This window comes from Natronobeatus ordinarius, from assembly GCF_024362485.1.
Lineage (GTDB): Archaea > Halobacteriota > Halobacteria > Halobacteriales > Natrialbaceae > Natronobeatus > Natronobeatus ordinarius.
Genome location: NZ_CP101456.1, coordinates 610,571 through 664,854, shown reverse-complemented (window position 1 = coordinate 664,854; position 54,284 = coordinate 610,571). Strand labels below are relative to the sequence as shown.

Below are 54,284 nucleotides of genomic sequence, written 5' to 3'. Positions count from 1 at the left end.
GAGCCACGCGACTGTCTCTGGGGATGGTTCGTACTCGCCCGTGTCCGTCCGCTGACCCTCGAGCGATCGTTCGGGACAGACCGCTGTCAGATCTCAGCTCGGTGTAGGATGCGGTTTCGCTCGAGTGGTCTACGTCCTCGAACGCGCCCCAGCAGTACGCCGACCGAACGCCGTCGAGCGTGGGACGGCTAGTTGGATACTACGTCCGGTAGGCAGACCTATCGGATGAGTCGACTGTGCGTTCATGTGTAAATACAAAGACATGTGGAAAACCATTAAGAATCTGATCGGTCATACGGTTGTGTATGGGCGAGAATACCATGTTCAGTCGACGCGGAGTACTTCGAGGTGTGGGCGGAGGCGCCGTCGTGCTCGTCGGACTCGGAGGCGCTGGCGGAGTGAGCGCACAGGAAGAAATTTCCCTAACCGCGCTCTGGACCGACGACGAAGAGGAAGACTTCCTCGCCGTGGTCGACTACGTCGAGGAGGAGACCGGGATCGAGATCTCCTACCAGCCTCGAGACACCGAACCGCTCCTGACGGAGACCCTGATGGACTTCGAGGCGGGCGTCGCGACCGCGGACGTCGTCGTGTTTCCCACGGAGGGACGCGTCCGGAGAGACGGGGAAGCCGGTCACCTCGAGCCGGTCGGCGACCTGTGGGACGAGGACGACTACACGACCGACCACGATCCGGTAACGGTGGACGACGAGGTGTACGCCGCTCCGTTCGGGGGCGACATCAAGCCCGGCTTCTGGTACCGGCGGTCCTTTTTCGAGGAACACGGCCTCGAGGAGCCCGACGACTACGACGCGTTCCTCGACCTGCTCGCGGAGATTGACGGGATCGAGGGCGTCGAGGCGCCGCTGGCCTCGGCCAACGGCGACGGCTGGCCGCTGAGCGACGTGACCGAGGCGTTCATCCTCCGACAGGAAGAGGGCGCCCAGCTTCAGCAGGACCTCATCGACGGCGAGGCCGAGTTCACCGACGACCGGGTCGTCACCGCCCTCGAGGAGCTCCAGGAGCTCCTCCAGGAGGGCTACTTCAGCGAGGTTCGGGACTTCGGGGTCCAGTACGAGTTCTTCTGGGCGAACGAGACGCCGCTGTACTTCATGGGCTCGTGGACGCCGGCGTTCGGCCCGATCGAGGATCCCGAAGACCTCGATTACTTCAGGCTCCCCGGCACGGAGGCGATGGTGACGAGCATCAACTGGTTCACTATCCCCACCTACGGGGAGAATATCGACGCGGCGAGAGAGGCCCTCGAGGCCATCATCTCGCCGGAGGGCCAGCAGATCTGGACCGAGCGCGGGGGCTTCATCCCCACGGCCGTCGACGTCCCGGCGGACGCCTTCGAACTCGACATCATGCGCGAGATCTCTGAAGACGCAGAGGAGGTAGAACTCGTGCCCGACCTCGACGACGCGCTCGGCGACCCGTTCCAGGCCGAGTTCTGGTCACAGCTGCTCGGGCTCTGGGCGGAGCCGGACCAGGACGTCGAGCCGATCGTCGAGGCGCTCGACGACGTGTTAGCCGAAACCGTCGCGGAGGAAGAAGACGTCGAAGAGATCGAAGCGGACGACGAGGCATAACGTGGCTGGAGTTGACGACGACGGCGGCGGCGACAGTGGCGTCCTCGAGTCACTCGTGGTCGTCGGCCAGGAGATCCAGCGGAGCAATCCCAACGCCGTCGCGGTCGACGTGCTGTACGCGTTCACGACGGCCTTCTTCGCCACGCTCGCAGTGCGGGGTTTCTGGCCCGCAGTCATCGCCGCCCTCCCGCTGGCGGTCCTGCTCTACTTCGCCTGGCAGTCCTCACGACTGTTCCTGCTCACGAACGTCACTGTCATCGTGGTGGCAGTGGCCGCGACGAGGGCAGGGTACATGCCGCTGTGAATCGGTGCCGGTGCCGTCTCGCCCGGCGTCCGGCTCGCTCGAGGGAGACGAGAACGGTTGTCGCGAACTCGGCACGTATTCTGACGACGGTGCCGAGAGCGATCGGGACGGGACGGGGAGTATTGGAGCTACCAACGAGCTCCCCCGTAACTCACAGAAAAACCTTGCGTGACTTAGAACGTGTATTCCTCACCCGGTCCAATTAGTGTGCGCTCACACTATGGTTTATGAGTCGTGACCTCGTAGGCTCGGGCATGAGTAGTGAGAGTGTCGACTCCGAGAGCAAGGTTTCGGGAAATCAGGCGAACATTCCCGCCCGTATCCGCCGGAAACTCGATATCGACGACGGTGACAAACTACGCTGGCACATCGAGGATGACGGCACGCTTCGCGTCCAGGTCGTTCAGCAGCGCAGCGGTACGTTCAGCGACTTCGATGGCTACGATGGCGATCAGTCGACAGAAGTCGAGAGCCAGCACGACACGTGGGGCGTCGACATCGAGTAGATGCCCCGCGCACTCGTTGATACGACTGTTCTCTTTGCGGCGGCGTACCGTCGTGACAGTGCACACAACGATGCCCTCCCTATCCTCAGAGGAATCGACACCGCTGCCCTCCCGGAAGCGGTGATTCTCGAGTACGTCCTCGCAGAGACGCTCAATGGGCTGACGACGCACGCGGGCCACGACGCCGCTGTCGACTTTCTCGATCGGGTGGAAGAGAATACGCGATTCCACATCGACTCCCTGACAGCGGACGAGGTTGCCGCGGCAAAATCGCTCTTCCGGCAGCACGAGCGCTTCTCGTTCGTCGATGCCGCTATCGTCGCGTACATGCAGGTGGAGGGGCTCGGTTATCTCTACGCGTTCGACGACGATTTCGACGCTGCAGCGGACGTCTACCGTCTCGACATCGCAACTAACCCATATCAACCTGAGTGACCGATACGTGCCCCCGGGGCTCGTTCACAACGAGTTCTCTGAACTTCCAAACCAGGTTCTCGTCCGCAACGTCTCGTCGAACCGGTGCTTCGATGGTACCCGACGTACCGAACATCAGCTGCAACTGGAAAGAATCCCTGCGATCGATTCGAACCGCTCCTGAGCAGGCGTTGTACGCTCCTTCGGAAACCCGTCTTACCACCGACTGGGAACGAAACGAATCGCTCAGTCCGTCACGGCGGCCACCATCCCTCGCTTGTAGTAGCGCTCGAGCATGAGGAACAGGAGCACGGGAACGGCCATGGTCATCACCGAGCCGGCGGCGACGAGCCCCCACTCGACCTGGATGCGGCCGGTCATCAGCGGGAGCACCTGGGGGGCGAGGTAGAGGTCTGGCGAGCGCATGAACACGAGCGGGAAGAAGAAGGCATTCCAGACCCAGGTGAACTGAATCACGGCGACGGAGACGAGCGCCGGCGTCGACAACGGCAGGATGATCGTCCGGAAGATCTGGTACCGGGAGGCGCCGTCGATCCGGGCGGCTTCCTCGAGTTCCTTGGGGATCCCCAGCAGGTAGTTCCGCAGGAACAAGACGACCCAGCCGAGTCCCCAGCCGATGTGGATCAGGATCAGCCCCATGTAGGTGTCGAACAGCCCGATCCGGTGGAGGAGGTTGTAGTTGCCCATCGCGACCAGTTCGGGCGGCGCGGCCATCACCAGCAGGATGAGGAAAAAGAGCGTGGTCTTCAGCGGGAACTCGAACCTGGCGAACGGGTACGCCGCCATCACGCCGAGCAACATGACGACCAGCACCGCCGGGATGGTGACGATGAACGTGTTGAGCAGCGCTCGTCCCATCGGCGCGGTGCTGTACTCCCAGGCCCGGACGTAGTTCTCGAGGGTCAGGGTCATCCCCTCGAGGTGCCACCAGCCGCCGATGATCTCCGACAGCGGCCGGATCGACGCCATGAACAGCCCGAGAAACGGGACGATCCAGAGGACGGCCAGGGTGATCGCCACGCCGTACTTGAGCGCCCGTCGTTTCGTGGGGATGGCGTGGGAGAGGCGCGTCTGCCAGTCGTACTCGGTCCTCGGTGCGGTGTCGGGCACCTCCTCGATCGACAGGTATCGGCCGCCGTCGGTTCTGTGGGCGGCGGTGTCACGGTCGGTCTCGGGTCCGGCGTCCGCGTCGCGGTCGGTCGGGGAGCTGGTGTCGTCTGTCATGCGTGATCTAATCCATTCGTGCGATGTAGAGGGCGAGTGGGGCGACGATGAACAGCTGGATCAGCGCCACCACCATCGCCTTCCCGTAGTCGATCTCCGGTCGGAACGCGGCGCGGTACACCTCGATGCCGAGCACCGAATACGCGTGGTTCGGGCCGCCTGCGGCGCCGCCGGCCGCGTAGACGATGTCGAACACGCGCATCACCCAGATGATCCCCATGATGACGACCACGGCGGTGACGGGCTTGACCAGCGGCCAGATGATGTCCCAGAACCGACGCCAGGCGCCCGCGCCGTCGACCCGCGCCGACTCGATCAGCGACGGATCGATCGCCGAGAGCGCCGAGCTGTAGAGCAGCATGCTAAAGCCCGTGTGCACCCAGATCCCGCCCAGGATGAGCGCGTAGATCGCGACCTGGGGCGATTGCGTCCAGTTTCTCACCCACTGCTCCTGGCCGAGCACCCGGAGCAGTTCGTTGAAGATGCCGGCCTGGGGATCGTAGATGAACAGCAAGACGAGGCCGATGACGATCGTCGGGACGGTAAAGCCGAGAAAGACCATCGACCGGAGGATTCGACGACCCTTCAGATCGGCGAACAACAGCGCCAGTCCGAGACCCAGCAGCGTACTCGCGGGCACGTGAACGACCACCCACAGCAGGTTGTGCGTGAGCGCGCCCATCGGGTAGCGCAACTCCTGTATGTTCGGCCAGTGGACGATGAGGGGATCGGTGAGCGATCGTATCCAGTTGTCCAGGCCGACGAAGTCCTGCATCGTGAACGCATCCCAGGAGAAGAAACTGCCGATCGTCGCGTAGGCGATCGGCCCGAGTGTAAAGATTCCGAACAGGGTCAGTCCGGGCACCAGGAACACCACGAGGGCGATCGACTTCTCGCGGTCGATGTCGAACCTGGTGCTCCAGTCACCATCCACCTCGAGGCCGTCTACGTGATCTCGTAAGCTCATGGCTCTCCCGTTCAGGCGACGAGTTCGCCGCGCTCGTCGTACAGGTAGGCGTCCTCGTCCACGAACGTCAGGTAGACCCGGTCGTCTCGCTCGAGGTCGGTCTTTCCCACCTTCGCGTTCACGACCTGGTCGTTTACGGCGACGTTGACGAGGGTGTACTCGCCGAGCGGTTCGATCGTGTCCACCGTGCCGGTGATGGCGTTCCCCGAGGGCGGTGGATCAGTTGCTACGGCGAGGTCCTCCGGCCGGACGCCGAGCGAGACGGTCTCCGCGTCGGCATCGTGATCGTCGACACGGCCGTCGACTTCGACCGCCTCGGCTTCGGCCCCGTCGTCGGTGCTCGTCTCAACGGGACCGTCGGTCCGGACGACCTCGCGCTGGCGACCGCCGACGGTCACGCGTTCGCCGTCGACGATTCCCTCGAGGTCGACGGCTCCTGCATCGCCGAGGTCGATCGAGCCGTTCCGACGCGTGCCACGAAAGAGGTTCATCGGCGGCGAGCCGATAAAGCGGGCCACCCACTCCGTTCGGGGACGGGCGTAGAGCTCCTGGGGCGGCGCCACCTGGCGGATCGTTCCCCGGTTCATGACCGCGACCTCGTCGGCCATGCTCATCGCTTCCTCCTGGTTGTGGGTCACGTAGATCGTCGTAATGTCGAGTTCGTCCTGGAGGCGCTTGAGCTCGCTTCGCATCTCCTGGCGCAGTTTGGCGTCGAGGTTCGACAGCGGCTCGTCGAGCAAGAACACCGTCGGCTCGCGGACGATGGCACGAGCCAGCGCCACTCGCTGGCGCTGCCCGCCGCTCAACTCCGCCGGCGGCTTCTCGAGCTGGTCCTCGATGTGTAGCAGTTCCGTGACGTCCGCGATGCGTCGGTCCCGTTCGTCGGGTGAGATCCCGCGGACCTTGAGCGGATACTCGATGTTGCCCTTGACGGTCATGTGCGGGTAGAGTGCGTAGTTCTGGAAGACCATCGCCACGTTCCGGGCACTCGGCGAGCGGTCGGTGACCCGCTCGTCGTCGAAGTAGATTTCTCCCTCCGAGGGCGTCTCGAGCCCCGCAATCATCCGCAGCGACGTCGTCTTCCCACAGCCGGACGGCCCCAGCATGACGAGGAACTCGCCGTCCTCGACCTCGAGGTCGATCCGATAGTTCGCGACGGTCGCACCTCCGTCGAAGTACTTGCTGACGTTCCGTAACGAAATCCGCGTCATCGGTTGTGGTCGTACGCTGGAGACACCCATCAACCCCGGCTATAGTATCACCATTGTTGATGTATGACCTCGCCCGCAATCGGCCATTACACGCCCTAATTCCGGCGAAAATCGCTTCGTTCTAGGAGTTATTATCACATAACTAGCTGTTATTCCCGACCGACTCCGACCCGGTACGGTCACGGAGGACGCGTCGGTGAACCACCTCGGAGTCACGTGGTTCGAGACGCCGAAGGCGCCTCGTCATCACGAGAGCGTTCCGCTCTCTCGAACGACCCCGAGGCACTCAGCCTGTTCCGCCTGTAGCCCCCCGGTCGTCGTCCGCTGGCCGTCGGCCGGTTCGAGGTCGGAGTAGCCACCGACCGTCAGTGTACGCCGGCTCACAGCGTGTCCACCGGCTCACAGTGTGTCCCCCGTTTCGGGTGTGACGATAGCGCACTCACACAGGATGGGACGTGGCTCCGTCCGTCCAGCTGGGTGCGTGACCTCGTACGGGTAGGGCTCGACACTGGCGACGACAGCGACCTCGAGTCAATCGTTCGACTCCCGTCGGCGGTCGATCGGCTCGAGGGCACTGCTGTCTCCGCAGTCGGGACAGGCCAGTTCTCCCTTGACGTCGGTCACTGACTCGCTTCGAGGGAACGTCGCCCCACACGCACCACAGCGCGTGGTGTCGCGGTCGGTCTGTGACCGGGCAGGGAGCCCCCGAACGACGCCGCTCCCACAGGCCGGACACGAGAGGCCGGCCCCGGTGGTCGCCTCGCGTCGGGGAAAGGTCTCGCCACACTCTAGGCAGCTGGCTCTCGGTCCTGTCATCGCTTCTATTGCCATATGGTATCGTGGCGCTCAGACTTCAGTTCGTCGGTTGCCGTGCTCTCCCCGCGGTCATCGGTCGCTGACGCCCGGTGCGTCGGTGTCGATGGGGTGCGGGTCCTGGTCGATCCCGACGATCGACCGCTCCTGGGCTGCCTCGTAGGAGGCGCCGAGTGCGATCAGGAAGCCGACCATGGCGGTCATGAGCGCGACGGCCCCGACAGCCACGACGGCGATCGAGAACAGCGCGCCCGACAGGGCCTGTGCCGACGTCAGGAGTGACACCGCCGTCACGGCCGCGATGAGCGTGAGCAGCCGACCGAACCGACCGGTATCGAACCCCTCCTCGGGTTCGTCGGTCTCGAGCAACTCGTTCAAGACGCCGCGATACTCCTCGTCGGATCCGATCGTCCCGAGCGAGTGGATCGAGTGGGCGACCCACAACCCGGCGGTGAAGCCGAGCAGTGCGGCGAACGAGACCAGTCCCAGTTCCCCGTCGACGAAGAACCCCGCCAGAACTGCGCCGACGAACGTGACCACCATGATCGCGTGGAGGACGAGCGACCGCGTTCCGAACGCTTCCAGCCGTGATACGTGAGCAAATGCCATGACCTAGAGTGGCTTCCAGCGGGCATGAAGTGGACACCTTACTATGGCAACCGCTCGCGACGGATCCGCGCTTCGTCGTCGCCGGTCGACGACGCGGCTCGTGGACGACTGTCACGTTTCCGAACGTTCTTGATTCGAGGGCGCAACGGCCCGGTCATGACCGAGGAGTACGACGCCGACCGGTCGTTGCTCGAGATCGACTGGAGCGAGCGGCCGTCAGACGCCGAACTCGCGGCCGCTCGAACCGACGCGACGCTTGCGGTTCCTGACCAGGACGAAGCAATACCCGACGCCGCCCGCGAACTCGAGACGATCATGGACGAGATCCACGTCAACGGTGGCGCGCACCTCGGCGTCGTGCGCGTGCCGCCCAAGGAGGTGCTCGACTGGTTCCTCTCGCGAAGCGAAACCGGGTGGCTCCGCCGCGACGTCCTCGCCTCGGACGCGCTCGCCGACGCCCTCCCCGCGCTGGGACTGCCGTCGGACCGCCACCCGCGGGACTACGCGGACCTCGAGTGGGAACGCTACCCGTCGTACACGCTCGACGGCCACCTCGCCCGCCATCTCGTCGCAGGCGGCGCGTACTACAGCTTCCTCGAACCGCCGTTCCAGGACGCCGACGCCGAGGTGCCCGGCTACGAGCACGTTCCGGCGACCTATGGCGACCCCGCCGACGCCAAGCGACTCGGCGAGCGCTTCGTCGACGCCGTCTTCGACGAGCGCTACCAGGAGTTCACTGTCTCCGTGACGTTCGACCAGTGGTGTGACTGGTTCAAGCCGGTGCCAGTGTGGGACGTCACGTACGTCTGTTTCGACCGACGCACGCGACTCGTGTGGGTGTTCGTCGTCACGGGAGCGGACTGACGTCGACCCGTCTCACGGCACGTACGGCGAACGCCGGTGCGGACGACGCGACGTGCGAGGCGATCGGTCACCTCCTGCGATGCACATTCACGGGTCGCCGGTCGGGAATTTGTCGTCGGTCGATTCGAGCAGACGTCGGCCCGCGATCTGCGATCTCGAAACGCCTCCATACGGATCGGTATACCGTGTTACCGGTGATCGCTCGAACGGGGCAGCGATGACCGGTACCGAATTACAACAGACCGTATCAGTCGGCGGCCTCCCGACAGTTTTCACCGGAAACCGTTCGAAAGGCACGTCGGTGTCGCTTCGGCACAGATCGAGACATGGGAGTGCGGGCGATCTGAAAACGGCGACTATCCAAAAGTTCAATATTATTTATATGTTCAAAGATACTATGATCCACAATAAATATAATAACCATTTTTCTTATACTATAAAATCAGCCATAGTAGGCCATTTACTTGGGTAGCTAACAGAGCATCCATCAAACAAAATTCGTAAATACTAGTACTAACTCTCATCGAACGAGAATGTCTGATAGCAGTAAATTTGGACGACGCGAGACGCTCAAACTGATGGGGATTGTCGGACTCGGCGTCGCAAGTAGCGCACCGGTGGCGACGGCTGCCAGTGGCAGCGACTATCCGATCGACGCCGACGAATGGGCTATGTACGGGCGAACCCCCGATCAGTCCGGCTATAACGACGGTACGACTGGTCCTGCAGACGATACGAACGGCGTGACGCTCGACTGGTGGGAGACGCTGGCTGCAGCCACGAGTGCACCGGCAGTCGACGGCGATCGTGCGTACGTCGCTGCGGAGCAGCTGTACGGGATCGACGTCGACGAGGGACGGATCGACTGGGAACTCGAGCTCGACGACTCCTTCGAAGGTCGACCAGTCCTCGCCGGTGGGTACGTTCTCGCGTACGAGCGAGACTGGAGCGGTGACACGACCCGTTTACACGCGGTCGACGCCGAGAACGGGACGAGACGGTGGGATGAGCCGGTGTCGGAGGGTGCGACACCCCCCGTCGCAGACGAAGCGCAGGTGTACGTCGGCGACGAAGACGACGTTCGCGCCCTCGCACTGTCGACAGGTGAAGAGCAGTGGACGTTCTCGCCGACCGAACCGATCGCCACGTCGCCAGCGCTCGCCGACGACGTCCTCTATGTTGGGACCGAAGAGGAGTGGGGGGAGAACACGTCGTATCTCCACGCGATCGACGTCGACTCGGGCGATGACGACTGGACCGCCGAACCGGGTTCCGGGGACGTCACCGACGTCGTCGTCGGAGACGGGTTGGTGTTCGTCTCGACCGAGAACGGAGACGTTCGAGCCTACGGTACTGACGGAACCGTCGAGTGGATCGAACACGAGGTGTCGGGGTCGGTCGAGTACCTGGCCGTCGACGACGAGCGTCTGTACGCGGCGACCAACGACGGGATAACGGCACTGGACCCGACGTCCGGAGGGGAGGAGTGGAGCGAGTCGGTCGGCCACGTGTCGGATAAACCGGCAGTCTCGACGGCCGGACTGTTCGTCGGCACACACGACGACGACGTGTTCGTGCTCGAGCCGACGTCGGGCGACGTGAGCTGGAAGCGAATCAACGACGCAGCCATTTCTGGACCAGTTGTCACGGGCGACCGAGCGTTCATTGGAGGTAGTCGAACGCTGCGGACGCACACAACCGGCGACCTGCCGGAGACGACCGTCCCGGACGTGCCAGAGGGCCACTGGCGGTTCGATGGCTACGACGCGGCAGGAACGAGCCACAACCCAACGGCAGACACGCCCGACGCAGACGCTGACGGCCCCTCCCTGCGCTGGTGGCGAACGTTCGACGAACCGGCCAGTGCACCGGCCATCGACGGAGACACCGCCTACGTCGCCGCAGAGGACCTGTACGCCCTCGAGACGGAGGACGGCAGCGTCCGGTGGCAGTACGAGGCGGACGACGACTTCACCGGCGATCGACCGGTCATCACCGGAGACATCGTGTTCGGAATCGAACGAGAGTGGGGCGGTGATCCGGCTCGCCTCCACGCGATCGACGCCACGAATGGAAGCCTTCGATGGGACAGTGACCTCACGGAACCCACTCAACACCCGGTTGCTGGCGAAGAACAGATATTCGTCACCGCTGGCGAATCCGTCCGCGCGCACGATCTCCGTAGTGGTCGACAGGAGTGGCGGTTCGAGCTCCGCGAACCGCCGACGACGACACCGGTACTCGCGGGTGATCGGCTGTACGTCGGCACGGAAGAAGCCTGGGACGACGACGAAGCGTACGTGTACGCGATCAACGCAGCAACCGGAAACGGACTCTGGCGAACTTCTCACCAGGACGGCGGCGACGTTTCGTCGATGGCAGGATCGGACGACGCACTGTACGTCGCCTACGAAACCGGGGGCGTCGTGGCCTACGACCACGACGGTGAGGAACTGTGGAGCCACGACAGCTCCGCGGATCGGTTTGACCACGTCGGGACAGACGGTGAGCGAGTGTACGTCGCGACGGACGATTCACCGGGGGTGACAGCCCTCGACACCGCCGATGGATCGGTCGTTGGGCGGACCTCGAGCGTCGACCGAGCGATATCTCCACCTGTCTCGACCCCGAGCGGAGTGCTGGTCGGCACCGAGTCTAACGACGTCGTCCTTCTCGATCTGGAATCGGACGAGACGGTCTGGAGACGACAACACGACGACAGCGCCGCCCTCGTCGCGGTCGAAGGCGACGTGTACGCTGGCGGAGGCCCGACGCTTCGCGTCCACTCCGATGGTCCACTGTCGACGGTTGAGCCCGAAGCGGTCGGCCCGCTTGCCTGGCACGCCGCCGGCCGAACGATGTCTCAGTCCGGCTACACCGGTGACGAATCGGGCCCGATAGCAGACGACACCCTTGAGCAGCTCTGGAGCGTCGATACCGACTACGACCAGACGACGCCGCCCGCATCCGACGGCGAAGTCGGCTACGTCGCCGCCGATTCGCTCTTCGCGTACGAGCTTCGCAGCGGTGAGCGCGTCTGGGAGTACGAAACGGACGAGTATCTCGAGGCCGTCCAGCCCGTCATCGCGGGACAGACCGTGCTCGCAATCGAACGAGACTGGGGCGGTGAGACGGAGACGATTCACGCGGTGAATCGGAAAACCGGTGACGGGCGCTGGACTGCGCCCGTCGATGACGGCGCACGGTCGCCAGTCGCCGGGGACGACCTCGTGTTCGTCGCGTCGGGAAGCCACGTCGAGGCACGTTCGCTCTTCACCGGCGATCAAGTCTGGCGATTCGAACTCGAGGAGGACGTCGGTACGGACCCGGCGCTCTCGCTCTCTGACGGACGATTGTACGTTGGAACCGAAGCCGACTGGAGTAGCGACGTCGCTCACGTGTACGCGATCAACGCGGCGACCGGGAACGGACTCTGGCGAACTCATCGTGACGGCGGCGACGTCACGTCGCTTGCGGTTTCGGATTCAGGCGACACCGTGTACGCCGTCTTCGACGCGGACGGGGTCGTTGCGTACGACCGCAATGGCGACGAACAGTGGCGCCACGACAGCTCCGCGGCTCGGTTCGAGCACGTCGGTACAGACGGCGAAACCGTATATGTTGCAACAGCTGAGTACCCGGGTATCTCGGCGCTCGATGCCGAGACCGGCGACCTCGTCTGGCGAAACGGTGTCAACGGAGCGATTACGACCCGACCCGCAATCAGCGATCAGGCAGTGTTCGTCGGCACCGACGAGAGCGAACTCGTCGCACTCGCAACTGACACCGGCAACGTGCATTGGCAGCGAACCTACGACGGCCCCGCTGCGAGCCCAGTAGTGTCCGGCAATCGGATCTACGTTGGCGGTGAGAGTTCGACGCTTCGAGCGTTCTCCGATGCCGTTCCACCGGTGGCCGAACTCGAGTACGAGGACCCAGTCCTGGTCGACGAACCGACCGTCTTCGACGCCACAGCGTCACAGCCGGGCGACGCGCCGATTTCGGAGTACCGATGGGATTTCACCGGCGACGGGGAAATCGACGCAACCGGTTCGCAGGTCGAATACACCTTCGAAGACGAACGTCCCTACGAGGTGCGACTGCTCGTCGTCGACGAAAATGGGATCGCCGACGTCGAGCGCCAGCACCTTACCGTCAGTGACGACCCGCTCGAGAAGTATCGAGACGACGGAGCGGTCGAAACGAGCGGGTTGCGGAAGGCTATCGACGACTGGCGGACCAACGAGATCGAAACCGGGCTGCTTCGCGACGTCATCGACGCCTGGCGGAGTTCCTGACACGGATCGGTATACCGTGTTACCGGTAATCGCTACCCCGTCCGAATAGTAACCGTTGAAAGTCATTGCACACCCGGTCACGAACGTCGGCGGCCAGCCTCGACGACGACACCGAGGCTGGCCGCTCGGCCGTGACCGGGTGTAACTCGTTTCAACGAGTACTATAACACGCCACACGAACTCATCGAGAAGGCACCCGATCGCGAGCAGCCGGGGCACCTGCAATCACACTTACCTACTGATGGTAACATATTTGTAAAATACGTCGGAACCGGAAGACGTGAAACGACGATCCATCCTCGCTTCGATCGGGACGGGGGCCGTCGGACTCGCTGGCTGTCTCGGCGTGCTCGACGGCAGTACCGACTGCGAACCAACCGAAGACGAGACCACGTTTGAAGACGCGATGACGCTCGTCGATGAACCGGGCATGACCGCCCCCCGAATCTCGGTGCGTGGAACGATCGTTGCGTTCCCGGCTCGCGGCCTGCTCCTCGAGGATCCGACGGGGGTTGCCAGGATCACGACCGGCCTCCAGTACGAGTTCGACACGGACAGACTGGACCCTGGAGACTGTGTGAGCGCAGACGTCACCCTCGACAAACGATCGACGTGGGACAACCAGCTGCCCATCCTCAGCGTGAGACGTGATCACTTCGAACGGGAGGGCACCACGGAAAACGCCGACGTCGACCGATTCACCGGCGTCAGCCCTCCCGACGCGAGCTTCGAGGTCGACTTCGACTCGGAAATCGGCTCGAGCACGACGACCGTGACCCTCACTCACGACGGTGGCGAAGCGGTCGAATCGAGTGCCCTGTTCGTATGTCACGGCCCGGAGCGAGCGGAGGTTCGACGACCGACGCTCGAGGAGACGACCATCGATTCCTGGGAGGACCTCGCCGGTTCGACAGGGGACGTAACGAGCGGCGATTCGGTGACGGTCGAACTCACCGATGGGACGAACGGGTCGCTCCTCTGGCAGTCCGAGATCGGCTGGAACAGACAACTCCGTGGGTTCGCCGTCTGACCGCGCTATTCGTCCGGCGCCACCGCACGGAAACGTCGCCACGAAAAGCGCCAGCTCGTGGACACCACGTTCTCCGCTGGCGAAGTCGTTCGCGACAGAAATGCCGCCTCCCGGATGTAATTCGGGGGCTGCAGATTGATTTAGCTGTTTCAGCCACTCATTCCGGCGTCTGTGGACTATCGGGTAACTCCCGCCACAAACGACGAGTTCGAACCCGCTACTGGAGCGAAAATGATCTATCCAAATGGCCCTCTCAAACCCATAATTAGACCATCATCTTCATTAACGAAGGCAATAAAATCCCGGCATGCGAACGACTATCGGGTGGGCGGTTCGTCGTTCTCCAGGGGGAGACCTGATCGTAGGCGGCCTGGCGACGTGTCTTTCGATCGGGATCTTTCTCGGCGTTGAGGCGGTTGCCGCGACGAGAACGATGCCACTGGAGGTGGGGGTCCTTGGTGTGCTCGGCGTTTCGCTCGTCACCCTCGCCAGCGTACCAGTGCTGGTCGGTATCTACGCGCGAGTCGGCCGCGACGCAGCCGATATCGGGGTCGAATCTACCACTAACCGAATCGCAGGGGTTCCGGACGGTCGGCTTCGGGAAACGGCCCGACTCACAGCCGCCACACTCTGGCGACGTGGCAGTACGCTTCTGGCCGGTCTCGGTATCGCTATCGTCGCGAGTCTCCTGGTCGGGGTCCTCGCTACCACCGTCCTCCACGCCGTCGTACTCTCCGTCCTGACGATCGCTGGCTACGCTTCCTACGCACTCGGCTACGGCCAACTGGTCCCCGCAGTCAGGATGTTCCATCTCAGTGCCGTGCTCGTCGGTCTGGGGCTGTCTATCGGCGTGCTCTCGGTGCGATTTTTCGACTGCGTGATCTGCTGGACCGACGCCGGACCGGTCGTCTCCGTGCGTGAGAGCCTTCGATTTACCAGAACCCAACCGCGAACTGTACTCGGATACGCTCTCGTCACGACGGTCCTGTTTGCGATCCCGAACGCGGTATTCGTGGCAGCGGCGACGCTACACGAAACGCTCGCACTCGGTTTGCTCGTCCTCTTTACGAGCGCGAGCCTCGGTGTGTACGCCAACTTCCACGCCCGGGTGTGTCACCAGCAACTGCTCCCGGTCTGCTGTGGAACCAAATCAGTCGAGAAACTCCCACCGGCTGACCAACCCGGATCACGCGCTTCCGTCCCGTTGTACTCCGTGCAGAACCGGCCACTCGTCGCCAATCCTTTGGCCGTCGCGCTGGCACTCCTGCTGGTTATGGCGTTGCTGGTCGGAAGTGGAACAGTTCGCACACTGGACGTCCGCCCGGTCGATACGCCCGACGAACCCGGCCCGATCAACGAATTCGACGATGCCGCAGCACTCATCAGTCCCGATGCGATTCCCCAGATCGAGGCAAATCACCGCGCTGTCGTGAGTGCGTACGCGCACAACGAGACCCAGGGCCGATGGGTCAAATCGAGCCAGTGGCGCTACGAAATGGATCACCAACAGCGTCGCTATATCGTTTCGTGGACCACGTTCGACCATCATGGTGAGCCGACGAGTTCGAACACGGGCTATTTCAGCACGAAACAGTTCGCTATGCAGTGGATCGATCCCCAAGATCCACAGCCACCGTCCGAGCTTTCCGATCGCGCCTGGCACGAACGCGTGGCCGGGAACTGGGTCGTCTACTCGGTCTCCGGGTACGAGGTCGCCGGCGAACCATCTGGGTCAATCAACGCGACTCCCGAGTTTTTCGAACAGGACTGGCAGGTCGTCGACGAAACCCATCGCACGATCACGCTCGCTGTCAGCGGACGCGATGCCGTCCCAGTAAACGAACGGGGGCATGGTCCGATCGAGACAGCCGACGTCGAAGTGACGATCGATCGGGAGACCGGATACGTCGTCGAGGTATCCCAAACGGTCCACCGCGAAGACGACGAGCTCGAACCGCTCCGAACACACGTCGAATTCGAGAACTGGGGTGACCACGTCGTCGATCGGCCCGCCGCTATCGAAGTCCAGGCCATAGAATGGATCTGGGGTGTCGCCTCATACTGACGCTCGCTCCACATTGCTCTCAGCGCCGAGTTTGCCGAGTCATTGAGGACTGGCGAGACCATCATCGCCATGACTCTCACTCGTCATTTCTCTCAGGTTGCAGTACTGGTAGGGATCGAATTTTAGTCAAAATCAGCATACCACGGCGAGCGAAGCGAGTCGTGGTTTCACCGGAGCCTCACTCCGTTCGGCTCCGGCCTTGTTCGCCCACGGTCTTCGAGTGACGAGAGATCTTGTGTCTCTCGGACCATGCGAACGGCGCGTCGCGCCGTGAGCAGAGAGTGGTCGCCTACGGCGATCCGACGGTGAAAAAGGTGGAGTGCCGCCTCCCGGATTTGAACCACACCTGAGAACCTGCTCGCTTCGCTCGCAGAACCTCAGTCTAGTTCAAATCCGCTCAGAACGCATACTTGCGGCTCGCGAGTTTGCTCGCCGCAAAAGTATGCCGCCTCCCGGATTTGAACCGGAAAAAGACATTCCGGGGTGCTCGCTTCGCTGCGCTCCCGGGCCGTGTCTTTTAGGGTTCAGAATCCGGTCGCTGGCAGTTTCGTGACCGACGGCTCACTCGCTACGCTCGTTCGCGAGGTCGGCCACAGAAACATGCCGCCTCCCGGATTTGAACCGGGGACAGCTCGATCTTCAGTCGAGTGCTCTCCCAGTCTGAGCTAAGGCGGCTCATCCAATTCTCGGTCGAAGGAGGAAAAAAGGATTTCGAATCGTCGGTGCAATTTTTGCCGCTACGGCCAGTAATCGATTCCATCACTGTCCCGCACAGCGAGTCAACATCTCATTAGTAATCTCGGACGTACGTTCAACGTATCCAAACTATCGGCAGTCGTGTGTTTGTTCTTCAGATATTCAAGACACCCTTTTGCGGTTCGGGAAGTAACTGTGTGTTATGGAGGCCCTTACCAGTGGTCAGGAGACGCAGAACCTGACCGCAGACACCATCCTCGAGCTCCTCGCGAACCGTCGCCGACGGTACCTCCTCTACGCACTCCGGGGGCGAGACGAGCCGGTCGAACTCTCGAGACTCGCCGAAACGGTCGCCGGCTGGGAACACGACGTCCCACCCGACGAGGTCGAAAAGAACGAGTACAAGAGCGTTTACGTCTCCTCCGTCCAGTGTCACGTCCCAAAACTCGCCGACTCCGGCGTCGTCGAACACGATACGGACAGCCACTCGGTCGTCCTCTCGGAGAACTTCGACCAGCTCCGACCGTATCTCCAGCTCGTGATGCTCGACGAGCCCAGACACTCCACGCTCCGGGAGGCACTCGAGGACGAGTCGGGTGACGGATTTATTCGACAGATTCGTGAAAACGTCGCTCGGCTCAAGCCCTAACTACTCCTTGCAATTGCAGGCTACACGACGGTAGCACGTGCTTAGCTCGAGCCGTCGTGACGCGGCGCTGATCGGCCGTCGCACGCTCGAGGTCACGACCCCGGCCAACCGCTTCGAACCCGACTAGTCCGGGCGCCCGACGTGCTGTGTCCCGCGGCCGGGACACGTTGTACCGCGCTCGTGTCCCGGAGCATGCAGGTCACAGCGTTTCCAGTGTCCCGTTCGTACTCGAGAGAACGATGGCTCCCGACGATCCCACGGACACGCCCACACACGATACGGAAGCGGCGAGACAGGAGGGCGCAGAGATGGGGCGAAGCTGGCTCCAGGTCGCGGTCGTTGCGACCTTCGCGACCCTCCTGCTCGCGCTCGGACTCTTGCAAGCGACGGGGGTGATCGACCTGTTCGCCCCGATCGCGGGGGCCGAAACCACCCAGTGGCTCGTCTTCGTCGTCCTCGCAGTCGTCGTCGCTGTCGTCGGTGCCTGGAGCTGGAAGACCGCCTGACCCTCGAGTCTCGATACGCCGTCGCCGGTCGACGACCCGCGCTACGAGAAGCGTAGGTTTTTCGCCTCTCGCTGGCAAGCGGTGATATGTCGAACCCGTTCGGAACCGTTCCACCGGAGGCGATTCTCGAGGGTGTCGCGACGGACGCCTACTTCGAGCGAACGCGAACGACGCTCGAGTACGCCGGGAAGAACCCCCACGTGGTCACCGAGGTGACCGCCGATCAGTTCTCGACCGGGGCGTTCGAAGTGTTCACCGGCGTCGCCGAGGTCGCGAGGCTGTTCGAGGGACGGGCCGTCGACGTCGACGCGCTCCCCGACGGACAGCTGTTCGACGGCGGCCCCGTGATGCGGATCGAGGGGCCGTACCTCGAGTTCGCCGAACTCGAGACCTCGCTGCTCGGCCTCCTGTCTCAGCCCAGTGGCTTCGCGACGGCCGCACTCGAGACGCGTCTGGCCGCGCCCGACTCGCTGGTGCTCTCGTTCGGTGCGCGTCACGTCCATCCGTCGATCGCGGCCGTGGTCGAGCGAGCGGCGTTGCTCGCCGGCCTCGACGGCTTCTCCCACGTCGCCGCCGGCCAGCTCCTCGGTCGCGAGGCGAGCGGGACGATGCCCCACGCGCTCATGTTCTGTTTCGGCGAGGGCGAGCAGGCAGCGGCGTGGGAGGCGTTCGACGCGGCCGTCCCTGAAGACGTGCCGCGGATCGCGCTCACGGACACGTTCTGGGACGAGAAAAGCGAGAGCCTGCTCGCAGCGGAGACCCTCGGCGACCGGCTCGACGGCGTCCGACTGGACACGACGGGATCGCGACGCGGCGATTTCCGCCACATCGTCCGCGAGGTGCGCTGGGAGCTCGACGCCCGGGGCTTCGAGGACGTCGACGTCTTCTGTAGCGGCGGGCTCGGCCCCGAACAGCTCCGGGCGCTCCGGGACGTCGCCGACGGTTTCGGCGTCGGCAGCCACATCACCAGCGCCGATCCGATCGACTTCAGCCTCGACATCGTTTCCCTCGAGGGCGAGCCGGTCTCGAAGCGCGGCAAGCTCGCCGGGGTGAAAGACGTCTACCGGACACCCGACGGGGGCCACCACGTCGTCCTCGCGGACACTGACGGTCCCGAGGACGGTGAGCCGCTGCTCGAGCCGCTCGTCCGCGACGGCGAGGTCGTTCGGGAGTTCGACCTCGAGACGGCGAGCGAGCGCTGTCTGGCCGACGCGTCGGTGGTCGGATTCGGGGCGCAGGCGGAGTGAGCGTCGCGACGTGGGGCGGCCACGGGCGAACCAGGGATCGTCGGTAGAACGAAGGTCGACCGGAAAGTGACGTGACGTATGGACGTGGGACTCATTCTCCCGGACGTCGACGGTGTCGAACCCGCCGAATTCGCCAGTCGTGCCGAGGAACTGGGCTTCGAGTCGGTCTGGAAACCCGAGCTGTGGGGTGAACACGCGCTCGTCGAACTCGCCGCCGTCGCGGAGCGAACGGAGGACGTGCGTCTCGGGACGGCCATCGTGAACGTCTTCTCTCGCTCGCCCGCCGTGATTGCGATGGGGGCTGCCTCGCTCGACCGCCTCTCCGACGGGCGGGCGGCGATCGGGCTGGGCGTGAGCACGCCGAAAGCGATCGAGGACCTCCACGGGCTCACCTACGACCGGCCGATTCGACGAACCCACGAGACCGTCGAGCTCGTGCGGAAATTCCTCGCCGCTGACGGCCGCGTCGAGTACGACGGCGAGGTGTTCTCGGTCGCCGACTTCCCGGCGCTCGAGGCCGACGTCCCGATCTACAACGCGGCGCTCGGGCCGGCCAACCGGCGGGCGACGGGACGGCTCTGTGACGGCTGGCTCCCGCACAACGTTCCGCAGTCACACCTCGAGGAGGCGTTCGCGGAGATCGCCGACACCGCGCACGAGCGTGGCCGGGATCCCGAGGAGATCACGGTCGCGCCGTGGGTGCACGTCGCCGTGAGCGACGACCCCGCGGAGGCGATGGACGCAGTCCGGGGAATCGTCGCCTACTACGTCGGCTCCGGGGAAGGCTACCGGAAGGCCGTCGGGGCTGCCTACCCGGCGGTGGCCGATCGGATCGCCAGCGCGTGGCGCGACGGCGACCGCGACCGCGCCAGAGGACACGTCACTGACGAGCTGGTTCGCGACCTCGGCTGTGCGGGGACGGCCGAAGACGTCCGCGAGGAACTCCGAGCGCTCGCGGACCACCCCGTAATCGACACGCCACTCGTGAACCTCCCGCCAGGACTCGAGGCCGAGGCGGTCGAGCGGACGCTCGAGGCAGTCGCCCCTGAGCGGCTCTAACCGTCGAACTAGCTCGACACTGGACGATTCGGGGGCTCGCTCGAGCGAACGATCGAACGGCAATTATCGGAATTCTAATACCTTTTGAGAAGGAGTAGCCACCATGGCGGAACCCACGTCCGCGGAGACGCACGTCGAAATCGCGAACTGGCTGTTCGGTCGGCTCGTCGCGATCATCCTCGTGGCGTCTCTCGTCAACCCGGTGATCTTCTCTGGGGCGTTCACGCTCCCGGAACTCCTCGTTGCCCTCGCCGTCACGCTCGTCGCCCTCTACTTCGTAGTCGTCGTCGTGATGGCGTCGCTCTCGAAAGTACTCGACGCGAAGCTCGAGGAGCTGGACGAACGTCCCGGTCAACGGTCGTGACGACTACAGCTGTTCGACGCCGCCGTCGCCCTCCCGCTCGCGGAAGACCTGTCCTTCGAAGAGGGTGACGATGGTGTCGTCGTCCTGCCAGGCCGTCGGGGCGAGGCCGGCTTTCCGGCAGGTTCGGTCGAGGTACTCCTGTTCGGTCCAGCCGTTCTCGACGGGGACGGTCGGATAGAGCCAGCCGCTCTTGCCGCCGCCGTCGATCGCGACGCCGTGAGTGCCGAGCTCGAGGTCGGCGAGCGGATCGTCGGTCAGGACGACGTTCCGAACCGTACAGACCGAGACGGTGAGGTTCGGCAACTCAGACGGCGTGACCTCCGAGCCACAGGAGCTGTCGCTCGCGGCTTCGATCGCCGCGTCGACGATGGCGTGGCCGAGCTGGTCGCCCGACTGGTAGCCACCGGCACAGCCACGGAGGCTCCGTCGGCCACAGGTCGACTCGAGTCGAACGAACGCCCCCGTTCGCTCGTAGAACGCTTCGCGCATGCTGCCCGGATGCTCTCGCTGCCCGTGTCGTACGTAAGAGTCGACGGCCTCGCGCGCGAGTTCGACGGCGCGAGCCCCGTCCTCGTAAGAGAGATCGACGCCCTGTCGCTGGGACATACAAACGTACATGGTCGTTACCGGTCTAAAACGCTTCCCTTCGATCATCCGGCGAAATTTGCCATCGAGGGACTTATTGGCTCGAGACTCCTACGCTTCGGTGGGAGAGAGAGCCTGGCTGCCACGGCGGTCGTGCCGGCGACGGCGCGACTGTCCAACGTGTGTCGACCCTCGTGGTCGACACGCGCCCGCGAGGAAAGTCCCCCCACCGTTCGAGCAGGTGACCGGGCGCAAGCCCGGAGTTGGAGACAGCTGGCTCTGGAACAGAAACGACACGTCTCGGCCCGACCGATGATGCGCGCGAACCCGACCGCAAGGAAGGGAAGTTAACCCGCAGAGGGAGGGCGATTCGGAGTGCCTCCGGCACGAGAATCGTCGACAGGTGAACGGCAGCCGCCGCTCGCCGCGTGTGGTCGATCGTCGCGGTTCGAACCCGCGAGTCACGCTCGGCGTGACTGACCACGCGCAGACGGCCGAGGATCGATGGAACGGCGAACCCTCACCGGTGCAAGTCCGCGTTCCAGGTAGCTCGAACACCCCGCGGTTCGCCGCGGCGGGCGCGGACGCTCAGCCGAATGCCGGGCCGAACAGAAGGGGGCTTACTCCTCTCACCCGTGTTCACTGCCTCGAGTGGCGACGCCCTTTACCTAACGAGTTCGTCGGCCCGCCGCCGGAGCGAGGGATCGACCGTCGTCTCCTCGGCCAGGTCGGCCAGTTCCTCGCGTCCGCCACAGTCGGCGAGTCGCTCGAGTGCGTACCGACGGTACTCGCCGCTGAGGCCGCCCAGCTCGACGAGGAGCGCGAGGTTGCCTCGCTCGCCGCGCTTGGCGAGTCGGTCGATCGCTTCGAGTCGGGTGTCGTGCTGTACGTTCGTTCTGACTGCGGTCTGGAATGCTGTCGACATGGTGTGTAGTGCGTTCGCCTGCGGTGGTCACCGAGCGTCCTCGAGGTCGACGAACGACCCCTCCTCGGCGGAGATCCAGGTGGTGTCGATCCGCCGCGGGATCGAAGCGTCGTAGATCGTACACAGGTCGGGGGCGTCGTCGTACCGCTCGAGGATCGCTCGCGCGTCAGTGGGGAGTCGGGCGTCTCGGTCGGAATCCGGGCGGGAGCGTCGCGCGCCCACGATCAGTCCGCCAGGCCGACCTCTTCCTGGGCGTCGGGGTCGGCTTCGGGGGCGTCGTCCTGTGGCTCGTACTCGAACGTCGGGAACCGGTCTTCGTAGGTCGACCAGTCCTCGTCGAACTCCGCCTCGGTGAGCAGGCAGTCCTCGAGGTCGGCCCGGATCGCCTCGTGATCCATCTCGACGCCGATGAACACGAAGAGCACGTTCCGGTCGCCCCACTCGTCGTCCCAGTCCTCGGCGAGCTGGGGGTACGCCTCGAGCTGGGCCTCGCGCTCTTCGGGCGGGAGCGCCGCGAGCCACTTCCCGCCGGGGCCGACGCGGATCGACTGGCCGGCGACGTTGAACGTCAGCGCCTCGTCCTCGCGGCCGGCGAGCCAGAAGTGGCCTTTCGAGCGAACGACGTCGTCGGACAACGAGTCGAGGAAGTCGGCGAACCGCTCGGGGTGCAGCGGACCGCGGGCGTCGAAGACGAAGGAGGTGACGCCGTGTTCCTCCTCGGCGGACTCGTGTTCTGCCTGGAGCTCCTGCATCCAGCCCGCAGACTGTCGAGCCGCCTCGAAGTCGAAGCGGCCCGTCTCGATGATCGCCTCGGGGTCGACCTTCCCGTGGGTCGTGTGGACGATCTCGGCGCGAGGCTGGAGGGCGGCGACCGTCTCCTCGACCTCCGCGAGCGTCTCCTCGTCGACGAGGTCACACTTGTTGAGCACGAGGACGTCACAGAACTCGACCTGCTCGATCAAGAGGTCGCCGAGGTGTTTTTTCGTGCCGTCGTCGTCGAGGACCTCCTCGGCCTCCATCGCCCGCTGGAACTGGTGGGCGTCGACGACCGTGACAGTGGTGTCGAGGTGGCAGTGCTCGAGCGGTTCGACGCCGGTCTCCTCGTAGAACTCGGTGGGGTCGAGGTCCGACTGGTCGAAGCCGAGCGTGAGCGTCTGGGCGACGGGGAGCGGTTCGGCGACGCCCGTCGACTCGACGACGATCGCGTCGAACTGGCGCTCGTGGGTGAGTTCGGCGATGGCGTCGAGTAAGTCACCACGGAGCTCACAGCAGATACAGCCGTTCGAGAGCTCGATCAGCTCCTCTTCGTCTTCTGTGATGTCGGAGGATTCGGCGACGAGGTCGGCGTCGACGTTCACCTCGCCCATGTCGTTGACGAGCACGGCGAGGTCGCGATCGCCGCTCTCGGCCAGGACGTGGTTGAGCACGGTCGTCTTGCCGGCACCCAGCGTCCCACTGAGGACGGTGACCGGTGTCGAGTAATCACTCATCGACTACTCGAAGCCCGTCCAAATTAATAATTCTTGCTGTTGTCTTCACAGCCTTTATTATCGGCGATGTCGATTCTCGTATCGCCGGACATCGATCAACCGAGTCCGGCTGCCGATCCAATGACCCCGAACGATCGATCCACGCCGCTTGCGTGTGCCATCGTCGGCGGCGGGATCCACGGGACGTACCTGAGCCAGCGACTGCTCGAGGACGGGGGGCTCGACCGCGATGAGATCGCGATCGTCGACCCGCACGACCGGCTACTCGAGTCGTTTCGACGCAAGGCTCGGGCGTGTGAGATGGACGAACTGCGATCGACGTTCGTCCACCACGTCGGCACCGAGCCGTTCGGACTCGAGAGTTTCGCGGAGGCCCGCGACCGCGAGGACGAACTCCGACCGACGCCGGGCTATCCCCGACGGCCGTCGCTGTCGCTCTTTCTCGACTACGCCGACTACGTGATCGACGGCAACGGGCTCGACGAACTCCACCGGCGAGCCGCCGTCGAGACGATCCGAGAGAGAGCGGACGGTGGACTCGTCCTCGAGACCGACGAGGGGCCGATCCGGGCGCGCCACTGTGCCCTCGCAATCGGCCACGGCGGCCGCTATCGCGTGCCCGCGTGGGCCGAGAGCGTCGAGGGGATCGACCACGTCTGGGACGGCTTCGACCCCGACGAACCCGCCGCGGAGACGGTCGTCGTCGGGGGCGGGATCACGGCGGGCCAGCTCGCCACCTGCCTGGCCGAGCGCGAGTCGGTGACGTTGCTGGCGCGTCACCCCTTCGAACGAGAGATCACCGAGGCCGATCCGCGCTGGATCAACTGGAACCACGTCGCGAGCCACCTCCACGTCCACCCACCGGGTTCGCAGGCCCGCCTCCGCGTCGTCAGGGACGCCCGCAACGACGCCACCGTCCCGCCGTACGTCCACGACCGGATCGAAGCGGCCGTCGACGCCGGCCGCCTCACGGTCAGACGCGGCGAGGTCGAGTCGGCCCGCGCGGTCGACGACAGTGTGCGGCTGGTCCTCGCCGACGGCGGCTGTCTCGAGACCGACCGCGTCGTCCTCGCCACCGGTTTCGCCCCCGTCTTCGACCACCCGTTCGTCGAGCGAGTCGCCGACGAGCTCGGCCTCGAGCGCGGCTACCGCGGAATGCCCGTCCTCGAGGATCGGACGCTCGCCTGGCGACGAGTCGACGGCGACCCCTCGAGCGTGTTCGTCACCGGCGCGCTCGCGGCCGGGACGGTGGGCCCGCTCGCCGGGAACGTCGCCGGGGCGCGACGGGCGGCCGAGCGGATCGCGGCGACGCTCGAGCGCCGCCGACTCGACGCGGTCGCCGGTTCGAACTATAGTATTCGTTGAACTTTCAACGGTTGCTGTAGAGCGTGACCGTCGTTGCACACCTGTTCGCGATCGAACGTCGGCGATTCGAGCCGGAGCTCAGCCGTCCGCGTCCCCCTCCACGGTGTCCAGCGGAATCACCGTGTACTCGACGGACGCGACGTCCTCGATCGATCGGGCCCGACCGACGAACGCCGAGACGTCCTCGAGTGATCCCTCGAGGACGAACAGTTCCAGACAGGAGTCGCCGACGTGGCTGTGGACGTTCGAGGTGAGTTGCGCTTCGTGTTCGTGGCGCAACCGAGTGACCCGACGCTCGACGCCGTTGGTCCCGTAGCTGTAGCGAACGCTTACGACCCCTGCGAGCGGGCGATCCTCGAGTCGCTCGTCCTCGAACTCCTCGAGCAGGATCCGTGCTCCCTCGCGGACGACCTCGCTCCGTCCGGTGTAGCCGTGTTCGTCGGCGAACTCGTCGAGTCGTTCGATCAAGTCGGCCGGCATCGAGACGCTGACGACGGGCATATGCTACCTCCCGTAGCCAAAATAGTATAAGTTGTTATTCATAGTACTTTGATTATGTAATAACTAGTATTGAAGTAGTCTCAGATCATATCATCGATCGTCTAATGAGCGACGACGCCATCCCGGTGACCGTCCTGAGCGGCAGCCTCGGCGCCGGCAAGACGACCGTGCTGAATCACGTGCTGACCGCAGACCACGGCCTCGAGGTGGCGGTCGTGGTCAACGACATGGGCGAGGTGAACGTCGACGCCGAACACGTCGCCCAGCAGACCGACCTCGACGGCGACGAGGAGATCGTCGAGCTCTCGAACGGCTGCATCTGCTGTCGGCTGCGCGGGGACATGCTCGAGGAAGTGGGCCGACTCGCCGAGCGACGGGAGTTCGAGTACCTGCTGGTCGAATCGTCGGGGATCTCAGAACCGATCCCCGTCGCCCAGACGTTCACGCTCGGGTTCGAGGACGCGGACTTCGACCCCACGGGGACGTACGAACTCGACACGATGGTAACCGTGGTCGACGCGTTCAGCTTTTGGGAGTCATTCGACGCCGGTGGGGCGCTGACGAGCGGCCAACTGACGGCCGAGGCCGGGCGCGTCCCCGAGGAAGTGCTCGTAGACCAGATCGAGTTCTGCGACGTTCTCGTGCTCAACAAGTGCGACCTCGTCCCCGACGACGCCCTCGAGGAGATCGAGGCCGTCCTCGAGCGACTGCAGCCACAGGCGACGCTCGTCCGGACGGAGTTCGGTGACGTCGATCCCGGAGAGATTCTGGGAACGGGCAGGTTCGACTTCGCGACGGCCAGACAGTCGGCGGGCTGGAAGCACGAACTCCAGCACGACCACCACCACGACCCGCTGGAAGAACACGGCGTGACGTCGTTCGTCTACGAACGCGATCGGCCGTTCCACCCCGAGCGAATCGCCTCGCTCCTCCCTCACCTTCCCGACGAGCTGATCCGCGCGAAGGGCTTCTTCTGGAGCGCCGGCCGAGAAGACGTCGCGATGGGACTCGACAAGGCGGGGACGTCGGTTCGAGCGGGGCCCGCAGGGGAGTGGCTCGCGACCCTGCCCGAGGCCACGCGCGAGCAGTACTTCGCCGTCCGGCCCGGCCTCGAGGAAGACTGGGACGAGGAGTGGGGTGACCGGCTGACCCGGCTGGTGTTCATCGGCCGTGAGTTCGACGCCGACGCGCTGATCGACCGGCTGGACGACTGTCTGCTCACCGACGCCGAGCTGGCCGACGACTGGGAGCGCTATCCCGATCCGTTCGAACCGCAAGACCGACGTGAACTCGCGCTCTCGAACGAGTAATGGCAGTTCCCGTCACCGTCCTCTGTGGTGGCCTCGGCGCGGGGAAGACGACCCTGCTCACGACCCTGCTCGAGGCCGACGATCGCGACGTCGCCGTCGTCGTCAACGACGTCGGCGAGGTGAACGTCGACGCCGACCTCGTCGAAGCGCGCACCAGCCTCGAGGAAGGCGAAGAGGTGCTCGCCCTCGAGAACGGCTGCATCTGCTGCAGCCTCGGGGGCGAACTCTCCCGATCGGTCGTCCGCCTCTGGAAGGCGTACGACTTCGACGCGCTCGTCGTCGAGGCCTCGGGTGTGAGCGAGCCCGAACCGATCGCCCACCAGTTCGTCCGCGGCCCAGCCGGGGGGCCCTACGACCTCGACACGATCGTCACCGTCGTCGACGCCCGCCGGTTCCACGACGCCTTCGCCGACGGCGACGGCGAGCCCGTTCGGCAGGGTCCCGACGAGGACGGGGCGAAGCCGCTCGCCGACCTCTGGCTCGAGCAAGTCGAGTTCTGCGACCTCCTCGTGCTCAACAAGTGCGACCTCGTGAGCGACGCCGAACGCGAGCGCGTGGTGGCGCTGCTCGAAACCCTCCAGCCAGGTGCAGAAATCGTGACGACCGAGTACGGCGAGGTGGCGCCGGAGACGCTGCTCGAGACCGGCCGGTTCGACCTCACGGCCGCCCGTGAGTCGGCGGGCTGGAAGCAGGCGGTCGAGGCGGCCGCGGACGTGGACGAGCACGACCATGGGTCGGACGATCGTCACAACGATCACGACCACGACCACGGGGACAGTGGCCACGACCACGGTCACGGCCACGACCACGCACATCCGCCGGAGCAGTACGGTATCGAGGTCGACACCTACCACCGAGTCCGGCCGTTTCATCCCGAACGCTTCCTCGAGTTGCTCGCCGACCTGCCGCCCGAACTCGTCCGCGCGAAGGGGCTGTGCTGGATCGCCGGTCGTGACCGCCAGGCCATCACGATGAGTACCGCCGGCACCGAGACCAGCCTCGAGGTCACCGGCCGCTGGATCGCCAGCTTCTCCGAGCAACAACAGGAGACCTACCGGAAGGGCCAGCCGGACCTCCCCTGGGACGACGACCACGGCGACCGAGAGATCCGCCTCGCGCTCATCGGCCGAAGCCTCGACCGTGAGGCGCTGACGGCCCGCCTCGACGACAGTCTCGTTACCGACGAGGAACTCGCGGCCGACCCGTCGACGTTCGAGAACCCGACGCCGACGGCGATGGGCGAGACGATGATAGTTTCGACGCGAGAGTCGGTGGAGTCGAACTCGAGCGATTGACGACGGCGAATCGGCCTCGAGCGATCGACGACGGGCAGGTCGAACTCGAGTCTTCGGAGCCGGATTCGAACGCTGGATGACTCAGATCGTCGCCAGGGTTCTGTGAGGCGAGGTTATTTCGCCTCTCGACTATCACACACCCACATGGCCACTGACGACGCAGCCGACAGGCGAACGACCGACGACCACGGCCACGACGTCATCGACCCGCTGTACGTCGCGATCGTGACGGTCTCGACCTCGCGCGCCGGCGAGGAAGACCCCGACGACCCCGGCGGCGACACGATCCAGGCATGCTTCGAGGCCGAGAGCCACGAAGTCCGCGTGCGCGAACTCGTCCGCGACGACTACGCAACGATCCGGACGGCGGTCCGGAGCCTGGTCGCCCGCCGGGACGTCGACGTCGTCGTCACCACCGGCGGGACGGGCGTCACCGCCGACGACGTCTCGCCCGAGGCAACCTCGGCACTGTTCGAGCGCGAGCTGCCCGGCTTCGGCGAGTTATTCCGATCGCTCTCGTGGGACGAGGTCGGCACTCGAGCGATGGCCTCGCGCGCGACCGCCGGCATCGCCGCCGACACGCCCGTCTTCTGCCTCCCGGGGAGCAAGAACGCCTGCCGGACCGCCTGTGAGAAACTGATCGTCCCCGAAGCGCCCCACCTCGCCGGCCTGGCGACGGCCCACCGGGTCGACGCGACCGACCAGTCGCTCGCCGAATACGGAACCGACGAGTAACGATTCGTCGACGCTCCGCTCGAGCTCGTCACGTAGTCGCTCGAGGCTGGACGGGGCGGACGAAATCGGACAGCAAGGATTAACTATCGCGCACGTTTTTCCACCGAGTGAGGGGCCCTTAGCTCAGTCTGGTTAGAGCGCTCGGCTCATAACCGAGTGGTCGATGGTTCGAATCCGTCAGGGCCCATGCGCAAAAAACTCGAAGTGTGGCCGAAATCAATTCGGCCCATAACGAGCGCCTTAGCCACCTGAGTCGCCGATTATCGCTTTCTCGGTTAGCTGGTTCGAAACCAGAACCGAACCAGTCACTGGTTCCGGGTCTCCGCCGTCTTGCGAAATTAGTAGCCGAAACGGGGTGGTCGGCGTGAGCGTTCACACCTGGCAGTCGGCCAGTACCTCGAGGTGCCTCCACTGTGGTTCCCACGTCACTGACCAGTTCTGCCGAGTGTTCGGTGACGATCGCGACCGCGCCCACCGCTGTGGCGAGTGTGATAGCTACGCCCGACTGAGCCGCGGCTCCGCTGCTGGCGTCGACGTCCCGATCCCGGACCCGGAGACGTCCGCGGGGCGCCACGGAGGTGAGCCGCGATGACGCCGTTCGTTCCGGCGAACCGGCTGTACGACGTCGAGCGTCGCGAACGCCGCGCCGGGTACTGGGTGGTCGTCACGCGGTCGCTGACCGAGAACCTCGAGGACGGTGGTTCGCGATGAGCCGTCTCGTCGAGTCCGACGAGTGTGCGCGATGTGAGGCCACTGTCGACGTCTCTCGGCGGCTCTGTCCCGACTGTGCTCGCGAAGTCCGTCGTGCGCGAGGTGGTCCGCTGTGAGCGCCGCTCGAGCGTCGTCGAAACACGCGGGCGAGACCGCCGAGGCCGCGGTCCTCGAGCGGGTGCCGGAACTCGAGTACGTCCGCGACGTCGAGAACGAACACGTCGACGCGCGGGTGGCCGACGTCCTGGTGCCGCGGGCGGACGTGCCGACCGTCGCGCTCCCGGTCCTCGAGGTCGGCACGCTCGTCGAGATCAAGTCGGTGATGGTCGTCTACGGCGAGAACCAGACTCGAGGCCGGTACTACCTCCGGGAACAGCAACACCGCCACCTGCTCGAGCACGGGGCGGTGTACCTGTTCGCCGTCTGTGTTCCGGCCCCCTCCCGCGACGTGATCGCGGTGAAGATCGTCCCGGCGACGATCGTCGACGAGCTGGTGTCGTCGTGGATCGACGCCGGTGACCGACCGGACTACGCCCAGCTGTCCTGGAGCCGGATCTTCGACCCGGCCGAAGTCGACCGCGATGGGGGTGAGCGGCCGTGACGGTTCGAACGGCCTACTTCGGCGGGCTGAACTCCCGATTCGAACCCGCTGAGGCTGACGACGTCTTCGGCGTCGTTCGCTATCCGAAGGATTTCGTCGAGCGGCTCACCGACCGGAACATCCCGGCCGTTGCGCCTCCGGCCGATCTCCTCGAGGCGTTCAAGACCGTCGAGAACGCGGCCGACCGGAACGGCGATCCGAACCCGTCGGCGATCGCCTGGGACTCTGTTCGGTACGAGCCGCGGTATCTCGCTCACCTCGAGCAGCCGGGACCGAGTCTGGTCGTCGACGAGCTGCGCGATCGCGCTCGCGAGCGTGACGTCTGGCTCGTCTGCTGGGAGAAAGACGCCCGCTGGTGTCACCGGCGGCTGCTCGCGAACGCGATCGTCGCCGACCTCGAGGACGTCGACGTCGTCCACCACCCGGACCCGTCGACGATCCCCCTCGAGGAACCCGATGAGTCGCCGGAAGCGAGTCTCGCTGACTTCGCTGGAGCCGGAGGTGCGTGATGAGCGACCTGACCGCCTTCGGCCTCGAGCCACAGGACCCGGCCGACGACGAGCCCATAGCCCACGAGGAGCCCGATGAGTCGGAGGTCTGGTCTGAGTGTCTCGACTGTGGATACGTTGGCTACGAGGTGAGCACCCGCTTCGGCCAGTCGGTGCCGCTCTGTCCGGACTGTTTCGCAGAACGGGAGGGGTTGGCGTGACCCAGGTCGAGACCACCCCTCACGAGTCTCACGGCCGCTGGAAGTGGGACGACTGGGGGCGCGGCCCGTACGACGCGCTCTCGAGCGTGATGCTCGGCCCACCGTTCGAGGGATACCTCGAGCTGGACGTCGAGGTCGACGGCGAGCCGTGGCACATCCAGGTGGCCTACTCGAAGTCGGGGTTCGCCCCCCGCCCACGGGACAACATCAACGCCTCGCGGCTGTACGAGTGGGACATTACGGCTCGGGGACAGGGTGAGTCGAAGCTGTATTACAACATCTCTCCCCGACATCCGAACCTCCGTCACTGGCAGACGGGCGATCGCGTGAACCTGCCGTGGGAATCACAGTTCGGTGAGGTCGACGGCGTCGACGTCGAGTACGAGCCGTCGAACGTCGAACCCGAGCGCGCCCTCGAGTTGCTGCCGGAGATCTACGCCGCGATCTTCGAGGCCGCCGGTGAGCCGATCTATCACGAGTACTTCCGAAAGCCGCCACACCCCGAGTACAGCCGCGAGTGGGCACACGAGCGGTACGTCCGCGTTCGCCGTGAGCGCGCGGAGACGCTGGCGAAGTCGGGCGTACTCCAGAAGGTGATCCACCACCTGACGGATATGGAAGGGGTGAAGGCCGAGCTGAAGATCGACAACCGAGAGGTCATCAACCACCAGAACCGGCTCGTGCTCGACCCGGCGTCGGTGGCCGAACTGCTGCCGGGGCACACCTACGGCCGAAAGTTCGAGATCTACCAGCTCGCCGACCCCGACGCGGTGTCGAAAGATCACCCGTCGTACCACCCGAAAGTGGAAGTCCTGGCGAACAAGAAGATGAACGACGGTGAGGCATGGGCATGGGCCGACCGCCAGCGCGTCGTCGAGGAGATTGACGAGACGCTGATGAACTTCCTCGCGTGGGACGACATCCCGCTCGCACCCGATGCAACCGGCGTCTACGTCCCCGACGACCACTTCGACGCCGTGGCGCGTGAGGATCACGTCGAACTCTATCCGGACCCGACGCCGCGCCTCGAGGTGAAGACGGACCACCTGCTGCTGACGACGCTTCGCGACATGAGCGACACTGCCGAGGAGATCGCGGGAATCGTCGCGACCGACGGCGGCGCCGACGTCGACGAACTCGCCGACCAGCTGGGGAAACACCCCGCGACGATCTACCGGGCGATCACCGACCTCGGCGAGATCGTCGACCTCGAGGAGGGCCACGTCTCCTACCGCGTGCGGAAGTACCGCGAGGAGATCCGTGCGCTCGTCGAGAGCGCCGAGTACGCGATCGACAGCTACGCCGACCGCCTCCAGCACGTGATGGGCCTCGCCGATCACGTCGCCGAGTGCTCACCTTTCCAGCGGTGGCTCGCCGAAAACGGCGCCGACCTCGAGTTCGACCAGGAGGGCAACCCGAAGCGACTCCGGATCGACACCATTCTCTCCTGGTTCAAAGCGGACAGCTTCGAGACTGCCCAGCGCGTCGCGAGCGAAGCCCTCGAGAAGTGGACCCGTTCAGGGAACGATCCGGCGGTGCTCCGGCGGACGTCGATGACCTGGACGACGCCCGGCGGCACGACTGAAACCGGATTCGTCGGCGCCATCGCCGATCACTGAACCGACCCCCGTAGTGGCAACGCTTTTCGTCGCCTTTCTTTCAGCAACTCAGGTTGGACTATAGCGGCAGCTACTCAAGTGCTGTTGAAGTCGTCGCCTCGAGCGACGCGATCGCGTCGCAGCCGCACCGCGTCGCCAGCGGGGTCGTTTCGCGCTTCGCGCGAAAACCCCCTTGGCGGGTGTCCCCAAGGGGACAAGGCCAAAAAATTACACCGACCCGCCCCGCTTCCGCACCACGCCGTTCCAGTTGAAGCACCCGAAACGATGGTTAGAACCTCGTCTCCCTTTCCTTATTAGTGTAAAACTCGGTTCCCTCAGTACGTTCTTTAATTTTATCGGAAATAGAGAATCGCTGCGTTTCACTAAACTCTTCTCCTGCTGCATTTTTATAGTTCCATTCTACTACAAATGTGTCGTCTCCACCATCCAATTTGGACTGAATTTCGCTATAACCACCTGTTACACCAACAGGAGATTCATCTACGGGAATACCCATTTTGTAGTTATCTTCTGGGTAGTGTACCTGTGTTCCCCATTTTTGTTTGTATTCTTTCACACCTTCTACCCAATAAGTAGCCTTAACATCATGGGCAATTCCACCACCAATATTCACGAATCCAAGATGGAAATTTGGACCCATTAGTGTTATTCCTGCCTTCATTTTCGGTTCATACCTGAGCTTCCGGGTCTTTCCCATTTCTTCTGTTTGAGATGCTGTTTCAGACGCCTGTAGCTTGCTTTGTTCATAATAGCGCCAAGTGGCTATCGCAAGAACCACTGTGAAAATAGCAAGAACAAGACTTGAAAAGACATCTATTGCTTGGTAGGTGGATTCAGCATCCATAGTATTTGCAATCAATTTAATCTTTTAATGTCTTTCTCTCATGCTTAATTCCTCCAAGGGTGAAGGGCAAATGCGTGCTTGCCCTTTGCCCAAAACAATAATGTGTGTCGGTTATTATGTTAGCGGTGATGGTAGATAGTGGATTGAAACTTGAATTAGTCAAATTGAATCTTATTGTATTTGGTGCTACAATTTCCGCGATAACTCTCAATGTAGAATATTATGAACTCCACATAGTGCTTGGAACCCTTATCTTGGGAATCACAGCTTTCTTACAATATTTGAGTATAATGCCTGAGTTTGCTATTCTCTCAAAAGAGGAGAATGTAGAAGATCTCGAAGAACGTGATCGGAAACTCAATGAATGGTATATGCTCCTCGGGTCTGGCGCATACATATTTTTACTGTTCGGTTTTGCCTACCCTCATACCTTCTCTGGATCATCAATAGGGGCAGCACTTCCGTTTGTAATGATCATCGCCATGTACTTGTGGAGAATGTATCTGCTAAAGTTACATCCGACTCGAGAAGCCTCTCTTTTTGATTCTGCAGTGTTAGTTTTGTTAATAATCTTGATATCATTGCTAACTTTCGGAGTTATAGGTATATTGTGATCGAACCAATCCAAAGGTAGACGTTCTAACTGTCTCTGTCGAAGTCCGTTTTCATCATGTCTTGAATAACGGTCATTATAGCAGTCCCAAAAAGAATCACACCGATAGAGAAAACCAACATAATACTTCCAAAACCAATTCTCCCCATCCAATTCAACCCAATCCCAACAATGATTGTCAAGTACACAATTATTGCTACGGCACTAATACCAAAGAAGGCCACACCAACAAATATCATTTCTACGGGAATATAACTTCGAATTTCATCCTGCTCTTCGTGAGACACACGTGAGTAGAAGATAGAAGTGAATTGAAGAGAGATAATGATCGCGGTTAATATCAAAACGATTAGTTCGAGTAGCGATAATAAGACGGTTACTTCTGACATAGCTTTCCAACTAGTAGACAGCCAAATGAATTTTTTGGAGAAAATATAATCGTGTGCCAGATATACATAACCTGCCACCCTGGTATTTGCATGAGTTAATCTACGAGAAAACAGAAGCAATGGTGAGCTTTGCTTGCTGAGTTCCTCGATGATCTCCCCCGCCGTGCCACCGGAGCAGCGGGAGATTCGACGCCTTGCACATTCGGTGTTTCAGGATCGTACAGCCTGAACGCCCATGTGGTCGGTAGATGACGAAGCAGTACCAGCCACCGTGACGCCGGAGTTTCTCGTGGTATTTCCGATAGATCTTGAAGTTTCCCGGCTGCCCATCGGCGTGCTCAAGCATGGTGCTCTTGATTTCGACTGGCGTCCCGTTCCCGAACTTCGCGTCGTGCCACGAGCTGCGTTCCAGTTCGAACCGACGCTTCTTCGCCATGCGCTTCTCGACGATCGTGCCGAAGTGGTTGGCGCGCTTCGAGCGATTCACGCACACCACGCGCCTCGCGCGCCGATATATATCAACTCCGCTTGGTCAGACTCGAGCGATGGGCCTAATGGACCATATATGGGCTGTCCCGCAGGGACAGTAAAGGGGGGTTCGGATCCGTATCCAGCCATCCACCCCGACGCGGTCATGCAATTACCTCCTCGACTTTGGCAAGCGTGTCGGCGTGTTTCCCGTCGTCAGTGTACTCACGCCAGCGTGAACCGACCCAACCGTGGCTGTACGGCACGTATTTCGCGGTTTCACGGTTCGACAGGCCTTCCTCTTTACAGCGAATGGCCGTCCAGATCGCCGTTGCCTTGGCCGCCTCGCTCGCCTCGAGGCCGTCGTTCTCCTCGTCGGTGAACGCCGACCAGCGCCAGTCGCTCGCCTCTTTGGTGTTGTACCGCCAGTCCGTCGGCGGGATGCCTTCAATCTCGGCTTCGATCTTCCGGAGCTCGCCGTTGCTCACCTTGTCGGCGACGATCGCCTTCTTTCGCGAGACCTTCTTGACGATCTTGCCGACGCGCCACAGCATCGGGTGGATGGACGACTCGCCGTGAGCGATGTAGATCAACGCCCCGCCGTACTTGCGGATCTTGTACACCAGGGGTGCCATCTTCTGGCGGGTTTCGTAACCCTGTTTCCCGGTGCCGCTGGCGGCTGAAGAGAACTCGTCGCCGAGGAACAGCTTGGGTCGTTGGCTGTGCTCGAGCGGGTCGCCGTCCTGTTCGACCCAGTCCATGAGGGTGCCGTAGTCGGGAATCCAGCCGTCCTGGACGTCGCCGTCGCCGTCCACCCAGCGGTTTTTCTCCTCGAGCGACTGGATGTTCGTGCCGACCAGGGAATCTGAGCCGTGGAGATCGCGCCACCGCTGGCCGAGCAGACAGGCGAAGTCGGTCTTTCCGGCCCCCATTTCACCGAGCACGACGATCACCGGTGCCGGTCCAGCGACCAGCTCGTCTATCGTCCCCATCGCCTTGATGCCGGAGACGTCCGCCCGCTGGCTCGAGTCGCCGACCAGGTGCTTGATCGTCGGCATATCGCCGTTCTCGAGCGCCGTGCGGAGGGTTTCAGTCCCTTCGACTTTTCGGATGTGGCGGTGTTTCTCGAGGTCTTTGCTCGCCGCTGGCATCTTATCGGGGCGGCTCGTGCGGTACGGATCGTAGTGTAGTGCCCGGATGGACAGCTGACGGGACAGCTTCGCGTCGCGGATCACACCGCTGTGGTCGTGCAGTTCGCGATTCTCCCGGCCGCTGTAACCTTCCTGATGTTCGCGCGCCTGTGCAGTCGTGTAAAGGTCCTGTTCGTCAGCCATAGATTGCCTCGTGAACGTCCGCGTCGGTCGACTCGTCGATACCCCCGTCCGTCGCTGGCGGCTCCTCGAGGCCGGGATCGTCCAGGTCCTCGAGGGCGTCGGCACCACGATCGCCGAGCCGACCCCAGGCGTAGTAGCCCGCCAGCGCCGGAGCGCCGATCGTCAGCGCGAAGAACACTCGCGGAGCCGGATAGAACGCCGGTCGCTCACGGGTGTCGCCGTCAGCACCGACCGTGCGCTCTTGCGTCGGGACGGTCAGTGCGTCCGCCGGGAGCAACAGCAGCCCGCCCCAGAGGCCACAGACGAGCCCCACGGCGAACGCCAGCGCGACGATCGCCTTCGTCCGCTCACGTATCATCGGACCACCTCCACCGGCCGGAGTCGTGACCGACAATCAGCGGAACGCTGTCCCGCATCTTTCGGATCTGGTCGGCGAACAGGAGACTCGTATCAGTTCGTCCCCGTCCGTGAGTCGTGTCTTCACAGACGATGAACAGCTTCGGCGGCTCGACCGTCGGGTTTCGAACCGTTCCGTCGTGGATGTATCTCATCTTTCGGTCCCTCCATCTGTCTCGGCTGCCTGGACGGTGTCGTACAGTCGCGGCTCCGGTGCGACCGGCTTCGGCGCGTGTTCGTCGATGTACGTCTCCTCGTAGTTGTCGGCGTCCTGGATGTCGTCCATGTCGGCCTGCTCGACGTCCTTTTTCGCCGCTTCCCATCGCTTGGCGACGGCCGTCTTCGGCGCCATCTGCCCGCGTTCGTCCGCCTCGGCCTCTTCGTTGATGACGTCCGCCTGAATCTCGAGTCCCATCCGCTTGATGCGGCCCCGGAGTCGGTTGTACTCGAGGTACGCCCGCGCGAACGTGTCGTGGACGTCCTCGAGCATCGCTTTCGTCGTCACGAGCTTGCTGTCCGTGATCTTGCTGAAGTAACAGCCCGTCACCCGGAGTTCGTCCAGGTCCTCGAAGTACTCGAATTCACGGACCTCGTACGTATCGCCGTCGTTGCACACGTACGGAGACGGTCCGTCGACGGTCTTCTGGTCCCACAGCTCCGGCGCGACGTAGTACTTCTCGCGCTCGTCAGTCACACCGTTGATGTGGTATACGGTCACCATATCCCGCTGGCGCAACCGTTCGGCGCCGACGGCGAACAGCCCGAACAGTGGCGGCCCGAACAGCATCAGCGAAACGAGCATCCCCAGCGCCACCGGCGGCACGCCGGGCAGCGACGGCCGGATCAGTAGCAGCGCGACGGCGATCGACACACAGACGCCGACGACGAGCAGCTGCGCCTCGACGACGATGTACGTCAGCCGGTCCTTCCAGTCGTTGAACGTGTGTGAGAGTTCGCTCATGCTTTCTCCACCCCCGTTTGCTCGGTCCGAAGGACGTAGACGGCCCCGAGCGCCGCCAGTCCGACCGTCATGACGATGCCGAACAGCAGCCCACTGGCACCGCCGAACGCGTCGAACGGATCGTCACTGGTTTCGATGCCACTCGAGAGCCTGACCGCGCCGCCAGTCGTCGCGACAGAGACGGCCCCTCGGTCGTCGATCGTCTCGACGTCCATCGTCAGCGTGTGCGTCCCGCGCTCGAGGTCGTGACGTTGCTCGGGTACGCGCGACGCGCCTTCGTGGGTGAGGCCCGCCACCGCGTCCGACAGCACCACCTCGCGGGAGATCTCCGTGCGGATCTCGACGGTTGCCCGCCCGTCGTCGATCTCCCAGTCGGTGATCGTCGTCGCGTCGTCGATCGCGATCACCTCGAGGTCGGCCGTCTCGTTCTCTGCCCCGGTATCGGCAGCGGCCAGCCCACTGCCCATGCCCACAGCTACGAGTGCGAGCGCCAGCACTACCACCATCGCCCTACCTGAAAAGCGGGACATGGTTACGGCCCCAGTGCGTCGAGCAGGTTCGTCGCCAGTACCACCACGAGCGCGAGGATCACGACCAGGATGCCGACGCCGATCAGTGCGTCCTGGCTGTCCGGCGTTCCCCAGTCGGGCATCGACGGCAGCCAGCCACCGCCGCCACCGATTACCGAACCACCGCTGTGGTCGTCCTCGATGGCGTCTTTCAGGTCTGCAATGTTATCGAGGTATGCGCCGTACTCCTCGGCGTCGTAGGAGTCGTACTTGGGAGCGCTCCAGTCAACGTCGTCGACCTCCTGGCCGCCGTCGTCGTACATCGCTTCGATCGTGAATTCACCGTCGTAGAAGGTCACCGTCTCACCTTCGTCGAAGTTGTTGAGCTGTACCGTCTGGTTGAACTCGTCGGTGTGATAGGGCTCGCCGACCTCGAGGCCACCCTCAGGGATGTCGTCACCGGAGACCATCAACAGCCCTTCGTACGTCTCGTTGACGTACTCGGTCGGCTCGATCGATCGGTCGCCGGTCGTCTCGTTGATCGACCGTTCCTGGTCGATCGCACCGTTGTAGTGGACGACCATCGACGAAGCGTTCGTTCGATCCGGGCTCGACATCGAGAGCGAGGCTCGGAACGCATCCTGGAACCGATGGGACGTCACGTCGCTGTCGCCAGAGAGGTGACGCACCTGACCCTCAGCCGATCGGACTTCGCCGGGATCGACGATTCCGGCGTCCATGGCGTCGTACAACTCGTTGACGAACGCCGGGTCGTAGTTAACGACCAGCTGGTCAGACTGCTGTTCAATTTCCGACCAGGTGTTGTACCAGTCACGGTGGTCGATGACGGCACCAGTGGGCACCCCGCCAGTGTCGACCCCACCGACGTTCATCACAACGATGTTGCCGTGCGCCACTGCTGGCCGGGGATTGACGTTAGTACACGCACCGCAGGTTGTGCTGAACGTCTCGTCGACCTCGAACTGATCGGCCGTCTCGTTGTACTCCCAGGTCTCTTTGACTGGATGGAACGGTCTGGTAGAGGTGCGTACGATGTCGTGATTCCCATCCTGAAGGTCATCGACGTCATACTCAGCGCGCAACGCCTCTACCTCGTGAGTTTCGCCGTTGGATAACTCGACCTCGAGCGTCTCAGTCCCACCGACGAAGACCGCACTGACGCCGCTGTCGTCGCGGTCAGGATGGGGACTCATCGACGCGGTAAGGAACTCATCAGAGATGTCGCCGTCATCGTTCGCTTCCTCAGCGATGTAGGCGTACTGGAGGTGTCCCTTGTGCAGGACCTCGAGGTGATTTCGCTGGTGCATCGCGTAGTAGTCGCGGATCGCCTGCTGGGCAGCAGTATGCGCCTCTGTCGAGGAATTGCCGTTCTCGTACGCCGTTGCAATTGCGTGGCGCGCCTCGAGGCTCGCGATCGTGGAGGTGTCGGTGAGATGATTGTCGATCATCACCGTGTGGGCGTCGATCGCCTCACCCTCGCTCACCGCTCGCGAATGCATGATGGCCTCGTCACCGTTCAGGCCATCAGTATCGATGACGTCATCCGACCAGTCGCAGGTGTGGTACAGGCTGGCGGCAGCTAACTCCGCCTGGTTCGGATCGTAGCAGTTCACCTCGGTCGGAGTCTCTTCGTCATCGTCGTCTCCGTCGTCGGCAGTCGCCACACCGGTCGTCGCGATCGGGGCGACCAGCGACGTCACCAAGAGTAGTCCGACCAGGAGGACGAACACCCTGTGGGCGATGGGCTGTGTGGATGATAGCTTCATGAGTATCACTCCGTGTAGCTGAGCCAGACGGTCGAGAAGGTCGTCAGGCCGGTCGCTCCGATGAGGAGCCAGTCACTCGTTTGCAGTGCCGAAGCGAACACCGGAACGAACTCGTAGATGATCGGCAGGGCCAACGTCCCCACCATCGTCCAGCGTTCCGCCTGTGAGTAGTTCGTGCCGTCGAACTCGTTGGTCCACAAGATCCACAGCATGGACGTCGTGGCCAGGATCAACGGCACGGAGATAGCGACCGAACCGGCGGTGAAAATCGCTCTCGAAAGGTCGTACCCACCGAGCACCTGGACATTCAACGTCCAGATGCCGAAGACGATACTCGCAGCTGTGGGATACACCCACAGCGCGATCATGTCGATCTTGTCGATTGTGCCTGAAGCCATACGCACGCACGAATTCTCCGGGGCGTCGAAAACGTCAGTAAAACCAAGGCTCAGCAACTTTTATGACATGGCGGGTTGCCGCCGATCCCATGGCACTGAACAAGCTTCGCCAGCTGGATCGCAACTCGGCAGGCATCACGCTACCGAAAGACGACCTCCGGATTGAGGGGTTGCTCAACGACCAGGGCGACCTCGAGGGAGAACACCACGTCCACATCCGCCACGTCGACGAGGGGAAGTGGTCGGTCGAACTCGTCGACGGGCTGTTTGACGAATAGAATCGGTCAGAGCCACTCGACTTTTTCTCGCTCTCGTCGTTGCGCGTCAGGTGAGTACGTCCCGCGGTAGTGCTCGAGGAATGTCTCCAGGTCGTTCCAGCCACCCCAGTCGAGAACCAGCATCGGGTCGACGTCGGCCGAGGCGAGCGACGTCGCCCAGGTCCGCCGGAGGTCGTGAAAGCCCAGGTGCAACCAGCCGTCGTCGCCAGTCTCCTGGTGTAGCTCGCCAGCGCTCGCGGTGAGCCATCGCCGGAGCGAGCGCGTCGTCGAGATCTCGAGCAGCGGAGAACTGGCCGGAGCCTCACGAACGTCGCTCACCGTGCGAATCGTCGTCGCGAGATCGCGCGGAACGGGTGTCTCGCGGTACTTCTCACCTTTCCCGGCACGAACCCGCAGGACCGTTCCGGCGTCGGTGCTCACGACGTCCTTCGGGGTGACGTCGAGCACCTCGTGGGATCGAAGGCCACAGCGCGCGCCGAGAGCGAACGCGAGTCGTTTCTGGGTGTCGGGAGCCGCCTCGAGCAGCTGCTCCACTTCGGTCTGGCTGAGCCAGACCTTCATGTCGTCTCGTTTCTCATGTTGTTGAAGATTCATGGTGTCCGACTTGCGAGCAAGCCGGACGGCAACCCGGGGTGACGTAGCTGTTTTGGTGGGGGTGGGCGGCACGATCGCGGCGGATTCCGTCCGACTTCCTGGAAGAATCGGATAAAAGTACCCCGGTTGACTACTCAAGCACTACCGAGGCAGTAACATCCCTGAAGCTCAACAGTGATAGTGTGTAAAAGTAAACTGTTTGTATATAACCCCCACTCATCTAGCATTGTCAAAATTGATCCAAAGAGCTCTGTTCCTTATCGAACTCATCAATTACACTTCTCTTTGCCATGATATCTGCCCGGTGTTTAACAGCATTTTCAATATATCGATCACGTAAATTATTGAGAATGGTCTCTACTGACTTCCCACGGACACAGTATTTATAATAGGTTTCATCTTCACCTTTCTCTAATTTTGATTCGCTCTGTGGTATTTCTTCAATGAGATTGAAGCGCTCACATCGGTCGACTAGGTCATCATATAGTCGCTTTCCAATATCATCTGCATCGTAGTGTGGTAGATTCTTCTGTGAACTGAGCACACGCTGTAGCTCACTTCCTGTGAAATATCTAAGAGAGTTGTCTTCGATCAAGCGCTTTTCCAGAATTAGTCCCATTGCCTCCTCCATAATAACCTCTGGATGTGATGATGGGAAAAATGCAGGCATGACCTGTCTTCCGTACGTCAACTCAACGCCTGCTTTTAGCACGCTTGCGAGTTCACTATTATGAGTTAATTCACTACCTGTTCGAGTGTCTATGTCTGTATAAAGGTCCAGTGTTTCACCATCATAATAATGGATTCTCCAGACGTATATCCTCTCTCGGTCACGACCCTCTCGTTCATGCGTTTCTATTTCATTTATAATACGACGGTCTGCAACACTTGGGATACAGATTGCACATTCTATATCATCGATCTCCATTCCGATTTTATTAGAGAGATATCCTTTATTTTCCATAAGCTGTTCTGCCGCATCATATACTTGTTCAAGTGAGTTTGTAGGTCTGTTATCACTTGTTTTGCATTCAATGAGCAACGCTAAGTTACGCTCTGGATTACCAAATAATGCATCAGCATTAGCTAAATTCTTTTCAGATAATGGTTCTGCACCCAGAAAGGTCCAACCGGTTTTCGATTCAATAGGTCCTCCTGGGAGGAATGCGGAGATTGTTTGCTTCAGCAAATTATCGTGTTTTTTATCCCGGTCTATACCTTCTTCGAGACGGGCTCGAATGAGTTCGCTTTGATCTTCGTCAGATAGAATTTCACTCTTATATTGGTTTTTTCTCTCTAAATAGGCAGTGTTAATATCAACAATATTCTGAAACTGGCTGATGACCTCTTCCTCAGAAAGGTCATCGGCGCTCATATTACGCGTGAACCTCCAGAGATGCGTCTTCGTCTAGTGTATCCTGTACAAACTCATAGAATCGGAAAAAAGAGCCAATGTCTTTTTCGCCTTGTGGAAAAACGCGGATCTCATCTTCGTTAGCTTTTATACGAAAAGTGTTCTTCTTCTCTTGATCAATAACCTTACTTGATAAGTAGAGTGACCCCTCTTCTGCAAATGTATCTAATAGGACATAACCATTATCCTTCATATTCGACTTGAAATTATCGACTTCATGGTATTGGAGGTGATTTTTGAGAGTAATAGATGCAGGTTCTGCAGTCGGGACTTCTAATTGATCAGAGGTCCTGACCATTTTGAAATCTGCATCGTTGTAAGCACGTTTGATCTTAAGAACCTGTTTAATACACGTCTCGATTTGTTCTAACAAATAATCAAGGTCACCTGACTGGAACGTAAATATCCCTTCTTTATTTATTTTGAACTTTGAAAGATCAGGTACCCGAAATTCCATCAAACGAGGAAGAACCCCATAGTTTTCCTCCATTTCCCGCATAGTTTCCAGACCATCGTTTCCATGATATTCTATAGTGCGTGAATGGTCAGGGCGGATCCGGGCGGAAACACCGCTATGAGAAACTCGCTTTGCGGAGAAATGAGTTATTTGAGTTGCAGGCTCTTCTTCGGCAATATCTTCTCTAATACTTTGCATCACACGAGGACTTATATACAGATAATGAACACCCGGAGTGTCATTTAAAAACACCTCAATTGTATTTTCAATCTCTTCCGTCTTCCGCATATTAGTGTAGAATAATATGACTTGGAGTTCCTCATCAAAAGATAAATAAAATTCAATACGCCCGTTCAATCCATAATCTCGCCTCATCTTGAGGATTTCCCCATGTTCCTCAATCACTTCGTATCCACTATTTTCCAAAATATCTATGAGCTTTGACCAGGGGTGCTCAGTGATCCCTGCAATAATATGGAGATTACTGTTGTGAGATACAGAATAGTTCTCGGTCAGATATCGGTTGAAACTCACCCTATCGGCGAATTCCCGATCTCCGACCGAGAACACATTCATTGTCCTACCTTTCACTTAGACATCCAGCACAAAAGTATTCCGCCTTGTAGTCAAACTAGAAATATCGCTAGGTGATCAACAGTCGGGACAAAGTATTCCACCGGCCTTGCCACGGCTTCTGCAATAAAATCCCGGAACGCTCAACCACGAAGCACTCGAGGTGACGGCCTCGGCCGATGTTCAACGTCAAGCCGGCCGTCGAGATATTCCAGTCCTTCACCCGTGATCTCGTACATGTGGCTCCCTTCGAAGATCGGGGCGACTAGACCGACTTGGGACAGCAGCTGGCAACGCTCCTCGATCCGTCCTCGAGACGCGTCGAACTTGAAGATTCGAGACATGTGCTTCGGCGTCGACCACGAGTCTTCTGCGAGGTGCTCGAGAATCCGTTCGTCAAGCGTACACATCCACCGGGCTGGTTTTCGGCACATTTAGGATTGAGAGGTTTCACTGGCGTTTGGACCGCTCTGCGAGTTGTTTCGGTTGAGATACACTCCGTTTTCGGCGTCGTACTCTTCATCAAGGTACGCTTCTCCCTCTTCGGTGATTGTGTAGACACCGTTCCCTAACGGTGTGAGTAAACCGTGCTCAGCTAATTTTTTGCAGCGACGAGATACAGACGGTTGAGAAACGCGGATAGCATCTCGTTCCGCTAAATCACCCACACGTCCAGCGTCCTCGTCCCGTATGATTTCAAGGATGCGATCGTCCCAGATCGTCATCCAAGTGCCCGACTGCCTCATTGCTGTACAGTACGGGATAGATCAACCTATTACTCAGCATTTAGTCGTTGTTGCCTATCTGAGTCAAATATGCCTTAGCAATACGTTTATGTATAACCAATACATTGTGGTAGCTGCGGAGTTACCAACTCGGCTGAAGATGACTCTCGTTGGTATGTGAGATCGGGCGGCGCTGCCACGCCGCCCAGAAGGCAGCTCCGTGTGATCGCAATGAACTCCGGAACTGATGTGGGGCCAGGACCCCACGCACGGCAAGATGCATCGCCCTCGAATAATACTGACGCTCGCTGTGTTCGCGACGAACTTCGGAAGGCCGTCGCGGCGATCGACGGTGGTGACCCTGACAGCATCACCACCGGCTTCGATTCGTTCTGGGCGCACTTCATCGTCGAAGACGCCGACGTCGACCACGTCGAGGAGACGCTGACCGAGCACGAGTTCGAGTTGGTCTCGGTCCTCGAGACGCCATACTCGCTCACGCAAGTCAACGTCGACGTCGCCGACGAGCGCGAGCTTGTGGCCGACGGCGGCACCAGTTGGGCCGACCTCACCGGCTTCCAGCGTGACTGCCTCGAGGCAATCCTCCACCTCGAGAACGCCGACGAGACGACCTACGGGCTCGCGATCAGCCGCGAACTCGAGGACCAGTACGGCGACGTGAACCACGGCCGGCTGTACCCCAACTTAGACGAGCTCGTCGATGTCGGGTTCGTCGAACTGGGCCAGGTCGACCGCCGGACGAACAGCTACACCCTGACCTCGAGCGGCCGGGCCGTGCTCGAGGAACGCGCCCACACGCTCGCCGACGCGTGCGGGCTATCGGTGGCCGTCACCGACGGGGGTGACGACGCGTGATCGCCGTCTCGGAACTCTCCGATGAGGAGATCGCGGCCGTCGTCAACACGCGCGGGTTCCAGAAGATGCTCGCCTACCGGCGACTCTCCGACGGGATCGACGTGCTCGAGGACGAAGACCAGATCTTCGAGTCGATGGTCGCCTCGATCACGAAACAGCACTCACAGGTGCGTTCCGAGGAGAGCACCCGCGAGTTCTTCCGACTGTTCCGCCGCGAAGTCGAGACGTTCACCGAAGGACTTGCCGACGAGGAACAGGACGCCGACCAGGACGACCTCGAGGACCTGATCGTCGACGGTGATCGACGTGCGTGAGCACACACTGACATCGGGTCGCTGTCGTGGCACAGCAGCCGAACCGGTCTCTCGCGAACTCGACGGGGGTAACAGAGTGAACGAGGCACGAGAGACCGCGGCTGTTCACGCCAACAATCGGAACTCGCCGTTTCCGCAGGTGCAACCTCGCTTCACGCCGATGGGCCGGATCGAACCGTCGCCCCAGACCTCGGACGCGAAGATGTTCTTGCAGTTCTTACACTGCGCGGCGGCCTTTTTCCGAACGGGTTCGTTCGTCATCCTGCCCGACCAAGGGACGCAATCCGTAATCACTGCTCCTCCAAATCCTGTTGGTACCGGGGCAAGAGGATCGAAGCCCGACTGGTCGGCTGATGTGGGCGCTGAGTCTGGAGGTGCAGCATGAGCGACTCCCTCGAGCCGATCGACCCCCAGCGCGCCCTCGAAATGTACGTCGAAGGACGCCGCGACGAACTGAGCGAGAACACGCTCCCGTCGCACGTCTACCGCCTCGAGTCGTTCACCCAGTGGTGCGCCGAGGAGGAGATTGAGAACCTGAACACGCTCACCGGCCGCGACCTGTACGCCTATCGCGTGTGGCGACGCGAGGGCCAGGGTGAGGGCCGCGACGAAGTGGCGACGATCACGCTCCGTGGGCAGCTCGCTACGTTGCGCGCATTCCTTCGGTTCTGTGCCGACATCGACGCGGTTACCGAGGACCTGTACACGAAGGTTCCGCTCCCGACGGTTTCGGCGGCCGAAGGCGTGAGCGACAGTACACTCGAGCCGGATCGCGCCGTCGAAATTCTCGACTATCTGTACCGGCACCACTACGCCTCGAGAAAGCACGTCACGCTGCTGTTGCTGTGGCACACCGGCGCTCGAGCCGGTGGGGTTCGATCGCTCGACCTTCGCGACTGCGACCTCGAGGGCGACAAGCCGGGGCTTCAGTTCGTCCACCGACCGGAGACGGACACCCCGCTCAAGAAAGGAGAGAAGGGAGAGCGGTGGAACGCGATCAGTGGTCACGTTGCTGGCGTTCTTCAGGATTACATCGACGGGCCGCGCGAGAGGGTAACTGACGATCACGGCCGGGACCCGCTGCTGACGACGAGAGCAGGACGACCGACTGTCTCGACGATTCGCGACACGATGTACAGCATCACTCGTCCGTGCTGGTACGGGGCTGACTGCCCACACGATCGTGACCTCGAGGAGTGTGACGCGACGTACTACGCGAAGGCGAGTACGTGCCCATCCTCGAGGTCGCCGCACGACGTCCGAAGTGGTCGGGTGACCGCGTACCGACGCGAGGGCGTCCCCCGTCGGGTCGTCGGTGACCGACTCGACGCAAGCGACGACATCCTCGATCGCCACTACGACCGGCGGAACGACCGCGAGAAGGCCGAACAGCGCCGCGACTACCTCCCCGATTTGTAACGATGATAGCCGAAATCCCGTCCTACGCGAAGGGTCAGAAGCCCTGTCCCGTCAGGGCCCATGTACCTCGCGGCGAACAACTCGTGAGCCGCGGGTACGGGATCACTGTCAGATTCGAACCAGACGACGGCGAACGAAGCGAGCAGACGGCGTGGCTCGAATCTGTCAACGTCGATCACGCTCCGTTTCTGCCCACACTCACGCGATGTCCGGGCATCCAAGCGGACGCTCGCTCGCCCTTTATGAACGTTCGCATCGTCGGCCTATCCATGGTCGACGACACCACTCGCCTCGGATTCGGCACCGCCGTGTACGCGGAGGACGGAACCAAGATCGGCCAGATCCGCGGCTTCGACGAGGATGGATTCTACGTCACCCTTCGAGAGGGACTCGAGGGAATGAGCGTCGAGCACGTCCGGTCGGGAAAGGAGTTCGGTGAGGCCCACCTGATGTGGCGCTGTGCCGAGTGCGGCGAGATGGGTGAGCTCAACAACGACCTGCCCGAGGCGTGTCCGAACTGCGACGCGCCGAAAGAGCAGCTCTACTACTGGACCGAGGACTGACCGGAGTCGAAGACGGCCTCGAGGACCAATCGAGACCGAAGGAGGACGCGAGAACCGACCGAGATCGAAGATGGCCGCGAGAGCCGATCGAACCGAGGATCGAAGACAACCGTTTTGACGTCGCCGTTCCCACGCCGAAGCATGGAGATCGTCGTCTTCGGGGCGGGGAGCCTGGGAAGTCTCGTCGGCGGCGTCCTCGCGCGCGAACACGACGTCACGCTCGTCGGCCGCGAGCCACACGTCGAGGCCGTTCGCAGGGAGGGCCTGACTCTCGAGGGCGAACTCGAGGACCACGTCCACCCGGCGGCGACGACCGACGGGCGGGGACTCGAGGCAGAGCTCGCCGTCGTGACCGTCAAGGCCTTCGACACGGCCGAAGCGGCCGGGGCGCTCGCGACGGGGTCGATCGACGCCGTGCTCTCGTTACAGAACGGAATGGGCAACGAGGAGACGCTCGCGGCGGCGCTCGACGCCCCCGTTCTCGCGGGGACAGCGACCTACGGCGCGATCCTCGAGAGTCCCGGTGTCGTCCGGTGTACCGGCATCGGCGAGGCCGTCCTCGGGCCGCGCGAGGGTGGGTCGTCGCCGACCGCGAGCCGCGTCGGCGAGGCGTTCGCGGCGGCCGGCCTCGAGACGACCGTGGCGACCGACGTGCCGCGGCGGCTCTGGGAGAAACTGGCGGTCAACGCCGGGATCAACGCCGTCACGGCGCTCACGCAGACGCGAAACGGGGCGGTGCTCGAGGGGGAGGCGAACGACGTCGCTCGAGCGGCGGCGCGCGAGACCGCCCGCGTCGCTCGCGCGTGTGACGTCGACCTTCCGGACGAAGCGGCGGTGGCCGCAACGGAGTCGGTCGCGACGGCGACGGCGAAAAACCGGTCCTCGATGCTCCAGGACGTCCGGGCGGGTCGGCGGACGGAAGTCGACGCGATCAACGGCTACGTGGTCGATCGTGGCGCCGAGTACGGACTCGAGGTGCCGACGAACCGGACGCTGACGGCGCTGATCCGGACGTGGGAGCGAGGGGCGGGGCTTCGCTAGCGGGGAAAATTAGAACGGTGCCTGCGGGCCTTCGTCTTCCTCGCCGTCGTCGTCGACGGTCTCGCCGGGGAACGAGGGGCTCATGCCGCCACCGCCGCCCATGCCGTCCATCCCGGTGTGGGCGTGGACCTGCTCGATTTCTGGGATCTCCTTGACCATCCGGCTCTTGATCGCCTGAATCGTCATCGGCGAGATGCCACAGCCGCTGCAGGCGCCGCCGAGGGCGATCGTGACCTCGCCCGTCTCCCGGTCGATGTCCTGGATCGCCGCGCTGCCGCCGTGCATCTGGATCTGCGGGAAGTTCCGGCGCAGGAAGTTCGTCACGCGCTCTTCGAGGTCGTCTCCGTCCTGGGTCTCGGTGCTCATGCTTCGAGGTTGGGTGTGAACCTCCTTAGACCTTCCGCGTCGGTACCTTCGGCTCTCAGGCGAAGCCGAAGATGCGCTCGAGTTCGGATTCAATCTCCTCGACGTGTTTCTCGAGGACCTCCTCGAACCGATCTTCGGCGACGGTCACGCCGACGAGCCGGTCGTAGGGATCCTCGGGAAGTTCGATTCGAAACTCGCCATCATGTTCTCGCGGCTCGCCGTTCGAATCGTCCGCGGAGCGTTGCTCCGCGCTACCCTCGTAGAACGGCTCGCTCTCGTTGAGCACCTGCTGGTCGATGGCGTGGACGAGTGTGGAGTCGTAGCGGTCGTTCATCCGATTGAAGGCGTTCTTGTACGCCTGCTGGAGTTCGGGAAAGTAGTTCGCGTACTTGTCCTCGAACTTCTCGGGATCGAAGTCGGCCATGCTTGAGACGAGGAGTGGTGACGACAAAAGTCGGACGATCGGTCCCAACCGGACGATCAGGATCGATGACCCAGTATGGGTACCCTACATACGGGAGGTGAGTACGCAAGCCGAACGGTCACCCCACCGAGTAGCCACTGCCAACGTACATGCCAACCGACCGTACCCCCATCCCGCCGGAGGCGCTTCCACCCGGGTGGGGTCCGGCCGAGGTCCGTGACGATCGACTCGCCTACAGGCGTAGCCGGCCGCCGATCGAACTGATCGCGGAGCTGACCGACGCCGACCGTTCCCATCCCTGCCTCGGTATCAGCCGGTGCTGGGAACTTCGCTACCGGCATCCGATCGCCGAGCCGCCGATCACCGAGTCGATCGGTCACGTCTCCACCCGAAACGCTGCGCTTGAGGGACTGCTCGAGTGTATGAGTCGGGTCCACCAGATCGTCGACGAGCCGCGCGATCCGGTCGAGATCCACTCTGCCCTCACAAACGTCTCGCTGACCGATTTCGTTCCCGAACGGGCGTCGCAGCTTCGATAGTAGGTTACCGACCAACGACCAGTAATTCATATACCATCATACAGTATATGGCGTGGTGAACGAATCGATTCGGCCTCCACAGGTACGGCCGAGAGACGCAAGTGGTCAGCTGGCCCGGCACGTCGCGGAGAACCACGTCTGCCAACCGAGATGGACCGTCGACTGCGAGTCGAGTCAGATCGCCGGACCGAGCGGCAAACACAGCGGAGGGGCAAGTCGACACGCACACCCCGGTTTCGCGAGGTGGACACCCCGTATCGATCGGCTGCTCTGGCGAGGTAATCGGGAGGGAAGGAAGCCAATGTCGATCCCTGGTTCGGAACTTGGTGCCAATTCAGCAGTGGAACAAGCCAACTCAGGGCGGCGAGACCGATGGCTCGCTGGATGAATTGTACGCGCGCACGAAAGCGCCGAGTTCGTTGGGTTCGACGAAGAGACGTCCCACAGCCCAGTCCATCACCGAAAACAGGAGAGTCCTTCGCCCCACCCGGCCGCTGAGTCGGCGGAACGACCACCGCGTTCGAACGCTGACCGACTCGAGCACACCAGTACTGGGGTACCAGCCCGACACGAAACGAGTCGTTCACGGAGCCCCATCGCGACCGCCACCGGAACGTGGTGAACCCGAGAGCAGTTTCAGAACCGACGTCCGTGACTCGGGGATCGACTCGAGTAACACGCTAGAGTCACCCGACCTTCCGAGGAGACCCAGGATGCGAGACGCCCACGTGCTCCACGGTCTCGCACCGCGTAAGCGAAGACGACAGCTTCGACTCCTGTCCGAAGGGCGTGCTGGGCGAACCTAGCGGCTCGTTCGTAACGTAGTAAACCATATATTACGATACTAAATCGACTGCCGCGTCGGTCAGCGACAGGCGCAGTGCTTATGATCGACAACGAGGTATTAACTGAGAAGAACCCGCCTGGTGGTCCAATGACGTCTCCTATCCCCTTCGCTATCGACTTTCACGTCCACTCGGATGACTCGTACGACGGTCGTGAACCGATCGAACTCATCTTAGAACACGCCGCCGACATCGGCCTTGACGGCGTCGTCATCACCGATCACGACGAGATCGGCGAGTCGCTCCGTGCAGCCGACATCGCACCGGAGTACGGGCTGATCGGCATTCCCGGCGTCGAGGTGTCGACAGGCCACGGCCACCTGCTCGCGGTGGGTGTCGAATCACGCCCCGACCCCGGCCAGCCGTTTATGCAGACCGTCGAACGCGTCCGCGATCTCGGCGGCATTGCCATCGTCCCACACCCGTTCCAGCGGAGCCGCCACGGCGTTCGGAAACGCCACATCAAAGACGCCGACGCAATCGAAGCGTACAACTCGATGGTGTTCACCGGCTACCGAAACCGGCGGGCACGAACGTTTGCGAGACGCCGCGGCTACCCCGAAATCGGGGCGAGCGATGCCCACTACCTGCCGAACGTCGGTCGAGCCTACACCGAAATCCTCGTCACGCCCACAGCGCCTGGCGTAGCGAAGTCCGACATCGACGGCGACGACCTCATCGACGCCATCCTCGAGGGGCGGACCCAGATCCGTGGCAAGCGAACGCCGATCCACAAGAGTACGGTGCAGTATGCCAAAGGCGCCGTTCGCAAGTCGACGTACCTCGTTACCTCGCGGACGCCGCTCGTGCCGACGGTCCCCGCGTCGATGGACCGCTCGTAGTCAGGCGAGCTGCTCGCCGACGATCTCGTCGGCGCGTTCGACGAACGACTCCTCCTCGCCTTTCGGCACCGTCGCGCCGGCAGCGACGTCGTGGCCGCCGCCGTCGCCGCCGACCGCGCGCGAGGCCTCACCCATCACGACCGAGAGGTCGAGGCCCCGCTTGACGAGCCCGTACGTTCCGCGGGCGGAGACTTTGACCTCCTCGCCGTCCGCCGCGGCTTCGCTGCTTCGGTTCGCAGATCGTGGCTCCGCGCGCTTCTCGGCGAACGCGAAGATCGGCTTCGACCGGCTGATCCCGGCGTTGCCCATCGCCATGCCGGCAACGATGCCGACGATCGTCTCGCGGATGCGATCGCCCGCGTGGAACCACTGGATGTGCTCCTCGTGGGTAACACCTTCCTCGGTGACGAGGTCGATCCCGGCCGAGAGGTTGCGCCGGTGATCGCGCAAGAGCGCCCGGGCGCGCTCGAGCGCCTCGTCGCGGTCGCCCAGACAGACACCGAGGCCGACGTCGGCCCGTTCGTAGCGGGCGGTGGCGTTGAGCAGCGTCGAGAACTCGCTGGCGTCGCGCAGCTCGGTGCCGACGGGTTCCTGGCTGAGGACGTAGGCGGTGCCGACCAGATCGTCGATCTTGTGTGCCGGGACCCCTTTCGAGACGGCTTTCCGGACGAGCGCGCTGGCGACGACCTGCTTCTCCTCGCTCGTGAGGTCGGCCCAGCAGCGCCACTCGCCGTCACGTTTCAACTCGAGGTCGAGCCCGTCGAGAAAGCGCAGCGCGCCGCCGGTGTCGTTCGAAATGCCCGGAATGCGAACGTCGCTGGCGTACTCGAGCAGCTTCGGAAGCGGTCGGGTCTGCTTGCCGTAAATCGCCAGGTCGGTCGCGGTCTCGAGGACGCCCGCTTCGCGTCCCTCCGCGACGATGCCCTCGTTCGCGCCGTGGAGTTCGCCGGTGGAGGCCTGCATATCGCCGACGGCGCCGACGACGGCCAGCGCGGCGAGGTCGCGGTTGTCGGTTTCGGTGCCGTTCTCGAGTGCGCGTGCGAGGACGTAACTTGCACCTGCTCCGGAGAGCTCCGAGGCGCCGTCGATGCCGAAGAGCAGGGGATTGAGGTGGTACTCGGTGTCGGCGTCGGCGGGCTGGTGGTGGTCGGCGATGACGGGCGTGAACTCGCCCGCAGCCTCGTACTCGGCGATGACGTCGAGCTGACCGCTGCCGAAGTCCGTGAAGAGCACGGTGTCGTACTCGGTCGCCGCGATAGCCTCGATGGCCGCCTCGTCGAGCTGTTTCTCGAAGACGACCTCGTGGGGGATCGTGGCGCGCTCGAGCGCGCTCGAGGCGATCGCGGCGCTGGTGAGGCCGTCGGCGTCGATGTGGGAGGCGAGCAGGACGCGATCGGATCGCTGGAGGCGCTCGGCACACGCGGCGGCCCTGTCGGCGAGTTCGGGAACCGGTCCGTCCATCATCGGCGATTGGTTCGCCTTGCGAGATAAAGGTGCGGATCGGACGCCGGAGGCGACGGAACCGTTCGTCGACCCCGATCGGCCGATGAACCGTTCATCAACGGTTCACTCCGTCGAAAACGACGTTCAACCGAGTCGAACATTCATAGGAACGGCACGGTCAGGAACCGACTACAATGAGTACGACACAAAACGACTCTCGAATCCGAGAGCGCGTCAACAGCCGGCAGCGAGTGCGGTCGGCGAGTAAGCTGATCCTCGCGATCGCGTCAGTGACCGTCCTCCTGTATCTGGGCTCGCTGCTCCCGGGAATCGACCACGTCGTCCCCGCCATCGAACTCTCGCTCGCCGCGATCGTGCGCGCGATCGCGACCCTCGCAGTGGTGTCGCTGCTCGTCCACCTCGCCTCGGATCTCGCAGCGCTCACGCGACTCGTCTTCGACGCGCCACGAGTCATCGTCGAGAACGTCTCGAGTGTCGTCTACTGGCTCGTGCTTCTGGCCGCGGTGATCGTCGCCCACTGGGGCCTCGCGCCAGCGGTCACGTCGCTGCTCCCCACGTGGATCTACGACGTCGGCTTCCTGGTGCTGTCGCTACCGCCGCTGGCGTTCGTCGCCGCGCGGCTGTACTACACCCTCGACCCGGCGGCCGACCTGGTGACCGACAGGGTCGTCGGAACGTCAGAGAAAGACGACGAGTCGAGCCGAGGCGAGTCCAGTGAGCCGGCTCGAGGAGACGACTCGAGCGTCGGGAGCGAACCCGACGACGACCCGGAGCGGACCGACGACACCGGCGACGAGTAGCCCGACCGATTCGGGCGTTATTCCTCGAGTCGCTCGATCGCCGCGTCGACGAGCGTCTCGAACGTCGCATCCTCGGGCACGACGTCGACTGCGAGGTCGAGTTCCGCGGCCGCCTGCCGGGTCGGCTCGCCGATCGCGGCGACGACGGTCGACTCGAGGCCGTCGCGTACCTCGTCGGCCACGCCACGGTCCTCGGCGGCCTCGAGGAAGTGTTCGACGGTGAGCGGTGAGGTGAACAGCGCTGCGTCGAGGTCGCCCCTGGCGGCGATTTCGGCCGACTCGCCGCTGTCTTCGGGACGGACCAGGCGATAGAGGACCGTCTCGTGGACGTACGCGCCGGCGGCCTCGAGTCCGTCGGGTAAGACGGCGCTGCCGTGGTCGCTACGGGCGATCTCGACGCGCGCGCCGTCGACCGCCTCGGCGAGTTCGTCGACGAGGCCGCTCGAGGTGTACTCCGTGGGGACGACGTCGACGTCGGAGCCGGCCTCGCAGAGGGCATTGGCGGTGGTCGGACCGATGGCACAGACGGTGGCATCGCCCGGCGACCAGCCTGCGTCGACGGCGAGCTCGACGCCGGTCGTGCTCGTCAGAACGACGTAGTCGGCGTCCGTCCGCGGGGTCGCCCCCGTCGGCTCGGTAGCGAGCATGGGGTCCGGGACCGGCGCCGCGCCCCGCGACTCGAGGACGTCTACGGCGTCGGCGAGACGACCGTCGTCGGGTCGGAAGACGGCGATCGCCGGGCCGGGCATCTCACTTTCCCTCCGGC

The 54,284-nt window shown here is 62.7% G+C and carries 63 protein-coding genes, 2 tRNA genes and 1 other RNA gene (2 of these 66 running past the window's edge); 35 read left to right on the top strand and 31 right to left on the bottom strand.

Features of this window, described 5'->3' with window-relative positions:
- Positions 1–305: 305 nt before the first annotated feature.
- From NMQ09_RS03465 to NMQ09_RS03450, 4 genes are all read left to right on the top strand, one after another.
- The gene (locus NMQ09_RS03465) at positions 306–1,592 is read left to right on the top strand and encodes an ABC transporter substrate-binding protein (protein ID WP_255193056.1); all 1,287 of its coding nucleotides are present in this window, start codon (positions 306–308) and stop codon (positions 1,590–1,592) included.
- A 1-nt stretch (position 1,593) separates the two neighbouring features.
- Positions 1,594–1,896, top strand: coding sequence for a hypothetical protein (locus NMQ09_RS03460; protein WP_255193055.1), 303 nt, complete (start codon positions 1,594–1,596; stop codon positions 1,894–1,896).
- A gap of 254 nt (positions 1,897–2,150) precedes the next feature.
- The gene (locus NMQ09_RS03455; protein WP_255193054.1) at positions 2,151–2,402 is read left to right on the top strand and encodes an AbrB/MazE/SpoVT family DNA-binding domain-containing protein; all 252 of its coding nucleotides are present in this window, start codon (positions 2,151–2,153) and stop codon (positions 2,400–2,402) included.
- A complete protein-coding gene (locus tag NMQ09_RS03450) occupies positions 2,403–2,837 on the top strand; it encodes a PIN domain-containing protein (protein WP_255193053.1) in 435 nt (144 codons plus the stop codon).
- Between the two features lie 225 nt (positions 2,838–3,062).
- On the opposite strand, the gene NMQ09_RS03445 is transcribed toward NMQ09_RS03450, so the two are convergent.
- From NMQ09_RS03445 to NMQ09_RS03420, 6 genes are all read right to left on the bottom strand, one after another.
- Positions 3,063–4,061 carry a carbohydrate ABC transporter permease gene (locus NMQ09_RS03445; RefSeq protein ID WP_255193052.1) on the bottom strand — a complete coding sequence of 333 codons (999 nt, stop codon included), beginning with the start codon at positions 4,059–4,061 and terminating at the stop codon, positions 3,063–3,065.
- Between the two features lie 7 nt (positions 4,062–4,068).
- On the bottom strand, positions 4,069–5,028 hold the full coding sequence (locus tag NMQ09_RS03440) for a carbohydrate ABC transporter permease (RefSeq protein ID WP_255193051.1): 960 nt from the start codon (positions 5,026–5,028) through the stop codon (positions 4,069–4,071).
- Positions 5,029–5,039: 11 nt separating this feature from the next.
- Positions 5,040–6,239, bottom strand: a complete 1,200-nt coding sequence (locus tag NMQ09_RS03435) for an ABC transporter ATP-binding protein (protein ID WP_255193050.1) — start codon at positions 6,237–6,239, stop codon at positions 5,040–5,042.
- A 246-nt stretch (positions 6,240–6,485) separates the two neighbouring features.
- A complete protein-coding gene (locus tag NMQ09_RS03430; RefSeq protein WP_255193049.1) occupies positions 6,486–6,623 on the bottom strand; it encodes a hypothetical protein in 138 nt (45 codons plus the stop codon).
- 147 nt (positions 6,624–6,770) lie between these two features.
- Positions 6,771–7,055 (bottom strand): hypothetical protein, encoded by a 285-nt coding sequence (locus tag NMQ09_RS03425; RefSeq protein WP_255193048.1) that lies wholly within the window; start codon positions 7,053–7,055, stop codon positions 6,771–6,773.
- Between the two features lie 69 nt (positions 7,056–7,124).
- A complete protein-coding gene (locus tag NMQ09_RS03420; protein WP_255193047.1) occupies positions 7,125–7,661 on the bottom strand; it encodes a hypothetical protein in 537 nt (178 codons plus the stop codon).
- A 156-nt stretch (positions 7,662–7,817) separates the two neighbouring features.
- On the opposite strand from NMQ09_RS03420, the gene NMQ09_RS03415 reads away from it, so the two are divergent.
- The 4 genes from NMQ09_RS03415 to NMQ09_RS03400 all read left to right on the top strand — a co-directional run bounded on the left by NMQ09_RS03415 (position 7,818) and on the right by NMQ09_RS03400 (position 15,918).
- The gene (locus NMQ09_RS03415) at positions 7,818–8,525 is read left to right on the top strand and encodes a hypothetical protein (protein WP_255193046.1); all 708 of its coding nucleotides are present in this window, start codon (positions 7,818–7,820) and stop codon (positions 8,523–8,525) included.
- 671 nt (positions 8,526–9,196) lie between these two features.
- Positions 9,197–12,823, top strand: coding sequence for an outer membrane protein assembly factor BamB family protein (locus NMQ09_RS03410; RefSeq protein WP_255193045.1), 3,627 nt, complete (start codon positions 9,197–9,199; stop codon positions 12,821–12,823).
- Positions 12,824–13,103: 280 nt separating this feature from the next.
- On the top strand, positions 13,104–13,853 hold the full coding sequence (locus NMQ09_RS03405) for a hypothetical protein (RefSeq protein ID WP_255193044.1): 750 nt from the start codon (positions 13,104–13,106) through the stop codon (positions 13,851–13,853).
- Positions 13,854–14,286: 433 nt separating this feature from the next.
- On the top strand, positions 14,287–15,918 hold the full coding sequence (locus NMQ09_RS03400) for a hypothetical protein (RefSeq protein ID WP_255193043.1): 1,632 nt from the start codon (positions 14,287–14,289) through the stop codon (positions 15,916–15,918).
- Between the two features lie 601 nt (positions 15,919–16,519).
- Here the strand turns inward: NMQ09_RS03400 and NMQ09_RS03395 are convergent.
- Positions 16,520–16,593, bottom strand: a tRNA-Phe gene (locus tag NMQ09_RS03395).
- Between the two features lie 223 nt (positions 16,594–16,816).
- Here NMQ09_RS03395 and NMQ09_RS03390 point away from each other — a divergent pair.
- From NMQ09_RS03390 to NMQ09_RS03370, 5 genes are all read left to right on the top strand, one after another.
- Positions 16,817–17,263, top strand: coding sequence for a DUF7344 domain-containing protein (locus NMQ09_RS03390; protein WP_255193042.1), 447 nt, complete (start codon positions 16,817–16,819; stop codon positions 17,261–17,263).
- A gap of 239 nt (positions 17,264–17,502) precedes the next feature.
- Entirely contained in the window at positions 17,503–17,769 is a 267-nt protein-coding gene (locus tag NMQ09_RS03385; protein ID WP_255193041.1) for a hypothetical protein, read from the top strand.
- A gap of 86 nt (positions 17,770–17,855) precedes the next feature.
- Entirely contained in the window at positions 17,856–19,016 is a 1,161-nt protein-coding gene (locus tag NMQ09_RS03380) for a nicotinate phosphoribosyltransferase (protein ID WP_255193040.1), read from the top strand.
- A 78-nt stretch (positions 19,017–19,094) separates the two neighbouring features.
- Positions 19,095–20,075: an LLM class flavin-dependent oxidoreductase gene (locus tag NMQ09_RS03375; protein WP_255193039.1), complete on the top strand. Its 981-nt coding sequence runs from the start codon at positions 19,095–19,097 to the stop codon at positions 20,073–20,075.
- 103 nt (positions 20,076–20,178) lie between these two features.
- Positions 20,179–20,439 carry a prepilin-type N-terminal cleavage/methylation domain-containing protein gene (locus NMQ09_RS03370; protein WP_255193038.1) on the top strand — a complete coding sequence of 87 codons (261 nt, stop codon included), beginning with the start codon at positions 20,179–20,181 and terminating at the stop codon, positions 20,437–20,439.
- 3 nt (positions 20,440–20,442) lie between these two features.
- Here NMQ09_RS03370 and NMQ09_RS03365 read toward each other — a convergent pair whose 3' ends face one another.
- Positions 20,443–21,045 carry a TIGR00296 family protein gene (locus tag NMQ09_RS03365; protein ID WP_255193037.1) on the bottom strand — a complete coding sequence of 201 codons (603 nt, stop codon included), beginning with the start codon at positions 21,043–21,045 and terminating at the stop codon, positions 20,443–20,445.
- A gap of 102 nt (positions 21,046–21,147) precedes the next feature.
- On the opposite strand from NMQ09_RS03365, the gene rnpB reads away from it, so the two are divergent.
- An RNA gene (gene rnpB, locus NMQ09_RS03360) (RNase P RNA component) lies at positions 21,148–21,659 on the top strand.
- A gap of 29 nt (positions 21,660–21,688) precedes the next feature.
- Here the strand turns inward: rnpB and NMQ09_RS03355 are convergent.
- The 3 genes from NMQ09_RS03355 to NMQ09_RS03345 are packed head-to-tail and all read right to left on the bottom strand — an operon-like array spanning position 21,689 to position 23,439.
- Positions 21,689–21,949 carry a hypothetical protein gene (locus NMQ09_RS03355; protein WP_255193036.1) on the bottom strand — a complete coding sequence of 87 codons (261 nt, stop codon included), beginning with the start codon at positions 21,947–21,949 and terminating at the stop codon, positions 21,689–21,691.
- A 27-nt stretch (positions 21,950–21,976) separates the two neighbouring features.
- Positions 21,977–22,171, bottom strand: a complete 195-nt coding sequence (locus NMQ09_RS03350) for a DUF7511 domain-containing protein (RefSeq protein ID WP_255193035.1) — start codon at positions 22,169–22,171, stop codon at positions 21,977–21,979.
- Positions 22,172–22,173: 2 nt separating this feature from the next.
- Positions 22,174–23,439, bottom strand: a complete 1,266-nt coding sequence (locus tag NMQ09_RS03345) for a GTP-binding protein (protein ID WP_255193034.1) — start codon at positions 23,437–23,439, stop codon at positions 22,174–22,176.
- A 120-nt stretch (positions 23,440–23,559) separates the two neighbouring features.
- On the opposite strand from NMQ09_RS03345, the gene NMQ09_RS03340 reads away from it, so the two are divergent.
- Entirely contained in the window at positions 23,560–24,804 is a 1,245-nt protein-coding gene (locus NMQ09_RS03340; protein WP_255193033.1) for an FAD/NAD(P)-binding protein, read from the top strand.
- A 78-nt stretch (positions 24,805–24,882) separates the two neighbouring features.
- On the opposite strand, the gene NMQ09_RS03335 is transcribed toward NMQ09_RS03340, so the two are convergent.
- Positions 24,883–25,305: a CopG family ribbon-helix-helix protein gene (locus NMQ09_RS03335; protein WP_255193032.1), complete on the bottom strand. Its 423-nt coding sequence runs from the start codon at positions 25,303–25,305 to the stop codon at positions 24,883–24,885.
- 104 nt (positions 25,306–25,409) lie between these two features.
- On the opposite strand from NMQ09_RS03335, the gene NMQ09_RS03330 reads away from it, so the two are divergent.
- From NMQ09_RS03330 to NMQ09_RS03285, 10 genes are all read left to right on the top strand, one after another.
- Positions 25,410–26,615 carry a GTP-binding protein gene (locus tag NMQ09_RS03330; protein ID WP_255193031.1) on the top strand — a complete coding sequence of 402 codons (1,206 nt, stop codon included), beginning with the start codon at positions 25,410–25,412 and terminating at the stop codon, positions 26,613–26,615.
- Complete coding sequence (locus NMQ09_RS03325; RefSeq protein ID WP_255193030.1) at positions 26,615–27,910, top strand: CobW family GTP-binding protein; 1,296 nt, start codon at positions 26,615–26,617, stop codon at positions 27,908–27,910. The genes NMQ09_RS03330 and NMQ09_RS03325 overlap by 1 nt, the downstream gene beginning before the upstream one ends.
- Before the next feature lie 144 nt (positions 27,911–28,054).
- Positions 28,055–28,645 carry a MogA/MoaB family molybdenum cofactor biosynthesis protein gene (locus NMQ09_RS03320; RefSeq protein ID WP_255193029.1) on the top strand — a complete coding sequence of 197 codons (591 nt, stop codon included), beginning with the start codon at positions 28,055–28,057 and terminating at the stop codon, positions 28,643–28,645.
- Between the two features lie 112 nt (positions 28,646–28,757).
- A tRNA-Ile gene (locus NMQ09_RS03315) sits at positions 28,758–28,832 on the top strand.
- A gap of 168 nt (positions 28,833–29,000) precedes the next feature.
- On the top strand, positions 29,001–29,237 hold the full coding sequence (locus NMQ09_RS03310) for a DUF7563 family protein (RefSeq protein WP_255193028.1): 237 nt from the start codon (positions 29,001–29,003) through the stop codon (positions 29,235–29,237).
- On the top strand, positions 29,234–29,356 hold the full coding sequence (locus tag NMQ09_RS03305) for a hypothetical protein (RefSeq protein WP_255193027.1): 123 nt from the start codon (positions 29,234–29,236) through the stop codon (positions 29,354–29,356). Before NMQ09_RS03310 ends, NMQ09_RS03305 begins: the two co-directional genes overlap by 4 nt.
- 112 nt (positions 29,357–29,468) lie before the next feature.
- The gene (locus NMQ09_RS03300; protein ID WP_255193026.1) at positions 29,469–29,957 is read left to right on the top strand and encodes a PD-(D/E)XK family putative nuclease; all 489 of its coding nucleotides are present in this window, start codon (positions 29,469–29,471) and stop codon (positions 29,955–29,957) included.
- Positions 29,954–30,466 (top strand): DUF488 family protein, N3 subclade, encoded by a 513-nt coding sequence (locus NMQ09_RS03295; protein ID WP_255193025.1) that lies wholly within the window; start codon positions 29,954–29,956, stop codon positions 30,464–30,466. Before NMQ09_RS03300 ends, NMQ09_RS03295 begins: the two co-directional genes overlap by 4 nt.
- Positions 30,466–30,666: a hypothetical protein gene (locus NMQ09_RS03290; RefSeq protein WP_255193024.1), complete on the top strand. Its 201-nt coding sequence runs from the start codon at positions 30,466–30,468 to the stop codon at positions 30,664–30,666. The genes NMQ09_RS03295 and NMQ09_RS03290 overlap by 1 nt, the downstream gene beginning before the upstream one ends.
- Positions 30,663–32,285, top strand: coding sequence for a DUF7845 domain-containing protein (locus NMQ09_RS03285; RefSeq protein ID WP_255193023.1), 1,623 nt, complete (start codon positions 30,663–30,665; stop codon positions 32,283–32,285). The genes NMQ09_RS03290 and NMQ09_RS03285 overlap by 4 nt, the downstream gene beginning before the upstream one ends.
- 268 nt (positions 32,286–32,553) lie before the next feature.
- On the opposite strand, the gene NMQ09_RS03280 is transcribed toward NMQ09_RS03285, so the two are convergent.
- Positions 32,554–33,129, bottom strand: a complete 576-nt coding sequence (locus tag NMQ09_RS03280; RefSeq protein WP_255193022.1) for a hypothetical protein — start codon at positions 33,127–33,129, stop codon at positions 32,554–32,556.
- Between the two features lie 128 nt (positions 33,130–33,257).
- On the opposite strand from NMQ09_RS03280, the gene NMQ09_RS03275 reads away from it, so the two are divergent.
- On the top strand, positions 33,258–33,743 hold the full coding sequence (locus NMQ09_RS03275; RefSeq protein ID WP_255193021.1) for a hypothetical protein: 486 nt from the start codon (positions 33,258–33,260) through the stop codon (positions 33,741–33,743).
- A 25-nt stretch (positions 33,744–33,768) separates the two neighbouring features.
- Here the strand turns inward: NMQ09_RS03275 and NMQ09_RS03270 are convergent, their stop codons facing one another.
- The 8 genes from NMQ09_RS03270 to NMQ09_RS03235 all read right to left on the bottom strand — a co-directional run bounded on the left by NMQ09_RS03270 (position 33,769) and on the right by NMQ09_RS03235 (position 39,984).
- Positions 33,769–34,131: a hypothetical protein gene (locus tag NMQ09_RS03270; protein WP_255193020.1), complete on the bottom strand. Its 363-nt coding sequence runs from the start codon at positions 34,129–34,131 to the stop codon at positions 33,769–33,771.
- A gap of 100 nt (positions 34,132–34,231) precedes the next feature.
- Complete coding sequence (locus NMQ09_RS03265; RefSeq protein WP_255193019.1) at positions 34,232–34,618, bottom strand: PD-(D/E)XK family putative nuclease; 387 nt, start codon at positions 34,616–34,618, stop codon at positions 34,232–34,234.
- A 145-nt stretch (positions 34,619–34,763) separates the two neighbouring features.
- Entirely contained in the window at positions 34,764–35,933 is a 1,170-nt protein-coding gene (locus NMQ09_RS03260) for a hypothetical protein (RefSeq protein ID WP_255193018.1), read from the bottom strand.
- On the bottom strand, positions 35,926–36,291 hold the full coding sequence (locus NMQ09_RS03255; RefSeq protein WP_255193017.1) for a hypothetical protein: 366 nt from the start codon (positions 36,289–36,291) through the stop codon (positions 35,926–35,928). Before NMQ09_RS03255 ends, NMQ09_RS03260 begins: the two co-directional genes overlap by 8 nt.
- Before the next feature lie 189 nt (positions 36,292–36,480).
- Positions 36,481–37,290 (bottom strand): hypothetical protein, encoded by an 810-nt coding sequence (locus tag NMQ09_RS03250; RefSeq protein ID WP_255193016.1) that lies wholly within the window; start codon positions 37,288–37,290, stop codon positions 36,481–36,483.
- Positions 37,287–37,796 carry a DUF8063 family protein gene (locus tag NMQ09_RS03245; RefSeq protein WP_255193015.1) on the bottom strand — a complete coding sequence of 170 codons (510 nt, stop codon included), beginning with the start codon at positions 37,794–37,796 and terminating at the stop codon, positions 37,287–37,289. The genes NMQ09_RS03250 and NMQ09_RS03245 overlap by 4 nt, the downstream gene beginning before the upstream one ends.
- A 26-nt stretch (positions 37,797–37,822) precedes the next feature.
- Positions 37,823–39,586 carry an Env/VP5 family phage fusion protein gene (locus NMQ09_RS03240; RefSeq protein ID WP_255193014.1) on the bottom strand — a complete coding sequence of 588 codons (1,764 nt, stop codon included), beginning with the start codon at positions 39,584–39,586 and terminating at the stop codon, positions 37,823–37,825.
- Between the two features lie 5 nt (positions 39,587–39,591).
- On the bottom strand, positions 39,592–39,984 hold the full coding sequence (locus NMQ09_RS03235; RefSeq protein ID WP_255193013.1) for a DUF8023 family protein: 393 nt from the start codon (positions 39,982–39,984) through the stop codon (positions 39,592–39,594).
- 89 nt (positions 39,985–40,073) lie between these two features.
- Between NMQ09_RS03235 and NMQ09_RS03230 the strand changes: the two genes are divergently transcribed.
- Positions 40,074–40,262, top strand: a complete 189-nt coding sequence (locus NMQ09_RS03230; protein ID WP_255193012.1) for a DUF8053 family protein — start codon at positions 40,074–40,076, stop codon at positions 40,260–40,262.
- 6 nt (positions 40,263–40,268) lie between these two features.
- Here the strand turns inward: NMQ09_RS03230 and NMQ09_RS03225 are convergent, their stop codons facing one another.
- From NMQ09_RS03225 to NMQ09_RS03210, 4 genes are all read right to left on the bottom strand, one after another.
- Positions 40,269–40,856, bottom strand: a complete 588-nt coding sequence (locus tag NMQ09_RS03225) for a tyrosine-type recombinase/integrase (protein WP_345781278.1) — start codon at positions 40,854–40,856, stop codon at positions 40,269–40,271.
- A 229-nt stretch (positions 40,857–41,085) separates the two neighbouring features.
- On the bottom strand, positions 41,086–42,231 hold the full coding sequence (locus NMQ09_RS03220) for a hypothetical protein (protein ID WP_255193010.1): 1,146 nt from the start codon (positions 42,229–42,231) through the stop codon (positions 41,086–41,088).
- Position 42,232: 1 nt separating this feature from the next.
- The gene (locus NMQ09_RS03215; RefSeq protein ID WP_255193009.1) at positions 42,233–43,303 is read right to left on the bottom strand and encodes a hypothetical protein; all 1,071 of its coding nucleotides are present in this window, start codon (positions 43,301–43,303) and stop codon (positions 42,233–42,235) included.
- A 431-nt stretch (positions 43,304–43,734) separates the two neighbouring features.
- Positions 43,735–44,046, bottom strand: a complete 312-nt coding sequence (locus tag NMQ09_RS03210) for a helix-turn-helix domain-containing protein (protein ID WP_255193008.1) — start codon at positions 44,044–44,046, stop codon at positions 43,735–43,737.
- A 210-nt stretch (positions 44,047–44,256) separates the two neighbouring features.
- Between NMQ09_RS03210 and NMQ09_RS21060 the strand changes: the two genes are divergently transcribed.
- Both NMQ09_RS21060 and NMQ09_RS03200 read left to right on the top strand, forming a co-directional pair.
- Positions 44,257–44,901: a PadR family transcriptional regulator gene (locus NMQ09_RS21060; protein ID WP_345781277.1), complete on the top strand. Its 645-nt coding sequence runs from the start codon at positions 44,257–44,259 to the stop codon at positions 44,899–44,901.
- The gene (locus NMQ09_RS03200; protein ID WP_255193007.1) at positions 44,898–45,215 is read left to right on the top strand and encodes a hypothetical protein; all 318 of its coding nucleotides are present in this window, start codon (positions 44,898–44,900) and stop codon (positions 45,213–45,215) included. The genes NMQ09_RS21060 and NMQ09_RS03200 overlap by 4 nt, the downstream gene beginning before the upstream one ends.
- Positions 45,216–45,320: 105 nt before the next feature.
- Here the strand turns inward: NMQ09_RS03200 and NMQ09_RS03195 are convergent, their stop codons facing one another.
- Positions 45,321–45,476: a hypothetical protein gene (locus NMQ09_RS03195; RefSeq protein WP_255193006.1), complete on the bottom strand. Its 156-nt coding sequence runs from the start codon at positions 45,474–45,476 to the stop codon at positions 45,321–45,323.
- A 120-nt stretch (positions 45,477–45,596) separates the two neighbouring features.
- Here NMQ09_RS03195 and NMQ09_RS03190 point away from each other — a divergent pair, with 120 nt between their 5' ends.
- The 3 genes from NMQ09_RS03190 (at position 45,597) to NMQ09_RS03180 (ending at position 48,238) form a co-directional block, all read left to right on the top strand.
- Positions 45,597–46,634: a tyrosine-type recombinase/integrase gene (locus NMQ09_RS03190; RefSeq protein WP_255193005.1), complete on the top strand. Its 1,038-nt coding sequence runs from the start codon at positions 45,597–45,599 to the stop codon at positions 46,632–46,634.
- Between the two features lie 269 nt (positions 46,635–46,903).
- Positions 46,904–47,197 (top strand): DUF7130 family rubredoxin-like protein, encoded by a 294-nt coding sequence (locus NMQ09_RS03185; RefSeq protein WP_255193004.1) that lies wholly within the window; start codon positions 46,904–46,906, stop codon positions 47,195–47,197.
- A 141-nt stretch (positions 47,198–47,338) separates the two neighbouring features.
- Complete coding sequence (locus NMQ09_RS03180; protein ID WP_255193003.1) at positions 47,339–48,238, top strand: ketopantoate reductase family protein; 900 nt, start codon at positions 47,339–47,341, stop codon at positions 48,236–48,238.
- Positions 48,239–48,247: 9 nt separating this feature from the next.
- Here the strand turns inward: NMQ09_RS03180 and NMQ09_RS03175 are convergent, their stop codons facing one another.
- Positions 48,248–48,604 (bottom strand): NifU family protein, encoded by a 357-nt coding sequence (locus NMQ09_RS03175; protein WP_255193002.1) that lies wholly within the window; start codon positions 48,602–48,604, stop codon positions 48,248–48,250.
- Between the two features lie 55 nt (positions 48,605–48,659).
- Positions 48,660–49,028, bottom strand: coding sequence for a DUF5783 family protein (locus NMQ09_RS03170; RefSeq protein ID WP_255193001.1), 369 nt, complete (start codon positions 49,026–49,028; stop codon positions 48,660–48,662).
- A gap of 149 nt (positions 49,029–49,177) precedes the next feature.
- On the opposite strand from NMQ09_RS03170, the gene NMQ09_RS03165 reads away from it, so the two are divergent.
- On the top strand, positions 49,178–49,567 hold the full coding sequence (locus NMQ09_RS03165) for a hypothetical protein (RefSeq protein WP_255193000.1): 390 nt from the start codon (positions 49,178–49,180) through the stop codon (positions 49,565–49,567).
- A 934-nt stretch (positions 49,568–50,501) separates the two neighbouring features.
- Entirely contained in the window at positions 50,502–51,254 is a 753-nt protein-coding gene (locus tag NMQ09_RS03160) for a PHP-associated domain-containing protein (RefSeq protein WP_255192999.1), read from the top strand.
- Here NMQ09_RS03160 and recJ read toward each other — a convergent pair whose 3' ends face one another.
- Positions 51,255–52,715, bottom strand: coding sequence for a RecJ family nuclease (gene recJ, locus NMQ09_RS03155; protein ID WP_255192998.1), 1,461 nt, complete (start codon positions 52,713–52,715; stop codon positions 51,255–51,257).
- Positions 52,716–52,891: 176 nt separating this feature from the next.
- Here recJ and NMQ09_RS03150 point away from each other — a divergent pair, with 176 nt between their 5' ends.
- A complete protein-coding gene (locus NMQ09_RS03150) occupies positions 52,892–53,518 on the top strand; it encodes a hypothetical protein (RefSeq protein ID WP_255192997.1) in 627 nt (208 codons plus the stop codon).
- A gap of 17 nt (positions 53,519–53,535) precedes the next feature.
- Here NMQ09_RS03150 and NMQ09_RS03145 read toward each other — a convergent pair whose 3' ends face one another.
- Positions 53,536–54,284: the 3' portion of a uroporphyrinogen-III synthase gene (locus NMQ09_RS03145; protein WP_345781276.1), read on the bottom strand. The gene runs 4 nt beyond the window's last position; only the last 749 of its 753 coding nucleotides appear in the window; the start codon falls outside the window, past its right edge; the stop codon is at positions 53,536–53,538.
- Positions 54,269–54,284: the 3' portion of a hydroxymethylbilane synthase gene (gene hemC / locus NMQ09_RS03140; RefSeq protein WP_255192996.1), read on the bottom strand. 1,124 nt of this gene lie beyond the right edge of the window; 16 of the gene's 1,140 nt are visible here — the last part of the coding sequence; its start codon lies off the right edge, out of view — the gene reads right to left on this strand; its stop codon occupies positions 54,269–54,271. The genes NMQ09_RS03145 and hemC overlap by 20 nt, the downstream gene beginning before the upstream one ends.

Excerpts from the sequence above, each read along its gene's own strand:
- NMQ09_RS03465 (WP_255193056.1), top strand. The coding sequence starts at position 306 with ATGGGCGAGAATACCATGTTCAGTCGACGCGGAGTACTTCGAGGTGTG.
- NMQ09_RS03455 (WP_255193054.1), top strand. The coding sequence starts at position 2,151 with ATGAGTAGTGAGAGTGTCGACTCCGAGAGCAAGGTTTCGGGAAATCAG.
- NMQ09_RS03450 (WP_255193053.1), top strand. The coding sequence starts at position 2,403 with ATGCCCCGCGCACTCGTTGATACGACTGTTCTCTTTGCGGCGGCGTAC.
- NMQ09_RS03445 (WP_255193052.1), bottom strand. The coding sequence starts at position 4,061 with ATGACAGACGACACCAGCTCCCCGACCGACCGCGACGCGGACGCCGGA.
- NMQ09_RS03440 (WP_255193051.1), bottom strand. The coding sequence starts at position 5,028 with ATGAGCTTACGAGATCACGTAGACGGCCTCGAGGTGGATGGTGACTGG.
- NMQ09_RS03435 (WP_255193050.1), bottom strand. The coding sequence starts at position 6,239 with ATGACGCGGATTTCGTTACGGAACGTCAGCAAGTACTTCGACGGAGGT.
- NMQ09_RS03425 (WP_255193048.1), bottom strand. The coding sequence starts at position 7,055 with ATGACAGGACCGAGAGCCAGCTGCCTAGAGTGTGGCGAGACCTTTCCC.
- NMQ09_RS03420 (WP_255193047.1), bottom strand. The coding sequence starts at position 7,661 with ATGGCATTTGCTCACGTATCACGGCTGGAAGCGTTCGGAACGCGGTCG.
- NMQ09_RS03415 (WP_255193046.1), top strand. The coding sequence starts at position 7,818 with ATGACCGAGGAGTACGACGCCGACCGGTCGTTGCTCGAGATCGACTGG.
- NMQ09_RS03410 (WP_255193045.1), top strand. The coding sequence starts at position 9,197 with ATGTACGGGCGAACCCCCGATCAGTCCGGCTATAACGACGGTACGACT.
- NMQ09_RS03400 (WP_255193043.1), top strand. The coding sequence starts at position 14,287 with ATGCCACTGGAGGTGGGGGTCCTTGGTGTGCTCGGCGTTTCGCTCGTC.
- NMQ09_RS03390 (WP_255193042.1), top strand. The coding sequence starts at position 16,817 with ATGGAGGCCCTTACCAGTGGTCAGGAGACGCAGAACCTGACCGCAGAC.
- NMQ09_RS03385 (WP_255193041.1), top strand. The coding sequence starts at position 17,503 with ATGGCTCCCGACGATCCCACGGACACGCCCACACACGATACGGAAGCG.
- NMQ09_RS03380 (WP_255193040.1), top strand. The coding sequence starts at position 17,856 with ATGTCGAACCCGTTCGGAACCGTTCCACCGGAGGCGATTCTCGAGGGT.
- NMQ09_RS03375 (WP_255193039.1), top strand. The coding sequence starts at position 19,095 with ATGGACGTGGGACTCATTCTCCCGGACGTCGACGGTGTCGAACCCGCC.
- NMQ09_RS03370 (WP_255193038.1), top strand. The coding sequence starts at position 20,179 with ATGGCGGAACCCACGTCCGCGGAGACGCACGTCGAAATCGCGAACTGG.
- NMQ09_RS03365 (WP_255193037.1), bottom strand. The coding sequence starts at position 21,045 with ATGTCCCAGCGACAGGGCGTCGATCTCTCTTACGAGGACGGGGCTCGC.
- NMQ09_RS03355 (WP_255193036.1), bottom strand. The coding sequence starts at position 21,949 with ATGTCGACAGCATTCCAGACCGCAGTCAGAACGAACGTACAGCACGAC.
- NMQ09_RS03345 (WP_255193034.1), bottom strand. The coding sequence starts at position 23,439 with ATGAGTGATTACTCGACACCGGTCACCGTCCTCAGTGGGACGCTGGGT.
- NMQ09_RS03340 (WP_255193033.1), top strand. The coding sequence starts at position 23,560 with ATGACCCCGAACGATCGATCCACGCCGCTTGCGTGTGCCATCGTCGGC.
- NMQ09_RS03335 (WP_255193032.1), bottom strand. The coding sequence starts at position 25,305 with ATGCCCGTCGTCAGCGTCTCGATGCCGGCCGACTTGATCGAACGACTC.
- NMQ09_RS03330 (WP_255193031.1), top strand. The coding sequence starts at position 25,410 with ATGAGCGACGACGCCATCCCGGTGACCGTCCTGAGCGGCAGCCTCGGC.
- NMQ09_RS03325 (WP_255193030.1), top strand. The coding sequence starts at position 26,615 with ATGGCAGTTCCCGTCACCGTCCTCTGTGGTGGCCTCGGCGCGGGGAAG.
- NMQ09_RS03320 (WP_255193029.1), top strand. The coding sequence starts at position 28,055 with ATGGCCACTGACGACGCAGCCGACAGGCGAACGACCGACGACCACGGC.
- NMQ09_RS03305 (WP_255193027.1), top strand. The coding sequence starts at position 29,234 with ATGACGCCGTTCGTTCCGGCGAACCGGCTGTACGACGTCGAGCGTCGC.
- NMQ09_RS03290 (WP_255193024.1), top strand. The coding sequence starts at position 30,466 with ATGAGCGACCTGACCGCCTTCGGCCTCGAGCCACAGGACCCGGCCGAC.
- NMQ09_RS03280 (WP_255193022.1), bottom strand. The coding sequence starts at position 33,129 with ATGGATGCTGAATCCACCTACCAAGCAATAGATGTCTTTTCAAGTCTT.
- NMQ09_RS03275 (WP_255193021.1), top strand. The coding sequence starts at position 33,258 with ATGGTAGATAGTGGATTGAAACTTGAATTAGTCAAATTGAATCTTATT.
- NMQ09_RS03270 (WP_255193020.1), bottom strand. The coding sequence starts at position 34,131 with ATGTCAGAAGTAACCGTCTTATTATCGCTACTCGAACTAATCGTTTTG.
- NMQ09_RS03260 (WP_255193018.1), bottom strand. The coding sequence starts at position 35,933 with ATGGCTGACGAACAGGACCTTTACACGACTGCACAGGCGCGCGAACAT.
- NMQ09_RS03255 (WP_255193017.1), bottom strand. The coding sequence starts at position 36,291 with ATGATACGTGAGCGGACGAAGGCGATCGTCGCGCTGGCGTTCGCCGTG.
- NMQ09_RS03250 (WP_255193016.1), bottom strand. The coding sequence starts at position 37,290 with ATGAGCGAACTCTCACACACGTTCAACGACTGGAAGGACCGGCTGACG.
- NMQ09_RS03245 (WP_255193015.1), bottom strand. The coding sequence starts at position 37,796 with ATGGTGGTAGTGCTGGCGCTCGCACTCGTAGCTGTGGGCATGGGCAGT.
- NMQ09_RS03240 (WP_255193014.1), bottom strand. The coding sequence starts at position 39,586 with ATGAAGCTATCATCCACACAGCCCATCGCCCACAGGGTGTTCGTCCTC.
- NMQ09_RS03235 (WP_255193013.1), bottom strand. The coding sequence starts at position 39,984 with ATGGCTTCAGGCACAATCGACAAGATCGACATGATCGCGCTGTGGGTG.
- NMQ09_RS03230 (WP_255193012.1), top strand. The coding sequence starts at position 40,074 with ATGGCACTGAACAAGCTTCGCCAGCTGGATCGCAACTCGGCAGGCATC.
- NMQ09_RS03225 (WP_345781278.1), bottom strand. The coding sequence starts at position 40,856 with ATGAATCTTCAACAACATGAGAAACGAGACGACATGAAGGTCTGGCTC.
- NMQ09_RS03220 (WP_255193010.1), bottom strand. The coding sequence starts at position 42,231 with ATGAGCGCCGATGACCTTTCTGAGGAAGAGGTCATCAGCCAGTTTCAG.
- NMQ09_RS03215 (WP_255193009.1), bottom strand. The coding sequence starts at position 43,303 with ATGAATGTGTTCTCGGTCGGAGATCGGGAATTCGCCGATAGGGTGAGT.
- NMQ09_RS03210 (WP_255193008.1), bottom strand. The coding sequence starts at position 44,046 with ATGAGGCAGTCGGGCACTTGGATGACGATCTGGGACGATCGCATCCTT.
- NMQ09_RS21060 (WP_345781277.1), top strand. The coding sequence starts at position 44,257 with ATGAACTCCGGAACTGATGTGGGGCCAGGACCCCACGCACGGCAAGAT.
- NMQ09_RS03195 (WP_255193006.1), bottom strand. The coding sequence starts at position 45,476 with ATGACGAACGAACCCGTTCGGAAAAAGGCCGCCGCGCAGTGTAAGAAC.
- NMQ09_RS03190 (WP_255193005.1), top strand. The coding sequence starts at position 45,597 with ATGAGCGACTCCCTCGAGCCGATCGACCCCCAGCGCGCCCTCGAAATG.
- NMQ09_RS03185 (WP_255193004.1), top strand. The coding sequence starts at position 46,904 with ATGGTCGACGACACCACTCGCCTCGGATTCGGCACCGCCGTGTACGCG.
- NMQ09_RS03180 (WP_255193003.1), top strand. The coding sequence starts at position 47,339 with ATGGAGATCGTCGTCTTCGGGGCGGGGAGCCTGGGAAGTCTCGTCGGC.
- NMQ09_RS03175 (WP_255193002.1), bottom strand. The coding sequence starts at position 48,604 with ATGAGCACCGAGACCCAGGACGGAGACGACCTCGAAGAGCGCGTGACG.
- NMQ09_RS03170 (WP_255193001.1), bottom strand. The coding sequence starts at position 49,028 with ATGGCCGACTTCGATCCCGAGAAGTTCGAGGACAAGTACGCGAACTAC.
- NMQ09_RS03165 (WP_255193000.1), top strand. The coding sequence starts at position 49,178 with ATGCCAACCGACCGTACCCCCATCCCGCCGGAGGCGCTTCCACCCGGG.
- NMQ09_RS03160 (WP_255192999.1), top strand. The coding sequence starts at position 50,502 with ATGACGTCTCCTATCCCCTTCGCTATCGACTTTCACGTCCACTCGGAT.
- recJ (WP_255192998.1), bottom strand. The coding sequence starts at position 52,715 with ATGGACGGACCGGTTCCCGAACTCGCCGACAGGGCCGCCGCGTGTGCC.
- NMQ09_RS03150 (WP_255192997.1), top strand. The coding sequence starts at position 52,892 with ATGAGTACGACACAAAACGACTCTCGAATCCGAGAGCGCGTCAACAGC.